Below are 57,108 nucleotides of genomic sequence, written 5' to 3'. Positions count from 1 at the left end.
CTGCAGCAGGAAAATTCCTCCTTCCGCAGCCCCTTCGGGTACACGCTATTTATTTTAGCTTCTGCCATTTCAAGAAATGTTGAATATGCTCGTCCCAGTAAGCCCATGTATGGTCGCCAGGCCCATCGTGATAGGTGAGCTGATATTCCGACTGGAGGCAAGCGTCGCGGAAGACGATATTGCCTTGATACAGGAAATCCTCCGTGCCGCAGCTTTGATAGAGAAGCGGACGCTCTCCGCCTTCCGCCGGCCGCTTTAATAGAGCCAGCAAATCGGCGTCGGTGCCTGCGATATCCTTGTCGCCGAATATAAGCTCGAACGTGCGATTGGGAGCATGCTCGCGGGACGCTTTCACGTGGCCCGCCATATCGAGCGCGCCCGAGAAGCTGCCTGCAGCCGCGAAGCGTTCCGGATAGGTCAGCGCCCATTTGAACGCGCCGTAGCCTCCCATCGATAAGCCCGCGACAAAATTATCTTCCCTGGCGCTGGAGAGCGGAAAGAAAGCCCTCGCCTTCGCTGGCAGCTCCTCCGTTAGAAACTTCCAGTAGTCTCCCCCATATTCCATATCGGTATAGAAGCTTCGATGCACATTCGGCATGACGACCGCTATCCCGTACTCCGAAACGTAACGTTCGACAGAGGTTCGCCTTGTCCAAATCGAGTCATCGTCAGACAAACCGTGCAGCAAGTACAGCGTTTTGTGCAGCTTCCCGCCGGACCTGTTGCTCATCCCGATTTGCGTCTGCGTCTCCTCCGGCAGGATGACGGTCATGGACGTGCTTAAACCCAATGTTTCCGAATAAAACCGGCAGCTCATTAATGCCATATCATTTTCCCTCCTGTAATCGCTTCCCACAGCTTTTACAGTAGCACATCATTAAAATTTTTTCATGTATTTCTCATAAACGCTCATCATTGCCGATTAACGCTGCATTATCGCTCTCATTCGGAAAATTAGCCCTGTTTTACCTGTGCTATAGTTGAAACATAAAACGATTGGCGAAAGGACACACTGACATCATGAGAAACAATAAGGTACTGAAACACATCCTAAAAATCGGCGCGTGCGGCGCTATCGTATGGTCTGCCGTAACATTTGGAACGGCTAGCGAGCAAGCTCATGCAGCTACGCCCACCTCGCTCAAGCTGATTGCAACAAGCAAGGAATACATAGGAACGCCTTATCAATTCGGTGCAAGACCGGGCAGCACATCTTCGTTCGACTGCTCTTCGTTCACCCAGTACATCTTCAAAAACTTTAACGTGTGGCTTCCGCGTACTTCCGCAGCGCAGGCTAGTATGGGCAAAAAGGTAGACAAAGGCTCGCTTAGCATGGGCGATCTGGTTTTCTTTAACACGAACGGCAAATCCATCAGCCATGTTGCCATCTACGCCGGCAATAACAAAATCATTCACAGCTCCAGCAGCCAAGGAGTAACGATCTCGGATCTGAATTCAACCTACTGGAAAGGCAAATATGTAACGGCTCGCAGAGTGCTGAAGTAACGTTTGGCACTTGAGAAAAGGCTCTCGTTCAGGGATATCCTCCTGAAACGAAAGCCTTTTTCATTTTGCCGGAATTTTGACCCAGCCCTCGCTCCTGCCTTCCGAATAACGGCTTTCCTTCCTCTTGCCGGCAATCCCCTCGAGTCCGAATTGCTTCGCCGCATTGTAAAAGGCAATGCCGCTGCCCTCTACATACCCCATCTGTTTGAAGTGCGCGTTATCCTCGAGCAGCGCCTTTAATAACCGTTTCCGGGTATATAAAGGCTTGTCGCGTACATCGAGTCCGTTGTAGTGCAAAATATCGAAAATAAAATAAACGACCGGCATCGCGGTTTTTGCGTCGCGTATTCGCGGCGTTTTAGTCATGCGGTACCGCTGCTGCAGCCGGTCGAAATCAGCCTGTCCCGTTAGGGGGTCCAAAAAGGCGACCTCGCCGTCCAGCACCACATCCGCCGGTCTGCGCAGCGGCACATTATGTAATTCCGGATATTGCCTCGTTACATCGTAACCGTGTCTGGACAGCAGACGCACCTTGCCCGCCGTCATCGTCAATTGCAGCCGATGTCCGTCTATAAGCGGCTCGAACAAATAATCGTTATCGTTAAACGGATCGGGTCTTTCCGTCATCAGCATTGGTTGTATGAACATGATTCTCACCCTCCCGTAGTAACCATTTTACCATGAAACTATTCGTAAAATCGTCGGTAAATACAGGTGCGATTAGCGAATAATCCTTTTTGCAGGTACGCATAATAGGCTTGGGTGAACGGATACAACACAACTGTATCCTTCCTATTGCTACAAGAATCGTAAACCAACATGTATTAGGAGGCTTAATCAAAATGGCAAACAACAGCAACTCTAATCAACTCGTAGTACCGCAAGCTCGCGCAGCGCTGGAGCAAATGAAATTTGAAGTTGCCCAAGAGCTCGGCATCCAAATTCCGCAAGACGGCTACTACGGCAATATGACAACACGCGACGCAGGCTCCATCGGTGGATACATAACTCGTCGCCTTGTTCAAATGGCTGAGCAGCTGGTCGCCGGCAACCGTTTCTAATGAACGAATTTGGTAAAGAGAGCGTTAACTCGCTCTCTTTTTTCTTTTATCCTTCCATTCATAAGAAAAAATCGGTAAAATGGGGATGGTGACTTTATTAGAGAAAGGAACTTCCACTATGATAATACAACCGAAAACTCGTGGTTTTATTTGCACAACCGCGCATCCGGAAGGCTGCGCCAGCCAAGTGCAGCGGCAAATCGAATATGTAAAAGGCAAACCCGCCATCAAGGGACCGCGCAATGTGCTTGTGGTCGGCGCGTCTACTGGCTATGGACTAGCCTCCCGTATTGTAGCCGCCTTCGGCAGCGGCGCGAATACGGTCGGCGTCTACTTTGACAAAGCTGCGGAGGGCTCCCGCACGGCAACCGCAGGCTGGTACAACTCCGCCGCGTTCGAAGCTGCGGCATCCGAAGCGGGATTGAAATCCTACAGCATCGTCGGCGACGCGTTCTCCGATGAAATTAAAGCGAAGACAATCGATCTCATCCGCACGGAGCTTGGCCAGATCGACCTCGTTGTCTACAGCGTCGCTTCCCCGCGCCGCACGCACCCGAAGACAGGCGAAGTGTTCTCCTCGGTCATCAAGCCGCTGGGAGAGACGTACACGAACAAAACGGTCAACTTCCATACCGGCGAAGTATCGCAGGCTACGATCGAGCCCGCAACGGAGGACGAGCTTCGTCAGACGATTGCGGTCATGGGCGGCGAAGACTGGCAGATGTGGATTGACGAGCTTCAAAAAGCAGGCGTCCTGGCTGAAGGCGCAACAACGGTTGCTTATTCGTATATCGGACCGGAAATTACGCATGCCGTCTATCGCGAAGGAACAATCGGCGCGGCAAAGAACGATCTGGAAGCAACCGCAGGGCGTCTGCATAAGCAGCTGTCTGCTGCAGGCGGCCGCGCATACGTGTCGGTGAACAAAGCGCTGGTGACGCAGTCCAGCTCCGCTATTCCAGTCGTACCGCTGTACATATCCGCACTGTACAAAGTCATGAAGGAAAAAGGTCTGCATGAAGGCTGCATCGAGCAAATGTACCGTCTCTTCTCCGAGAGACTGTACGGGCAAGGCGAGACGCTCGTCGACGAAAAAGGCCTGATCCGAATCGACGATTGGGAAATGCGCCCGGAGATTCAGAATGAAGTTGCCAAAGCTTGGGAACAGCTAACAACGGAGAACGTATATGAGCTAACCGATTTGGAAGGCTACCGCCGCGAATTTTTCCAGCTGTTCGGCTTCGAAACGGACGGCATCAATTACGAAGCGGACGTCAATCAAGAAGTAGAAATTCCGAATCTGCGATAACAAAAATGCTAAAAAGCGCTGGGAAGGACGATTACCGTCCGTACCCAGCGCTTTGGTTATAAATGTTCCAATGGAGGTCCTATGGCTACAATTAAAGTATTTGCTGGTTCATCCAATCCAGAGCTGGCCCGCAACGTATGCGAGCAGCTAGACATGCCGCTCGGCAAAGCCGCTATCACCCGCCAGCAAAGCGGGGAGATCCATGTCTCCTATGAAGAAACGCTTCGCAACTGCGATATTTTCCTTGTTCAGTCGTTGTCGCATCCCGTCAACGAGCACTTGGTCGAGCTGCTCGTCATGATCGACGCGGCAAAACGCGCCTCGGCCAAATCGATCAATATCGTCATGCCTTATTACGGCTACGCCCGCCAAGAGCGGAAATCCGCGCCGCGTGAGCCGATATCCGCTAAGATGGTCGCAGATGTGCTGACGACGGTAGGCGCCGACCGCATCATTACCGTAGATTTGCATGCGGATCCGATCCAAGGCTTTTTCAAAATAACGGTAGACCATTTGACGGCCCTCAATATGATCATCGGCTATCTGCAAGGGAAAAAGATCGTAAACCCTGTTGTCGTGTCCCCGGATGCCGGACGAGCTACGACGGCCGAAAAGCTGGCCAGCCTGCTCGATTGTCCGTTTGCCATTATGATCAAAAACCGTCCTGCCCATAATCAATCCAAGATTACGCATATTATCGGCGAGGTCAATGGCATGACTCCGATCATTATCGAAGACCTGATCGATACGGGCAGCACAATTGTGAACGTGGTCGAAGCGCTTAAGAAACGCGGAGCTGAAGATGCTTTTATTTGCGCGACCCATGGCGTGTTCTCCGAAAACGCGATCGATAGACTGAATCACCCGAATATCCAGGAGGTCGTAATTACCGATACGATTGCGATCAACCCGGATCGTCCGGACAAGTTTATCGTGCTGCAGATGGCCCCGCTTCTCGCTCAAGCCATTAAGATCATTACGGAAGGCGGATCCATCGCCACGCTTTTCAAAGCCGAATAAGCTTAATTCAGGTCAAGCCAAGCCATTTCTTCCTTCGTAAGCGTAATGCGGGAGCCCTCGTCGCAGGATTGCAGCTCGGCCGCGTTCTGGGCTCCAATTAACGCGCAGGTTGGAAATGGCTGATTCAGCACATAGGCTAGCGCGATTTGGATGGCGGTGACGCCTTTCTCTTCCGCTAGCTGCTTGGCCCGCGCAAGCCGCTCCCAATTATCCTCGCTGTAAAATACACGCACTAGGTCAGCGTTATCGCGCACTTCAGGCGTGAACCGGCCCGTAAAAAATCCTCTAGCCTGTGAAGACCAGGACAGCAGCGGAAGCTGCTCCTTTTCATGCCATCTGCAGGTTTCTTCATCTGCCGAAACGCAGCCTTTCCAGAACGGCTCGTTCGGTTTCGCCAAGCTTAAATTCGGACTGCTGAACGTAAAGCCGTTCAGCCCGTTCGCCGAAGCGTACTTATTCGCCTCGTCAATGCGCTGCCAAGTCCAGTTGGATACGCCGATCGCCTTAACCGTGCCATTGGCCATATGTTCATTTAACGCATCCACGATAATTTCAACAGGCATGGACGGATCATCCCGGTGCAGCGCATACAGGTCGATGTAATCCGTACGCAGACGCTCAAGACTGACCGACAAATCGTAATCGATCGCTTCCTTCGTGACGCGATGACCGGTATGGTCGTGATGGGCGCCTTTTGTTAGAATGACGATTTTATCGCGGTTTCGCCGCTCCTCCATATAACGTCCCAGCACCTCTTCGCTTTGCCCGCCGCAATAAATATGCGCCGAGTCGACGGAGTTTCCGCCGATCGCGAGAAACGCGTCCATATTAGCGGCAGCCTTCTCATAGTTGTCGTGAAAAAAATAATCCGTACCTTTCATCAGCCTCGAAACGGGCTTCGGACAACCTTTAATTTGGATATAGTCCATCAGGATCCCCTCCTCTAATAGCGTAGTTTTCGTTATAATTGCACTCGAGCCCGTTCACGCGCGGAACGGAGACAAGCGTCAATCACCTTCATATTAAGAATCGCGTCATCCGCGCCGTACGGCAATTTAGCTTCGCCTGTAACCGCGCGGTACATTTGGTCCGCTTGCTCCGTATACGCGTTCACGTGCGGAACCTCCACTTCTCGGCGGGCGCCGTTTGCCTGCACGAAGAAGTTGGCGCTGCCAGGCTGCCCGGTTATGAACGCAGACGGCACTTCGATAATGCCATCCGTTCCCAGCACCTCGAGCGGGTTACGGAATGCCGCCCACATCCCGCAATCAAACGTAAGGGAAACCCCGCCTTCAAACTCAAGCAGACCGGAAGCCATCATGTCGACGTCGTCGTGCTCGGCGGAAAAAATCGCTTGTACCGTCACAGCCTCCGGCTCTTTGCCAAGCAGAAGCCTTGCCGCGTTTATCGGATAGCAGCCGACATCGTAAATCGAGCCTCCGCCCCAATCCTTACGGTATCTCACGTTGCTCATATCCTTCGCGTTGTTGAAGGTAAACGCGCCGCGGATGCCGCGGAGCTGCCCGATCTCTCCCGATTGAATCACATTTCGGATCATGTCGTAGCGGGGATGGCAGCGGTACATAAAGGCTTCCAGCAGCTGAACCCCTGCTTTTTCGCACGCATCCTTCATTTCCTCCGCTTCGGAAGCGTTAAGCGCAATCGGCTTTTCACAAAGGATATGTTTGCCCGCTTCAGCGGCGCGAATTGTCCATTCTTTATGTAAGTGATTGGGCAGCGGAATGTAAACGGCATCAATTGAATCGTCAGCGAGCAGCTCTTCGTAGCTGCCGTACGCTTTCGCAATTCCATGAGACTCCGCCGCTGCCTTTGCTTTATCCAAGCTTCGGCTGGCGACCGCGGCTACCTCGTTCCATTCCGAGCCTTGAATGCCGGGGATAACGGATCTTTTAGCAATTCCCGCGTAACCGAGAATCCCCCACTGCAGCTTGCGCTTTTCCATTGCGACATCTCCTTTAAAAATAGTGTTAGGACTATATTGCGATTATATGATGACAGAATTAATTTGAAAATGATATTATATTGATACCTATTAGAACAATATTGTCATCGGCGGGTGATTGCTTTGCAAAGACAAGCCCACTTGTTAACGCTGCCCTACCATCCCTATTTCTGTATGCCGGAATCGATCGGCCATTACGCTCATTGGTCCGAGCATAACGTTAATCGCGGCGCCGGGGCGCTTAACAACTTTAGCATCCATGTCATCATCTCCGGGAAAGGCTACATCGAAATTGACGGCGTCACGCATAAATTGGAATCCGGGCATGCCTTTTTATACTTTCCGCTTCAACGACAGCGGTACTATAGCGACGTAGACGAGCCATGGAATGTCAGGTGGGTTCACTTTTACGGGAATGGTCTGCAAGATTATATGCTTCGGATCGATTCGAAGCGAAGCCACCTTTGGACACTTCGACATTTGGAGCAATGGGAAGCGGCGCATGAAGAGCTGCTGAGCGAAGCGGAGACATCCCGCATGCTGCGGCCGCATCAACTATCCGTTCTAACGTACCGATTGCTAACGTTGTTCGCCGAGCAAGCTGCTCCTATGCTGCAGAACAAGCCAAGCTCCTCGGCCCACCGCATCATCGAACTGCTCCCTCTTATGCAGGAGGAAGCATGCCAGCCGTTTCAATTGGAGGAATGGGCTCGTCTCGCCGGAGTAACCCCTTATTATTTCTGCAAGCTGTTCCGCAGCGTGATGGAAATGACCCCGATGGAGTTTATTACCCGATGCCGGCTTCAAACCGCCAAGCAATGGCTTCTGGAGCGGCCCGAGACCGCGATCGGCCAAATTGCTGAAGAGGCCGGATATCCAAGCGTGAGCTACTTTAATAAGCGGTTTATGTCACATGAAGGCATGACACCAACCGCTTATCGGCAGCTTTATTCGGTTTCCAGGTAACGCGATGTCAAGTACTCGATTTCCCGGCGAAGCCCTTCTTCTAGACCAACCTTTGGCTTGTAGCCTAACAATCGCTCCGCTTTGGAAATATCGGCCCACGTATGCATCGGCTCGCCTTTTAACCCGCCGGAATGCTCGATGTTGACTCGACGTCCTGTCAATTTTTCGAGCAATTGAATAACCTCCATAATGGAGGCTCGTTCTTTCCCGCCGATGTTAATCGTTTCGCCTATTACGTTCTCTGCCGCTGCAACCGCAGCGGTCGCAGCCGCGCAATCCGTAACAAAGGTAAAGTCGCGGGACTGCGTCCCGTCTCCGTACAACGTGACAGGGCGGTTCGTCAACATTTGCCGGATAAACCGGTGAAAAGCCATATCCGAACGCTGTCTCGGGCCATAAACCGTAAAATATCTTAAAATGACAACCGGAACCCCTTCGTTATGCCAGTAGACGCGGCACAAATGCTCCCCGGTCAGCTTGGAGACCCCGTACGGCGACAACGGCAGCGGGATCGCGTCCTCAGAGACCATGCCTGCCTTTTCGCCATAAACCGAGGAGGTGGAAACGAAAATAAACTTTTTCAGTTTTTTGCCTTTGCAAGCTTCGAGCAGTCTCTGCGTCGCGCCGATATTGTTGATCACATATTGGCCAAAATCCTCGCCCCAGCTATTTCTAACGCCGGGGATACCCGCCAAATGGTAGACGATATCGATATCTTCAAGCGTGTCGTCCCAATTGATTGACAGCAGATTTTCAGTACGGAGCTTGAAACGAGGGTGAGCGATAGCCGCTTCGGCATTTCGGACGCCAATCCGCTGCAGCTCATCGCGAATCAGCGCGTCGATTCCAATGACTTCATGTCCGTCATCCAGCAGCCTCTCGCATAGATGAGAGCCGACAAAACCAGCCGCTCCTGTCACAACGATCCTCATGGACGACCAACCCCCGCATACCGAAGTCCGGCTTTCCTAATATCCGCCTGATTCAAAACATTGCGTCCATCCAGCACGACATCGCCTTTCATCAGTCTCTTTACTTCTTCCCAATCGCAATGGACAAATTCCTCCCAGCCCGTCGCAACAATAAGCGCGTCTGCATCCTTTACCGCCTCGAGAGCGCTGCTCTTCCAAGCAACCCCCTGCAAAGAAGGCGCAACAAGCGGATCGTAGGCTGTCACCAGGCAGTCTTGTTTCGTTAGAGCTTCCATCAAAGCAATGGCCTGTGAACTGCGGATATCATCCGTATTTTCTTTAAAGGTCGCGCCCCAAACCGCGACATGAGCCGTTTGATTCAATCGTCCGATCATACTAGATAATTTCCTCAAATAAACGTCAATTTGTGTATGATTAACCCCCGCCACTGCTTTTAAAAGCGTGAGGTCCTGCTCCTTGGCAGCCGCAGCTGCGATTAATGCAGCTACATCCTTCGGCAAACAGGAGCCGCCGTAACCGATGCCCGCTTGCAGAAACCTGCTCCCAATCCGGTTATCCATTCCGACGCCCGCAGCTACCTTGGTTATATCGGCTCCGAACGCGTCGCACACTCTTGCAAGCTCGTTGATGAACGATAGCTTCGTTGCCAAAAACGCGTTGGAACCATACTTAATAAACTCCGCTTCCGTCCTTCCTGTTATTAAAACCGCAGCATCTATCCCATAATATAAAGAGCGCACTTGATCTGCGGCATCCGGATTCGAAGCCCCGATGACGATACGATCCGGATGAAACGTGTCATAGATGGCGGTTCCTTCTCTTAAAAATTCCGGATTCGACACGATGTCAAAAAGCTCCGGGGCGACGCCGCGGTCAAGCAAAAACTGACGCGCCCATTCTCCCGTTCCCGGGGGCACCGTACTTTTCATAATAATGATCTTATAGCGGCTCAGTGTGTCCGCTATCGCCGATAGCACGCTGCGAACGTATACGAGATCCGCGGAGCCGTCCTGTCCGGAAGGCGTTCCAACCGCTATCATAATGACATCGTTCATTCGCAAGGCCTGCTCAACATCTGTTTTAAAAAACAATCGGCCTAGTTTTCGGTTCTGTTCGACCAGCTCGCTTAATCCCGGCTCGTAGATCGGAATGTCTCCACCATTTAAGCGTCGAATTTTATCTTCATCACGATCCACGCAATCAACGGTGTGCCCAAGCTCAGCAAATACAGCGGCAGTCGTCAGCCCAACGTAACCAGCGCCTACTATACATAGGTTCATGTAGCGGCATCCTCTCTTTGCAAAACCCTGGATAAGATATACTATCATGTGCGCCAAATGACCAAAAAGAGACGGCGTTTATCATGACCCTTTTACCTATTCTCATAATTTTGACCCGGGATAACGTTACACGTACAATGAAAGAACGAAGCGGAAATGAGGGGATGCTCATGAAGAGACAGCCAAAACGCATCAGAAGGAAGAGGAGTTTTTTTATTTTACTACCGCTTTTGGCGGTAATCCTTGCAAGCTGTAGCAGCTCGAACCAACATGCGCCAGGAAACAATAGTCTCAGCCCTGCGCCAAGTCAAACCGCTAGTCCGAACGTCTCGACCGATCCTCCTACACTGACACCCTCCCCTGAGATCGATCCCATCCGGCAGCAAGTGGAGCAAATGAGCTTGGATGAAAAGATCGGGCAGCTTGTCATTGTCGGGCTGGACGGCTACTCCATGAATGATGATACGCTTCAAATGATTGAACAGTATAAAGTCGGCGGTTTTATTCTGTTTAAAAACAACATAGACACCGCGGAGCAAACGGTATCGTTACTCAATCAACTAAAAGAGGCCAACAAAAAAAACGCCGTTCCGTTATGGTTAAGCGTTGACCAAGAAGGCGGCAGAGTGAGCCGGCTTTCCTCTATGTTTTCAAACACGCCTTCTGCCGGCGAAATCGGCGCAGCCGACGATTTAACGTACACAAGAAATATAGGACGAGCGATCGGAAACGAGCTTCATGCATTAGGATTTAATATGGACTTTGCGCCTGTGATGGACATTAACAGCAATCCGAAAAATCCGGTCATCGGCGACCGCTCCTTCGGTTCAACGCCAGAGGCTGTGATGAAGCATGGCATCGAAACGATGTATGGCATTAACTCGCAAGGCGTAGCTGCCGTCATCAAACATTTTCCCGGCCACGGCGATACGTCGGTTGATTCGCATTATGATCTGCCTTTAGTGAACAAAACGCGCCAGGAGCTGGAGCAGTTCGAGCTTCAGCCGTTTATCGAAGCGATCAACCAAGACGTCGATGCCATTATGGTCGCTCACTTGCTTATGATGCAAATCGACGATAAACAGCCGGCATCGATCTCCTCATCTGTCATTAACGGGCTCCTTCGGGACCAGTTGGGGTATGACGGTGTGGTCATCACCGATGATATGACGATGGGAGCGCTTCTAAATACGAATAAAATCGGCGACGCCGCCGTCCGTTCCATACTCGCGGGCACCGACATCGTCCTCGTAAGCCATCAAACCGAACTGCGGCTTGAAGTCATTCATTCGCTGAAAGCCGCAGTCGAATCGAATACGCTCAACGAACAAAGAATCGATGAAAGCTTGTACCGCATCTTGCGTTTGAAACAGAAATACAGCCTGCAAGATGCGCCAACCCCGTCACCCGACATTGATCAAATTAACAAAAATATTAACGATTCGTTACAATCCCGCTCCTAAAAGCGGGATTTTTTTAAAAAATAGGATTGAAAAAACTAAATGTTTTTATTAATATATTAACTAAAGCGTTTACATTTATATGCGCGCGTAAATGGAGGCGCTTTCAGCATGATCTGCCGAACATTCCATCTCATCTTTAAGGAGGAATCGTAATGTTCAAAGGCAAAAAAAAATGGATGCTGGCCGCCGCTCTCTCCGTCGTCATGTCACTCAGCTTGGTTATCCCGGCATTCGCTGCGTTCTGGAACCTTACGGGGGACACTGTCGTTCATGACCCGACGATCATCAAGGTCGGCACCACCTATCACGTGTTCTCCACCGGTCAAGGCATTCAGCATTTAACCTCGTCCAACGGCACAAGCTGGTCCAGAACGAATCAAGTATTCGCAAGTCCTCTCTCCTGGTGGAAAACGTACGTCCCGAACCAAGCCACCAACGACCTCTGGGCACCGGACATCGAATATTATAACGGCAAGTACTGGCTCTACTATTCGATCTCAAGCTTCGGCTCCAACACCTCCGCGATTGGCCTTGCCTCCGCCACCAACATTAACGGACCTTGGACGGACAATGGCCTAGTCATCCGAACGACAAGCTCCAACAATTACAACGCGATCGACCCGCATCTGTTCATCGACCCGTCCGGCAATCCTTGGCTGTCATTCGGCTCCTTCTGGAGCGGGCTCAAGCTTACCCGTCTGGACAAGAACACGATGAAGCCGACTGGCTCTCTTACTTCCATCGCGAGCAGAAGCGGCGGCATCGAGGCGCCTACGATCGCTTACCGGCAAGGCTATTACTACCTGTTCGCGTCGATCGACAGCTGCTGCCAAGGCGTCAACAGCACGTACAAAATGGTCGTAGGACGCTCCACGAGCATTACCGGCCCGTACGTCGACCAGAACGGCGTAAGCATGATGAACGGAGGCGGCACGATTATCGATGCCGGCAACGTCAGATGGAAAGGTCCTGGCCATCAGGATGTATATAACAACAACATCATCATCCGCCATGCGTACGACGCCGACGACAACGGAACGCCGAAGCTGCTGATTAACGATCTGAACTGGCCGAACGGCTGGCCATCCTACTGACCGGTAACGCCAGTAATCTATAAAAAAGAAAGCCGTACCGCCTGTTTTTTTGGGCGATACGGCTTTTTTCAATGATCCGACACGCAATCTTGTTAACCGATAAGCACTTTTTCCTCGGGATAGCCGATCTTGCTGTCACGCCTTCTGCTTGCAAGCGCAAATGCCAGAGTCAGCGGTCCGAGACGACCAGCGAACATGGTCAAGATAATGATGAATTTGCCGATTGGAGATAGCTCATAGGTAAGCCCGAGCGTCAAGCCTACTGTTCCGAATGCCGACGTCGCTTCGAAGAGCAGCTTGATGAAATCTTGGTTCGGCTCCGTTATCGTCAGCAAAAAAGCAACGATCAATACGAGACCCAACGAAATGATGATGACCGAGAGGGCGCTGAAGATCATTTCGTTTGCAATCCTTTTTTTAAAGATATGGACTTGCGTCCGACCGCGTATCGTGCTGTACATGGCCACCAGCAGAACCATCAGCGTATTCGTTTTGATACCGCCGCCCGTCGAGCCGGACGAAGCGCCGATAAACATAAGAAATATCATTAAAAACTGCGTAGCGGCCAACAAGCCCGTTAAATCTACGCTGTTGAAACCCGCCGTTCTTGTCGTTACGCTTTGAAAATAGGCTGCCCATAGCTTTTCGGACCAGCTTAATCCGCCGAACACCGTAGGGTTTAACAGTTCCAGACCAAGAATAACTACATATCCTCCCGCTATTAATACCGCTGTGAGGATAAGCACGATTTTCGTATGGAGGGTAAACCTGTTCCATTTTCGTTTTTTATATATATCCACCATCACAATAAAGCCAATCCCGCCTGAAATAAACAGCAGGCTGATCACGATATTGACGATCGGGTCCCCTACATATCTCACCAGATTATCCGGCCATAATCCGAATCCCGCATTATTAAAGGCCGAAACGGCATGAAACAAGGCGTAATAAGCTGATTGACCGACTCCGAGCTCCGGCATCCACCGTAACCATAAAATCAATGCACCGGCAGCCTCAAATGAAAATGTGATCAGCACGATCGTTTGCACCAATCTGACAAGCCCCTGAATGGAAGTCGCTTTGGTCGATTCCTGAATGAGTATGCGTTGCTTCAAACCGATACGTTTGCCAAGCAGAACGGCTATGATGACGCCGTAAGCCATGAAACCCATTCCGCCGATTTGGATGAGCAGCATGATAACGATTTGCCCAAATAGTGTGTAAGCGGTGCCTGTATCAACTACAGTTAACCCCGTCACGCAGACGGCTGACGCGGCTGTAAATAACGCATCAAGGAAACCTAACGATGATCCGCTTGTTGAAGCGGTCGGCAACGTTAACAGAATGGCGCCTATCATAATAACGCTCGCAAAACCAATAACCGTCCATTGATGCGGATTTAACTCCTTCTTTTTTAAGCTGGTTATAGACATAGGCCCCCCTAATCTTCAAACGTTCTTTCAAAACGAGAGATGTCGGTATTTCTGCCGATCATGACTAACATATCCCCTTCGAAAATCAATTCGTCCGCATGAGGAGAGACAACTACTTCGTTATCTTTTCTGCGAATAGCCATTACGCTGCAGCCGTACTTGGCTCTGAAATCCAACGTCTTTAATGTCTTGCCCCCGAAGGATGACGGCGCGATAACTTCTACCAAGCTATGTTCCGGAGAAAGCTCCAAATATTCGATCATGTTTTTAGATGTCACCTGATGCGCGACGCGAACGCCGGTGTCGCGTTCAGGATGCACAATATGATCGGCTCCCAATCCTTCCAGAACGCGTTGATGATAATCGTTTGTCGCTTTTGCCGTCACATGCTTTATTCCCAAATCCTTCAATATTAGTGTTGTCAAAATACTGGACTGCAAATCCTCGCCAATGGCGACAATCGCATGATCCATATTGCGCACGCCCAGCTCTTTCATGACATTCTCGTCCGTTGAGTCCGCCTGGTACACCTGGGTTAAGACGGCTGCATATTCCTGCACCTTCCGTTCATCCTTGTCAATCCCCATCACCTCGTAACCGAGCGAGCACAGCGTCTTCGTCACGCTGCCTCCGAATCTGCCAAGTCCAATGACAACAAACTGCTTTCTCATCTAGATGAGCCTCTCTTCTTCTAATAAATGATTCCGAACACAGCAAAAAACCACAGAGAAAAGGCTCCCTGTGGTCAATCCGATCACGAGTACGCACACTTATCTCTCGATGAACGCTTACGAGGTTAGCTGTCGGATTCGGGAGTCGAGATCTCCCTACCATTCAAATGGATTCACCCCTGCGGTCGCCTACATGCGCGCCGCTTTGGTTCCCCCGCTCTTCCTTGCGGAAAATTCAGCGTTACGTTATTTGACTATGTGCATATGCTACTCCTTTCGCTATCAAATGTAAAAGACGATAATAGACTGGTTTCGGCGGAAAGCTGAATAAATCCGATCGATACAGCGCTTTCATCATAGGTTTAAGCACAAAATCTTATTATTTAACCGCCTTCCTTTATTTCACTTTAAACTTCGACACGAGCTCCTGCAGCTCTGCAGCCATTCGGCTTAACGATTCAGAAGATGCGCTGATTTCTTCCATGGAAATGCTTTGACGGCCGGCTGCTCCCTTGATGCCGTCTAGTTCCGTTAAAGATGTTTTCGAAATGGCGACAATTTCATTCATCGATGCCGATACCTCTTCCGTGCTTGCGGATAACTGCTCCGTGGCAGCCGATACCTCCTCAATTTGGGCCGTCACGCCTTCTACAGCTTTCTTAATGCTGGCAAAAACCGCGCTCACCTGACCGAATCTATCGACGCTTTTATTTACCTCGTCGATGCCATCCGAGATCGCCTGGGATGTAAGCGAGGTCGAGTTCTGTATGTCATGCAGGATTGAAGCGATGGAGCCCGTCGCTTGCGCCGTTTGCTCCGCTAGCTTCTTCACCTCTCCCGCGACAACCGCAAAGCCTCTGCCATGCTCGCCGGCTCTGGCGGCTTCGATCGATGCGTTAAGCGCAAGGAGATTCGTCTGTGCCGCGATTTCGGAAATATACCTCACAATACCGTTAACCTCGGAAGATTTGGCCTCCAGCAAACGGACCATATCGGCTGATTTGCCGACAGCTTCACTCGCATGCGTGATTTGGCTGACGGCCGTTTGAACGACATGGTCACCTTGCGTAACCTCAGTATGGACTTGCTGCGCCTGCCCATTGACTACAGTAGAGGATTCCGCAATTCGCTGGATGCCGATCGCCATCTCCTCCATCGCGATTGCGGATTGCTCGGAGCCCTCATACTGCGATGTTGCGCCCTTCACAACTTCTTCCGCCGCGCTTGCCGTTTGCTGTGCCGCCTGCGCCGAGCTGGCCGATATTGCCGTAAGCTGTTCGGATGAAACAGCGGTATGCTGTACCGCTTCTGACAGCTTCGTTAAGGTCAGCTTAAAGGAATCCAGCATGTCATTCATATTGTTCTTCAGCTGCGCTAATTCGTCGTCCCCCTTGACAGGAAGTCGTTCCGTTAAATCGCCTTCTGCAACTTTTTTCATCAACCTTGACATGCTGACAATTGGACGCAGAACCAGTACCGCCACCGCATAGGAGAGCACCGCAACCAGCACGGAACAAAAGATGATGGTCAATATCCCTTTTTGCTTCGTATTCGCGACCAGCCCTTTCAGTTCGGCCTCATCACCCGAAACAACGACCCTCCATTGCGTGGCATCAACAGCAGCAAATGCGGCGAACTTGCCTGTTCCGTCCGATTCCGAATACTCCGCATTTCCGAGCTTATCGACCAGCACATGCTCCGTAAACAACTTTACTCTGGCGTCGTCCGCAAATTCTCTAAAGTCCTTCCCGATTTTCTCAGACGTAGGATGAGATAGGTAAATACCGCTTTTGGATAAGAGATACACGTATCCGGTTTCCCCAATTTTATTGTTGTTAATGCCGTCGAGCAAACGCTCCGGGCTGACAACTGCCTGAAGTAAGCCTTTAAATTCCTCCTTATCTCCTATTATTGGAACATCGATGATGACAATATTTTCATTGGAATTAGGATCAACTAAAATATCGGATATGCCGACCGTTTTTTCTTTCCGAATTCGTTTAAAGTTATCAAATACCGATAAATCAGTTTTGACGTTCTCATGATTGAAGGATTGACCGTTTTCAGGAGCATACGAAAATGACATCACTTCCGGATCCATTGCCATCATCGTTTGAAGAAGGTCCAACACCGCTTCTTCATCCCCGCTAAGAAATTGTTCCTTATAGGTTTTAATCATACTTTCCATGGAAACGATCTTGCCAACTAAAAAATCATTAAGGGCAGAGGCATTGGCTGAAGCGATCGCCACCTGCTTCTCCTTCAATTCCGCCTCAACATTGCCTGTAAACAAACTCGTCAGTATAACTGCGACCAGAACTAGCGGAATGACGGTCAAAAGCAGCAAAAATAAAGTTAGCTTTGCTCGTATGGAGTTAAACCAACTTTTAAGCCGTGAAAATCCTTTTTTGTCCATGTAAGTTATTCCTCCGATAAACGTAGATGTACACTTCTTATCGGGTTAATTCGACAAAATCATTAGTTTTTCGACAATATTCTACTAATTTATCAAATACAAAAAGCCGCCCAAACGGACGGCATAAATGCGAGGCTATTTTTCTTGCGGTTTATTCTCCGGCGAGAGAGCAAGCCGTTCATATAAATAATCGACAATATGCATGGCTTCCATCCGGAACGGCGGTTTATGCTTCTCGATGCCTAGTTTCATCTGAAGCAAGCAGCCCGGATTGCTGGTTAATAAATAACGCGCTTGCGTATCCGCCGCGTGCTCCATCTTATGCTCCAGCAGCTGTCCGGCCATCTCCGGCTGTGTGACGTTATAGATGCCCGCGGAGCCGCAGCAGCGGTCCGCTTCCTTCATTTCGACGAATGACGCGCCCTCAATGCCGCGCAGCAGCTCTCTTGGAGCCGATCCGCTCTTCATGACATTGCGGAGGTGGCAAGAGTCTTGATAGGTAACCGCTGTTTCGGCATCAGCGGCGTGCTTCTCGGCAAACCGGGGTACGCGTCCATGCTCCACAATCAAGCGGCTGACATCGATTACGCGGTGCGCGAACCATTTCGCGTCCTCTCGCATTCCTTCGTCGGCATCGCCGTGCAGGAGATGATCGTATTCCGACAGCAGCGCGCCGCAGCCTCCCGCATTGGAGGCGATATAATCGACGCCGGCTTCCTTAAACGCGCCGACATTAAGCCTCGCCAGCGATCTCGCTTCCTCCATCTCCCCGCTGTGCGCATGCAATGCGCCGCAGCATACTTGCGCCTCCGGAATGACCACCTCGAATCCCGCTTCGGACAATAGCTGCACCGTATGCACATTGGTATCCGCGAACATGACGTCCATGATGCAGCCGCGGAACAAGGCTACGCGGGCAATAGGCTTGCCTTTGGCCGGATAGAACGTTCCCAGCCGTTCTATTACGCCGCGTGACGTCGCGTCGGGCAGGATGCTTTCCATCTCTCTCAGATGTTCCGGGAACAATCGCATGATACCAGTTCCTCTCGCCAGCTTGCGAAGGCCAGATTTCTGATAAAATGCAAGCGATCCGCCGAGCAGCTTCAAGCTTCCGCGGCGCGGAAATACGCCCTTAAACATCAGCTTGCGCAGTCCTTTAACAGGAGCGCTATGCTGCGCGTGGTCTTCAATCGCGTCTCTCGCCTGCTCGATCAGCTGTCCGTATTTGACGTCCGCCGGACAGACCGGCTCGCAGGCGCGGCAGCCGAGACAGTGGTTCATCTGATCTTGGAACGCTTGATCGGGATCCATTAGACCGTCTGCGACCGCCTTCATCAGGGCAATTCGGCCTCGCGGCGATTCCGGTTCCATGCCAGTCTCCCTGAAGGTCGGGCAAGCCGGCAGACAAAAGCCGCAGCGCATGCAATTTGTCAATTGGTCGTAATCCAGCTTATTCAGAAGCGTTTGTGCAAGCGGATTCGTGTGCTGAATGTTCGGTTTTTTCAATATGTTAGCGTTAGCTTCACCCATGCTGCAGAACCACCCTTTTTTTCGATTCCTTGGCGAACACCTTGCCTGGATTAAGCAGGTTATGAGGATCGAATGCGGCTTTAATGCCGCGCATAATTTCGATGCCAGGCTCGCCTACCTTCCACTCCAAATACGGCGCCTTCACAACCCCGACGCCATGCTCTCCCGTAATCGTCCCGCCAAGCTCGATCGACGCTTCGAAGATTTCCGCAAACGCAGCTTCGACGCGATGAATTTCCTCCGTATCCCTTGCATCGGTCGTTGCCGTCGGATGGAGATTGCCGTCGCCCGCATGCCCGAACGTCGCGATCGTGACATTATATTTCTTCGCGATCTCATTGATCCGCAGCACCATATCGGCGATTCGCGACCTTGGCACTGTCGCGTCCTCCAAAATCGTCGTCGGGCGCAAGCGCGCAAGCGCCGTAAAGGCGCTCCGGCGGGCGGTAAGCAGCTTCTCCGCCTCCTCTCGGCTTTCCGCGACCTCAATGCGGTCTGCGGATTCGAGCTCGCAAATTTCGCGGATCCGCTCCACATCCCGCTCTACCGATTCGGGCTCGCCGTCCTGCTCAATAAGCAGGATCGCTTCCATATCTAAAGGCAATCCAAGCTTCGCAAAATCGTCGACAACCCGAATTGTCGGATTGTCCATGAATTCCAGCGTCGCCGGAATAATCTTGGATTCGATAATGCGCGATACCGTACGCGCCGCCCCGTATAAATCCCGATACATGGCAAGCATCGTTTTTTTCGCTTTTGGCGGAGGAATCAGCTTTAATGTCGCCTCCGTAATAACGGCGAGAGTCCCCTCAGAACCGACAAGCAGCTTGGTTAGGTCGTAGCCTGCCACATCCTTCATCAGCTTCCCGCCGGTCCGAATGATGCGGCCATCCGCCAGCACCGCCTCAAGCCCAATGACATAATCTTTGGTCGTGCCGTATTTCAGCCCCCTCAGTCCCCCGGAGCATTCCGCAATGTTGCCGCCGATCGTGCTAATTCTCATGCTGCTTGGGTCCGGCGGATAGAACAGGCCCATCCCCTCGATGTGGGCGATAAATTCCGCCGTGATCAGTCCCGGCTGAACGGTCGCGGTCAAATTATCGCGGTCAACCTCCAGAATGCGGTTCATCCGATGCATCACCATCACGATGCCGCCTTCCACAGGCACCGTTCCGCCGCACAGGTTCGAACCCGAGCCTCGGCTGACAAGCGGGACCTTATATTCAAACAAAACCTTCATGATGTCGGATACTTCCTGTGCCGAAGATGGATAAATGACGCCGTCCGGCAGCGACTGGAGCATGGGCGTACCGTCATAAGAATGGGCGACAAGCGCCTCCGGATCGTCCCGGAAATGCTTCTCTCCGACAATGGCGCGAAGCTTGGCTTTAATTTCAGGGTTTAGCATAAAGGCCTCCTCATTGGAAAACAAATTGATCAGGTCATCAGATGACTTTTCAATCATTATAGCTTATGCTTATATAGAAATACAGTCATTTCCGCAAATTAACGGAGGATGCCAATGCGAAATATGAAAATCGAAACCGAGAAAGGCCATGAGATCGTAGGCCGTCTCATCCTAGAGAATATAACGCGGGGAGAGTGGGAGCCTGGGGCAAAGCTGCCTTCCGTCGTCGAGCTTTCCGCACGCTTCGGCGTGGGCCGCTCTACGATTCGCGAAGCGCTCAGCGCGCTCAAAGCGACTGGCTGGCTGGACATTAGGCACGGCGGAGGCACTTTCGTCAAAAAGGTGCTGCCATCCGAAACGGCGCAGGGAGGCGCCTCCCCCTTTCAAGAAGCGGATTCGATTCTCGAGCTGCTGGAGGTTCGCAAAATATTAGAGACCGGCACATCGGCGTTAGCCGCCGAGAGACGTACGGAGGAGGATCTGGCGAAGCTAAGCGCCATTCTTGACCGGATGAACATCTCGCTGCAGAGTAACGATACGGCGGGCGGCGAACAAGCCGATGTAGAATTCCATGCCGCAATAGCCGAAGCCTCCCGCAACTCCCTGCTTACCCAGCTGATGGGCTCCCTAGCCCAGAGGCTCGGAGAAACGATCGGCAAAACCCGAGAGCTATGGTTCTATCAGCAGAAGTCCACCTCAGAGCGGCTGCTTGACGAGCACCGTTCGATCTATAACGCGATAGCCGAAGGGGACGCGGCGCTGGCATCTCAGCTTATTCGCGACCATCTGAACAAGGTGGAATCGACCCTTCGCCACCTTACCGAACAATAAAAGCTGCCAGCTTTGGTCCATTCAGACCGGCTGGCAGCTTTCGTTGCACCCGTATTCTTATCCTTCCAACGCGGATGGATCCATGTATGCGACTTCCCAAGTATGTCCGTCCAAATCGTCGAAGCTCGTTTGGTACATAAAGCCGTGATCGATCGAGCCGTTCGACTTCGCTCCCGCGGCAATAGCTCGAGAAGCGATGCCGTCCACATCCTCTCTGCTGTCCGCGGATATCGCGATCAGCACCTCGGTCGATTTGGAAGTGTCGGCAATGTCCTTATTCGTAAATGTCCTGAAATACTCTTCTTGCAGCAGCATCGCAAATATATTTTCTCCGACGACCAAGCAAGCCGCCTTCTCATCCGAAAACTGCATGTTGAATTCGAAGCCGATCGCCTTAAAAAACGCTTTGCTTGCATTCAAATCCTTCACAGGCAAGTTCACATAAATTTGTCTGGACAAAACAGCCATTTTCGTTCACCTCATGTCATTATTAGCAACTCATTTGCTTGCTTTCACTATAACAGAACGAGATGAACAAGATTTCTTTTCAATTGCTATTTTGCGGCTTTTCGGATTAAAACAACTTAGGCTTGCAGCGGCTGTCTTCTTCTCACAAGAATACGTGATACCGCAAATAAAAGAACAAAACAAACCATAATGAGCGCCGAGTAGCGATACATCACCGCATAATCCGTTGCCGACGCGACAGCGCCAAGCAGTAACGCGCCAACCGCAACGCCAAAATCCGTGGAATTGTAGAACATGCTGTTGGCCGCGCCGTATTGCTCCTTCGTCGATACGCGAAGCATCCAAGCCTGGATTGTCGGCTGAATCGCGCCGAAGCCGAGTCCATAAAGAAGAGCCGAAACGATTAGCATAACCATTTGATCCGAATACGATAAAACCAGCATGCTGACGGCTACGGACAACCCGGCGGGAATAAGAACCGGCACAGGTCCTTTGCGATCGAAGAGACGTCCAGAGATCGGACGGATCAGTACGATCGTCACCGTGTTAAATAAGAAGAAAAGTCCGACCTGCTCCAAACCGGCAAACTGTCCGAACAATACAATAAAGCTCAGAAGCCCGCTGTACGTAATCGATAGCAGCGCGTTTAACAGAGCCGGAAACCACAGCTTATGGTTAAAGCCGCCGCGATTTTGAACGGACGCTTCCGAACGCGCGGCTGGTTTACCTGTTCGGAAGGAGAGGGAGATTAATTGGGAGAAAAACAAGATGGGCAGCGACAACAGTAAGGCCGCCGTGCCCGCTATCGTCAGCGGGCCAAATCCCAGGTTGTTCATCATATTCATACCGATCATAGGCCCGACCGACATCGCGAGGCTCGTAGACAGCCCGAAGTACCCGATGCCTTCGCCCATCCTCTTCGCCGGTATGATCTGCGAAACCAGGGTCGGCAGAATGGTGCTCGCCATGCCGAAGCCGATGCCGTAGCCTACCCGCATAACAAGGAGCGAGCCGACGGATCCGGACAGGGAATATACCGCTGTCGTTAACGCGCCTAGCAGAATCCCCGTAAGCAGCAGCCAATCGCGAGAAAACTTGCGCATAAACGCCGCCGTCATGAACCGGGATGCGATTGCAGACAAAGCAAATAGGCTCGTGACTAAGCTGACCGCGATGTTACCGGCGTTTAGTTCGTTGGTGACATAAGCCGGGAAGGATGAAAGAAGCATTTGTAAATTTAAAAACAATAAAAAGGAACAAATCGTAATCGAGATAAAAGACTTCGTCCATAACGGCTCATGATGTTTATCTGGTTGCATGTCATTACTCCATTTCGTTATCTTATTGTTTGGTGCCGAGATGATGATGGATGCGCAGTAAAAGCTCCCTCAGCATGTCGATTTCCGGCTCGCTCATAAAAGCGCGCAATTCATCGGTCATGCTGTCTTCGATCGGAGTCGTAGCCTGCGTCACTTCCTTCCCCTTCTCCGTCGTAAAGACGAGGAAGGATCTGCGGTCATTCTCGCCGACTTGTTTATGAATGAGACCTTTCTTCTCTAATTGGTCCAATATTCTTGTCGTAGTAGGCTTGTCCTTATGAGACCGCTCCGCGATTTCCTTTTGAATCAGCCCTTGCGACTGGTCCACTGTGTACAATACCGACCATTGCTCCGGCGTCAAATCATAGTCGCGAAGCTTATGATGAAGAACTGCGGATAACTTGCGGTAGGCGACCCCCATTAAAAAACCGACAGATAGTATCGGCAAATCCTGCTCGTTGCCATTTTCCATAACCGGGCCTCCCGTACAAATTAGTTGTCATGACAATTATACGCCAGGCAACTTTATTTCACAAGCTTTGGAACGCAAAAAAAGCTTTGCGTTTTTCACGCAAAGCCTTCGACAATATCTGGCATGTTCATGAAGTGGTTGCTATAATAATAGGAATAAAGACATAGTAACGGACCCCTAACTTGGAGGGAAACACAAAGCATGAACCGCTATGGAAAACGTATCGCAGAGCTGCGCAAAAAACGCGGCTTAAACCAGGAAACACTAGCCGGACACTTAGGCATAACCCGCGCTTCTCTGTCCCATTACGAAACCAATCGAAGAGAACCGGATTATACGCTCCTTAACCGAATCGCAGACTATTTCCGCGTTTCGATAGACTACTTGATGGGAAGAGATCAGAACCCAAGCAGAGCACTCAGCCCCGAAGTGTCCGACTTTCTTAATCGCGTTGAACTGGATGACGAGAGCGTCACGGAAAAATATGAGCTGACGGTCGACGGCCGTAAGCTGACGCCGGAGGAAACTCGCCGCTTTATCGCCTTTATTCGGGCAGAGCGTTCGACCCGGTAGCCTCGTCAGCCCCCACGGATGAGGAGACGTTCAGGAATTGTACGGCCTCTCGGCTGATGCCAAGCTGATCCAATATGTTGTACACATCAAGAACAATCGTTTTTTCCTCGTGCATGATGGCACTCCCTTTCTTGCCGTTTGCTGAACGTGTTCATTATACTAATGCTCTTCCGCACTGTAAACGAGCCTTTTTTGTCTAATTGTAAGAAGTTTAGTCGAATGACTCGCACTAGAAAAAAGCGTCAGCCGGAGCGGCTGACGCTTTCCATATATTTAAGCACGCTCCTTAAAAAAAGGAATACGGCACATGACTTGGTCGAGTGTAAATTGGTTCAAAAATTGGATCGTGTTCGATTCCGCTTCATGAAGAATCCTCTCCAGCTCCTGATCGAGCAAAACGCTTGCTTCGCCGCATTCGCTGCTTGGCGCCTTAAACGCCTCGCCGCCGCAGCAGCTTCGCCGTCCCGGATGAACCGCTTCATATATTTCGCCTAGCGTTAGGAGCGAAGCGGATTTTTTCAGCAAATAGCCTCCCTCGCGCCCTCCGCGAGACTCTACAATCCCCGCTAAAGTTAAAGCTTGCAGCACCCTTCGCAGAAAGGTGGCATGAGAGTCGACTTGGCCGGCAATGACGGCGCTTGATGTAATTGAATTATTCCGCGCCAATCTAGCCAAAGCATGCAGGGCGATTTTAAAATGGGGCGGGCCGAAATCGATTCCTTTATCAGCTACGCTCATACGGCTTTCCTCCTAGCGGCAGGATTCCATCATTCTCTTTCATTATAGGTTGGAACAGGCCGGCAGGCAATGCAAAAAGCCGGCTGAGCAATTCAGCCGGCCTAGCTGCAAACGATACAATTAGAACGAAGCGCCAGCTTCGTGCGCTTTACGAAGACCTTCTTCAATGATCGCTGCTTTGCGGTCAGGGAATTGGTTATGCCCCTCAATAACAATCGACTCCGGCTGAATGCCGATGAAGCCCATGATTGTCTTCACGTAGTTAAGGGACATCTCTGCCGCCTGCGCAGGGCCTTCCGAGTAGACGCCGCCGCGAGCGTTAAGAAGAACGACTTTTTTGTCGCCGGCAAGACCAACCGGGCCTTGCTCTGTATATTTAAAGGTTTTGCCTGCTTGCAGCAGGTAGAACAAATAGGTCACAAGCTGAGCGGGAACGGTGAAGTTCCAGAGCGGGAAAGCAAATACGACCTTATCCGCCGCCATAAATTGCTCTAAATAACGGTTCGCCAGATCTGCAAGCTCTTTTTCTTTCCCTTCGGACGGGATACCTTTTGCATCCTTGAATAGACCTGTCATCATGGCGTTATCATAATAAGGCAGATTTTGCGCGAACAAGTCAAGCTCGGTAATCTTCGCTTCCGGATTGGCTTCCTTAAAGCCTTTCAGAAATGCATCATACATTTGCACGCTTACGGCTTGATCCGCCGGGCGGTCGTTCGCTTTAATCAATAATACGTTGCTCATGAATTTCTCTCCCTTTTATTGTGCCTTCTTCAAGCACATTTCTTTTTTTAAAAAATGGCCGTTGTCTTGAATTGCAACTAACCTAGGCACATTATAACCTCCTCTTTAGGAAAGTGCAATACTAACTTTTTTATAGCCTTTTAAACAGTTAAGAAACATGTATTGACAGCCATTGTCATTAGGCCTTAAAATGTGCTGAGTGATGTTGATAATCGTTATCAATGAAAAAGAAAAGGGGAGAACCTCTCTTGAAAAACGTTTTTTATCCGCTTGCTCTTATTTTAATGCTGCTTGTGAGCGCTTGCGGCGGCAGCAACTCGGCAAACAATACGAACAATAGCGCCGCTGAGACTTCACCGTCAGCGTCCCCGACCGCAGGAGCGGACGGCAATGCGGCTGAACAATCCGGCACGATTACTTATCAATCCGAGAACGGGCCGGTGGAAGTGCCGGCTAATCCTCAGCGGGTCATCGTGTTGTCTTCCTTTGCGGGCAATGTCATGGCGCTGGGCGTAAACCTGGTCGGCGTAGATTCCTGGTCGAAAATGAACCCCCGCTACGATCAGTACATTAAAGATGTGCCGGAAGTAACGGACGAGAATGTGGAGCAAATTATGGAGCTTGAGCCCGACCTCATTATCGGCCTGTCGAACATTAAAAACGTCGACAAATTGAAGCAAATCGCCCCTACCGTCACTTACACGTACGGGAAAGTCGACTATTTGACGCAGCATGTGGAAATCGGCAAGCTGCTCAACAAAGAGAAGGAAGCACAGGAATGGGTTGACGACTTCAAGGCGCGCGCCGTTCAAGCCGGCGCCGACATCAAAGCGAAAATCGGCGAAGACAAAACCGTATCGGTTGTTGAGGCCTATGGCAAACAGCTTTACGTGTACGGCGACAACTGGGGCCGCGGCACGGAAATTTTATACCAGGCGATGAAGCTGCCCATGCCTGAAAAGGTAAAGGAAACGGCGCTTAAGGAAGGGTACTACGCGTTATCTGCCGAGGTGCTGCCTGATTATATGGGCGACTATGTCATTCTAAGCAAATTCGCCGATTCCGACAGCTCCTTCCAAGAAACCGAATCGTACAAAAACATCCCTGCCGTAAAAAACAATCAAGTCTACGAAGTGAACGGCAATGAGTTTTATTTCAACGACCCGCTGACGCTTGAGTATCAGCTTGCGTTTTTCAAAGAGAAATTTCTTGGCCAATAATTCATTTGAGAACATAGAGAGGTCACGGACATGACCAAAAAATATGCGGTTTCCTTCAGTATTAAATGTATTGCCGGCATTGTTATCCTTGCCGGCATGTTTGTTGTTTCGATTATGTTAGGGGCTGCCGATGTTAGCCCTCTTGATGTATGGCGCGCGGTTACCTTTTCGTCGGAGAACAAAGATATTCTCATCATACAGGAATTTCGGCTTCCAAGAGAAATAGGCGCCGCGCTTGTCGGCGCCGCATTCGGCGTATCCGGTGCCGTGATGCAAGGCGTTACCCGGAATCCTCTTGCTGATCCGGGACTTCTTGGCCTTACTTCCGGCGCAACTGCCGCGCTGGCCATTACCCTTGCCTTTATCCCTAATCTAACCTATGTCGGCATTATGATCGCTTGTTTTATCGGCGCGACAATCGGCTCCTTGCTCGTCATCGGCTTAAGCTCAGCCAGAAAGGGGAAGCTTTCCCCGCTTCGCGTCGTGCTGGCGGGCGCGGCGATATCGATGTTCCTGACGGCGATTACGGAAGGGACGGCCATATTCTTCAAGCTGTCGAAGAATGTATCCATGTGGACGGCCGGCGGCTTAAACGGAACGACCTGGACACAGCTCGCGATGATTAGCCCTGTCATCGGCGCGGGCATATTACTGGCCGTCATCTTATCCAAGCAATTAACGATTTTAAGCTTAAGCGAGGAAGTAGCGGTCGGTCTCGGCCAGAAGCTGGGGCGAATTCGCGCGCTCATGTTCGCCGCCGTAATATTGTTGACAGGCGCATCAGTCGCTCTTGTCGGCAATCTTGCCTTTGTCGGACTTATGATTCCGCATATTGTACGGTTAATAACAGGCACCGATTACCGGTTTATCGTACCGATGTCGGTCCTGATCGGAGCGACTTTTATGCTCTTGGCCGATACGGCCGCAAGACTCATTAATGCACCGTATGAAACGCCGATCGTAGCGGTAGTCGCCATTCTCGGCCTGCCCTTCTTTCTATACGTCGTACATAAAGGTGGGAAATCGCTCTCATGATACAAAAAACGCATGCTCAAAAATGGCTGTTTTTCTTTTCGCTATTTTTTATTCTCATCCTTATTACGGCTTTTCTCGGTTTAGGGCTAGGCAACTCCACCGTCCCGTTCAGTCGTATTATCCCCGTATTGTTCGGAGACGGGGCATTTAAAGAAAATCTCAGCATCTGGGAACTGCGCTTGCCGAGAATTTTCATCACCGTATTGTCCGGCATGGCGCTTGCGCTATCGGGCTCCATCCTGCAGTCGATTACCCGCAACGATCTTGCCGATCCCGGCATTATCGGCATTAATTCCGGAGCTGGCGTCGCGGTGGCGATTTTTTTCCTCTACTTCCCGATCGATGTCGGCAGCTTTGCTTACCTGCTGCCAGTCGCCGCTTTTATCGGCGCGGTGCTTACCGCCGCATTGATCTACCTGTTCTCGTTCCGCAGGTCGGAAGGCTTGAATCCGGTTCGGCTGGTGCTTGTCGGCGTCGGCTTCTCGATGGCATTATCCGGCTTAATGATCGTGCTCATTTCTTCGACGGATCGCGAGAAGGTTGATTTTATTTCGAGATGGATCGCGGGCAATATTTGGGGAACGGACTGGCCCTTCTTATGGGCTATCCTGCCGTGGCTTGTCATTCTGATTCCTTATACGCTGTATAAAGCGACGCGCCTGAACTTGCTGGGACTCAGCGAGCCGGTGTCCATCGGAGTGGGACTTCCTGTTCAACGGGAGCGCATCCTGCTGCTGCTGACGTCAGTCGCGCTTGCTGCGGCGGCGGTCTCCGTGTCGGGAGGCATTGCTTTTATCGGTCTGATGGCGCCGCACATCGCCAAATCATTAGTCGGCCCCCGCAACCAAATGTTCATTCCGATCGCCGTGCTGCTCGGAGGTCTCCTGCTGCTCATTGCGGATATTATCGGCAGCAACGTTGTCGCCGATAAGGTCGTGCCGGCCGGTATCGTCGTTTCGCTGATCGGCGTTCCCTACTTCGCTTATTTGCTGCTTAAGAAATAAAAAAATCTCCTGCGCGCGCAGGAGATTTTTTTTGATTAATGAGCTAGAGCGAAAAGCCCTTTAATATGGGACAAATAACGGATATGGCTCGCCTCTTTCATCGCGGAGGCCGGGAAGCCCTTCAGCTGCGTTTGGCTCGCGCCGACCGTAGCGATGCCGTCCTTCCTTCCGAGGCTTGCCAGCGTGCCGGAGAAGATCGGCTCGAACTCTTTCAGCGGCATGCCGCGAAGCGTCGCGAACAAATTGTAGCCGACCAGCTCGCCCATTTGCCAAGCAAGCTGCGCAGTCGGCGGGTAAGGTCTTCCTTCCGAGTTAAAGACAACCGCGCTGTCCCCCGCCAAAAAGATATCGGAATGGGAAGTCGACTGCAGATGCGGTGTGACGGTTGCTCTGCCCCGGTTCACTTCGATTCCGCAGTCCATGACGGCGGAATGGCCTTGGACGCCGCCCGACCAAACAAATGTGCCTGCTTCGATGGAGCTGCCGTCCTTCAGGAACACTTGATTTCCTTTGACCTCCGTGATCGGCGTGCCGGTAAGAAACTTCACGCCGCGCTTCTCGAGACTCGACTTTGCCCGATCGATCAGCGTTTGCGGGAAGCCGTTCAAAATCGAAGGTCCCGCTTCCACGCAATACAGCTCGATGTCGCTTGGCGGTATCGCGTTCTCGCGGCAATAAGCCGGCAGCTCATCCGCAAATTCGCCGACCAGCTCAACGCCGGTTAATCCGCCCCCGCCGACGATTATGGTAGCGTCCGCTTTATTTTTTGTTTTGGCATAAGCTTTCAAGCGGCCTTTAACATGCTCGCGAATTTGATTGGCATCCTTCGCGGATTTCAGAATCAGGCTGTTCTCCTTCAAACCCGGAATACCGAAATAAGCGGTTTCGCTGCCAAGCGCAATGACCAGCAAATCGTAGTTTAAGTAACCGCCTCCCGAAAGCTGGACCGTTTTTTTATCAGGCGCAATCTGTTCCACATTATCGATTCGCAACGAAACGTTTTTGTCCTTTAGCAGCTTTTCGAGCGGAAGCGTAACCGCCTCTTCACTCACATTGCCCGCCGCGAGTCTATGAAGCTCGGTAATAATTTGATGCGTAGGGTACCGGTTAACAAGCGTTACCGACGCTTCGGCTTCCGTTACATATTGGCGTACCGTCAGCGCGCTGAGCAGCCCGCCGTATCCGCCGCCTAGAATTAATATATTCTTTTTCATGACGATCTCCTCCGTCCCTTATCGCGTTTTCTCTTGTTTGTTCAGCACAGTCATAAACGCTTGAATAAAATGAAGCAGCTTCTGCGCTTGCGGATCCTTCAGCATCTTCATGACGCCGAAGATTCCGATAGGCGTATCGGATTCCTTCGCCATATCGTTCGCTTCGATAACAGCCGACGCCAAGCCCTTGACGCGGTCCGTTACAGGCAGCACCACTTCTTCGAATCCGCCCTTCATATCCGCGATAAATACCGGGTCCGTTGCCAGGCTCTTAACCGTTCCGTATGCTTCGCTGAGCTTTGTCGTCATCTCCGCCAGCTGCGGCAGATGTTGAACGATCGTGGACAACGCCTTCAGCGTCTCCGGATTTTCCAGCAGCTTGAGCACTTGCGTCAAATTAGCCGCCTGCTCGACAGCCGATTGATCCAACCGTTCCGTTTCCATTGTCTTCTCCAATGTCAGCACTCCTCGCCGTTACTTTGTTAAATATTTCACATACTATTGTACATGATGAACTCCAATTGGTAAACTACGTGCGCCCATTTGTATCAATTTTATTTTTGGCTTTCCTGCATAGATTTATGTGTTCTCCCCCAATTTGGGACCTTCCACTCAGAAGAAAAAACAGAACGCTGTCGGAATTCGCTTATGCCATGCCTTTCGAACTGAAACAAAACAGGAATATTTACATGATATACAAATAAATTTTAAAATTTTATACTTTTAAGCGAAGATATTTTTAAAATTTTATTTCACACCTGATTGTACAAAGGAGGATCGAAGCATTAGCGGCCTTATTCCTATTTTACGAAAGACAAAAAGCGTTCAATCTATCCAATCCGTAGAGGGGAAGTGCTTAGGGTGTACGTACATAGGAAACAAAACCGAAGTATCGCGATATTGCTCGCTTTTATGCTTTTATGGGGGACATTGTTCACAGGCGTTGCGGCTGCGGCCGATGGCGGGGAGACGGGCGCTGAGAACCAAGCCCCAGGACAAGCGGACGGCATAGCTGTTCCTTCAGCGGATACTCCGCCAGCAGATGAACCTTCGTCCGAACAGATTCCTTCGCTTTCATCCGATGAACCCGGTCTCTCGGCCGCTGCGGCCGAATCTGCGCAAACTATGCTCATCGAAGATTTTGAAGATATGACAGATTTGTTCACCTCCGAAATCCGAACCGTACCCGGCTCTACGAAGCTGGAGAAACAGACACGGCCGAGTCCTGTCATGTACGGACACGCCTCCGGAAAACTCACCTATAACTTCACCGGCACAATAGGCACCTCCGCCGCTTATCTGAATTTCTCGAGCAAAACATTGTCCGGCTATCCGACAAAAATTGGCGCATGGGTTTACGGCGACGCCGGCAAGCACTGGCTTCGCGCTCAATTCGAAGACGGCAGCGGCGCTAAGCACGTTAGCGATTTTACAACGACTACCGGCTTCAATTGGTCCGGCTGGAAATACGTCACCGTAAACGTGCCGCAAGGGAAACCTGCGCCGCTCAAGCTCACCCAGATCTATATTACCGAGCTGAACAATGATAACAAAACGAGCGGCGCCGTCTATTTCGATCAAGTATCGGCCATTTATTCCGATCAAAGCCCGGTTAGCGTCGAGCTGTCCGGCTTGCGCGGCATGAAGCCCGGCGAAAGTCTGCAAGCAAAAGCGCTTGCGACTGTCGTTGGCGGGACCGCTTTGACCGATGTCACTGCGAGCACCTCCTTCAGCAGCAGCGCTCCCGAAGTGGCGTCCGTTTCGGCAACGGGCCTTGTCGAGGCTGCAGGGCTAGGAACTACGACCATTACGGCGGCTAACGGCAATCTTCAAGCCACCTATCTGCTAACCGTCAGCGAGACAGGCGCTGCACCGACCGGCATCGAGCTGGAGGGGAGCACTGTGCTCGAGATTGGAAACACCGAAACGGTCCGCGCTTTCGCCTTCTACGAAGGCAATACGGAAGCGGTCCCCGCCGGTCAAGACGTAGCATTTGCGAGCAGCAATTCTGCCGTCGCCACCGTCGATAGCGCAGGCAATCTGGCGGCTGTTGGCGCAGGCAGCACGGTAATTTCCGCAGCTTGGAACGGTCAAGCCGCCTCCTACACGCTAACCGTTAACGAGCCTGTGCCCGTTCTGCAAAGCATTCGAATCGCGGGGCTTCAGCCTATGACCGAAGGAGAGTCGGCGCAAGCGAGCGTTTTTGCAGCTTATTCGATTCTGACGGAAGAGGTTGATGTGACGGATGAAGCCGTTTTTGCTAGCAGCAACCCTGAAGTAGCCGAAATTAGCGAGGAAGGCCTCGTAACAGCGAAAATGCGTGGCACGACTCGGATTGAAGCGCAATTCGAGAATAAAACGGTCCGTCTTCTGTTAATCGTCAATACTTCCCAGGAACCGCTGAAGCGTGAGCTTCGGGCCGCTTGGATCGCCTCCGTCGAAAATATCGACTGGCCGGCCAAAGGGGTAACGACGGAAGCGGAGCAAAAGCAAGATTTTATCGAGCTGTTAGATGAGCTGGCCGCAACGGGCATTAACGCCGTCATCGTGCAAGTGAAACCGACAGCGGACGCCTTCTATCCTTCGGAGCTCGCTCCTTGGTCGGAGTGGCTGACCGGCGAGCAAGGCAAAGATCCAGGCTACGACCCGCTCGCCTTTATGCTGGAGGAAGCTCATAAACGGAACATGGAATTCCATGCTTGGTTCAATCCTTACCGCATCAGCATGCATGCCGATTTGAACAAGCTCGTCGATGACCATCCCGCAAAGCTGCATCCGGACTGGGTGGAATCGTACGGCGGCAAGCTGTATTTCAATCCGGGTGTGCCGGAGGCGAAACAATATGTGATCGACAGCGTGATGGAGGTCGTAGACCATTACGATATCGATGCGGTCCACTTCGACGATTATTTCTACCCGTACCCGGTGACGGGAGAAGAATTCCCGGATGATGCCGAGTATACGGCTTATGGTTCCGCCTTCGCGAACAAAGCCGCATGGCGCAGAAACAATGTCGATACGCTAATTGAAGGCTTGTCGGACGCGATCAAAGCGAGCAAGCCATACGTCAAATTCGGCATTAGCCCGTTCGGAATATGGCGGAACAAATCGACTGATTCTGCCGGCTCCGATACGAACGGCCTTCAAAGCTACGATGCCCTAAATGCCGATACGAAGGGCTGGGTCGAGAAAGGCTGGCTCGATTATATCGCGCCGCAGGATTACTGGCATTTCAACAATGGTCCGGCCGCTTACGAGAAGGTATTGGACTGGTGGCGCGGCGTCGTTGAAGGCAGGGATGTCCATCTCTATGTCGGTCAGGCGATCTACCGCGTGCCGACGTGGGAAGATCCGCAAGAGTTCTCGAACCAAATTGTATATAACCGCAGCTATCCGGAAACGGTCCGCGGCAGCATGCTGTTCAGCGCCAAAGACGTTATCGCCAACTATCTCGGCACACAGGACCAGCTGATGCAGGAGCTTTACCGTTACCCTGCCCTGCCGCCGACGATGCCGTGGCTCGACAATGAAGCGCCGGAAGCCCCTGCTCTTCTGTCCGCCCTATCGGCTAAATCCGGGCAGGTCGAGCTTCGCTTTGAGGATGCGCCTGAGAGTGACGCCGCCTATTATGCCGTTTACCGCCAAGAAGGGGATTCAGCCCCAGATACGACCGACCCTTCGAAGCTGATCGGCAAAGTTCGCAAGCAGTCCGGTGCGGCTCAGCAAATGTATCTCGATATGAACGTTCAAGACGGCGTGACCTACACCTACGTCGTCACCGCGCTCGACCGGCTTCACAACGAAAGCGGCGGCAGCAACGCGGTTGCAAGCGCCTATGAAGCAGGCGATAGGTTGTATGAAAAAATAATGGCGAAGGACGCCGTTAGCGGCACGATCGAGCTGGAGCGCGCAGGCGTGAAGAAGCTGGCCGCGAACGTCACGATCGAGCAGAAGCTGGGTGAACGCGTATTTCCTCGCTTGCTGCAAGAAGTGATGGTTGGCGCGGAGAACGCGGAAATTCAGCTGAATGAAAATGGGGAAATCAGCAAAATTACGCTAATTGGCGAAACGGAACGCGATACGATGCGAATCGGCATCCGAAGCAGCATCGCCGATATTTCCGATTTGACACAGCTGAACCATAACAGCATCGAGCTGCTGTCTGCGTCTCCCTTCCGTATCGTTGACAAGATCGGAGAGCGTAACGTAACGGCCGCAGCCAATCTTCCGGTTTCCATAACGGTAACGGAAGGGACAATCACCGTCGCGCAAGACGGGAAAACGCTCCTGACGACAACTAACCGCATTTATGCGCTTCCGCCTGCGAATGGCGGGCTGATCGAGGTCTCTTCCATTACGAGAGCGCAAGGCAAGCCGAAATACCGCGGCCAGCTGGAAATTACAGCAGCGGAGAACGGCGGCAAGCTTCGTCTCGTTAACGAGCTGAGCATGGAGCAATATTTGTACCAAGTCGTGCCAAGCGAAATGCCGGCTTCGTTCGGGCTGGAGGCGCTGAAGGCGCAAGCTGTCGCCGCAAGAACGTATGCGCTCGCGGATTATTTGAGCAACCGGTTCGCCCAGTATGGCTTCCATGTCGATGACAGCACGTCAAGCCAGGTTTACAACAATACCGCGGAGAACGAGCTGACCAAGCAGGCGGTAGATGCGACTGCAGGCCAGGTCATGGTCAGCGGCGGCATGCTGGTTGACGCCAGATACTATTCGACATCGGGCGGCTACGGCGCATCCAAGCATGAGGTATGGGCCGATACCGGAACGAACCTGTTCCCTGGCACCGCCATCCCGTATTTGACGGCGAAGAGCTACACGTACTCACCGGATAACAATGAACAGATGCTTGAGATTGACACATCGAACGAAGACGAAATCAATGCTTTCTATAAAGACTTGTCCCTGAACGGTTACGATTCGGATTCGCTCTATTTCCGTTGGAAGGTGTCGTTGACCGCAGAGGAGCTTGGGAAGACCGTCAACAAAAACATCAAACTGCGTTACGCCGCCGAGCCGATGTTCATCCTGACGAAACAACCGGACGGAAGCTACGCCAGCAAGCCGATTCCGGAAGCGGGAATTGGCGAGCTGCTAGGCATGTCCGTTGCAAAAAGAGGCGCGGGTGGCAATATAACCGAGCTGCTCATCGAAGGCACGACCGGCACTTATAAAATTATTAAGGAATACAACATCCGATTTACAATCAGGCCGAACAAATCCGACACCGGAAGCGGCACCGACATTCTCGCCTACCGGGCTAAAGGCGGATCATCGGAATATGACCCTGCGGCAACCCTGAAAAATCCAAGCATTCTGTACTCCGCCTTCTTCACCTTTGATCTTGCAAAAAACGGTGAAGGCGATATCGAAAGCGTCACCTTCTACGGCGGCGGGAACGGCCACGGCGTCGGCATGAGCCAATACGGCGCGCAAATGCTGGGCAAATCGGGCAAAACCTTCGCGGACATTTTGAACGCGTATTATACCGGTATGAATATCGTCTCCCTGAACTCGCCGATCATGACAAGCCTGGAGACAGCGGCGCCAATCAAGCTGCAAACCGGCGCGACTCATAAGCTGAAAGTATACGGCATATTTAGCAACGGCGACAAAGCGGAAGTGACTGCGGGTATCGGCTATCAGAGCAGCGACAGCGCGATCGTTTCCGTTGATGCTGACGGCAACTTGAAGGCATTAAAGGCTGGCACAGCCGAAATGACCATTACAGTCGGCGCTTTGTCAACACGAGTAACCGTTACGGCTTACAATGCTCCTGTCTATCCGCCGCCTCCTGGCAACAACTCGGGAAATCCCGGAGAGAAGCCTGAGGAAGAGCCGGGTCATCCTGTCATTAACTTTACCGATATTGTCAACCATTGGGCGAAGGCTGCGATTGAGCGCGCAGTCGAGCTGGGCATCGTATTGGGCTACGAAGACGGCACCTTCCGTCCTGAAGCCAAAGTTACGCGCGCGCAATTCGTGACGCTGCTTATGCGGGCCTTCCCTGTAGAAACGAACAAAGCGAATGTAAAGCCGTTGTTCGCTGACCACGACAGCATACCGGATTGGGCTTTGGACGCCGTCATGCAAGCCGCTGCGGCCGGTTACATCCAAGGCTACGAGGACGGCAGCTTCCGTCCGGATGAACCGATCTCCCGCTCGGAAATCACCGCGCTTATCGTCAGATTCGCGGGGCTGGAGCCGATCGAAGACGCGGAGCTGGCGTTCGAGGATGGAGACAGCGCTCCAGCATGGGCGCGCGGTTACATTGCTGCCGCGGTGGAAGCTGGGCTGATACAGGGCAAAGGCAATAACCGCTTCGGTCCTAACGACGATTCCAAAAGAGCGGAAGCGGTTGTACTCCTGCTCGCCCTGCTCGATTCGGCGGAAGAATAAACGAAAGGCCCATTGTTCATACAAAAAAGATCGGCAAAGCTTATCCAGCTTTTGCCGATCTTTTTTTGCGCGTTATCCCTCGTAAGCGCGTAGCAGATCTTCTATAATGATTTTGTTCATGCCCAGCATAGCCTGCACAACACGCTGAGACTTGACGGGATCCGGATCGCTCATCAGCGCGCCAAGCGCCTTCGGAATGATCTGCCAGGAGAGCCCGTACCGGTCCTTCAGCCAGCCGCAGCGCGACTCCTCTCCTCCGTCCGCAATCAGCTTGTCCCAAAGCTCGTCTACCTCTTGCTGCGTCTCGCAGCTTACGAACAACGAGATTGCCGGCGTAAAGGAATAGTGCGGACCGCCATTTAAAGCCATAAACTGCTGCCCTTCAAGCTGGAAGGTCCCCGAAACAACTTTCCCGTCATGCCGCGTCACGCTAATTATCGCAGAGTCGTTAAAGATGGAAGTATAAAACTTCATCGCTTCCTCCGCTTCATGGTTGAACCATAAAAATGTCGTTATCTTTTGCATCGAGCAACCCTCCTTCTTCTTCTACTCGCTTTGAGACCATTCTACCACCTTAAACGATCGCCGGTTTCTTACGGATTGCGATACCTGAATGATGCGGCGTCTCTACGGCTTCGCCCGAATGATATAAAACATATCCAGCCAATGCCTCTCCACACTTAGAATGGAAATGCCGGCCTGCTCTATTAATTCCGCCATATTGCGATTATGGTGACAGCCGATCATCCGATATAAGACAGGATCCAGCGTCCGCTGTATGGCCGAAACGAGCCTTTTAGAGCTAATGCCATGCTCCATGAACAACATGGCGCCGTCCGGCTTGCACCAGCGCTTCAATCGGCCCAGCACCATTTGGGGCTCATCATAACTGCATAGGGATAAGGTTGAAACGATGGTATCGAAGGTGCCGTCCGGAAAGTCGAGCTCTTCGATGTCCGCGCGAATAAAAGCGGCGTCAACATGGTTCCGGACAGCAGCATTTTTCGCTTTTTCCAGCATCAAGGCGCTAAAATCTACGGCCGTTATCTGAACATGCTTCGGATAATAAGGAAAGTTCGCTCCGGCTCCGACCGCAAGCTCGAGCACCCTCCCGCTGGCGCTTTCGAGCAGCTGGCGGCGCCAACGCCGCTGGCTCTCCTTTTCTCTAAGATTAGCGTAGCGTTCCGCCTGTTTATCGAAGATTCGGATTTGTTTTTGTTTGTTCATGCGCGTTTCCCCTCTTTCCATTCAAAAAAACGCCTCTCATCCAATCCGCGAACCGCTCCTCCTCCTCGAACTGCGGGTAGTGGGCGGAATGCTCGAACTCCACATACGACTTCACCGGCGCCTCCAGCACATCGAAGTAAGACTTAGCCGCCTTGGCGCTCGTCATATAATCATAGGTCCCCATCACGAAATAACAGGGAATGGACAAGCTCCGCACCAATTCCGTAATCGGTTTGTCCTTTTCCTCCCGCAGCAGCCGTTCCTGCGTCGCCGCGATTCCTCTCGAATAACGGATGATGTCGAGCAAGTTATACTCGCGGTTTTTAATAAAGCCCTCGATATAATCCCCGTTATCGTCAATAAGACGCGCCGCCCCTCCGTATTTGCGGATAAGGCCGCGGGGCGTTCTTTCTTCCCCGCTCTCAATGAGCGGACGCAGCTTCTCCAGCCTGCTGACGTCCTCCTTATCCTTCGCGGCGGCCGCCTTCTTCAGCACAAAGGCGAAGCTGTCCAGCTCGCTGGCATCATGATCGGCCACTTGACCGATTCCGATATACGCTTTGAACTTCTCCGGCGCCTCCGCCGCCGCCTGCATGCCGATATAAGTCCCATACGAATGGCCGGCTAAAATGACCTGGTCCTGCTCCAGCAGCTCCGTTACATAATCCGTTAAGGCAAGCAGATCCTTCACTAGCAGATCGCTCGTAATCGTTGAATAATCCTCAAAAAAATGATAGGACTTGCCGCTGCCCCTCTGATCGTAATGCACTATCGTAAAATCTTGTTCGAGCGAGTCCTGATATTTGCGGACATACGGTATCTCGGAGCAGCCCGGGCCTCCATGAACAAAAATGAGAATCGGATTGTTCCGGTCGGCGCCGCGAATCATCACTTCATGCCCCGCGCCGTTAATGTCGACCTGTCCAAGCGTGCTGATTGCGCGTTCGCCTTGAATCCCGGGGGTCCACGTCGGGAACAGCAGCGCCAAGACGATAAAGAGTCCGACCGACAAACTCGTCCAGCGGATGATTTTCATTCGTCTATTTCGTTTTGACCTCACCGGCGATGGTTCCAGCTCCTATTCCAAACGTAATTTAATTTACATCCAACATATAGCAATTACCTGCAAATCGTCAAACGGATTCGACTCCTCTGCGTAATGTTATAAAAAAAAAATACGACATGCGAAAATCACTGACCGTTATTGTCAGCAATGCTCCTTTATACTGCAAAGTGTAAGGAAAAGGAAGCTTATTTTACGAGGAGGATCACAATGTATACGAAGCTGGAGCAATTTTTAACGGAGTGGAAACAAGAGGCGCAGATCACGGAAGCCGTGATGCGGGCTTTAACGGATGATTCGCTGCTGCAACCGATTCGGGAAGACCGCCGGTCGTTAGGGACCCTCGCTTGGCATCTCGTCTCATCCATTGGCTATATGGCATCACTCGGGCTTTCGATGGACGATTTGCCTGACCAGAAAGAGAGGCCCGCTTCAGCAGTTGAAATCGCTGAGGCGTACAGCCGAAGCGCGCGCTCCTTGGAACGCGCGGTTCAGGAGCAATGGAGCGATGAGACGCTCGGGCAGTCGCAGCAGGTCATGGGCGAAGAATGGCAAAACGGCGCGTCCCTCCGGTTCACGATCATGCACCAGGCCCATCACCGTGGGCAAATGACGGTGCTTATGCGTCAAGCCGGACTGGTTGTCCCGGAGGTATACGGTCCGAACTACGAAAGCTGGATCGAAAAAGGAATGGTCCCTCTTGACTAATTTGTGGTAAGCTCGTCGTATCAACCATCTATGGACAAAGGAACGAAAACCCATGTCGAAGGCAGATACGATGCTCTCTATACTATGGCTGCTCCGGTCAGGCCGGAAGCTTACCGCAAAGCAGCTCGCCGACGAGCTGGAGATTCATATCCGCACCGTCTATCGCTGCATGGATTCCTTATGCGCAAGCGGGGCGCCGATCATCGCGGAATCAGGTCCGAACGGCGGGTATAAGCTGCTCGGCCAATTCGCGGATGCGCCGCTCATGTTCGACGAGTCGGAGCAGAAAGCGCTTGTACAAGCCTCCTTGTTCGCGGAAGCGGCCGGGTATCCCTTCTCGGATGAGCTGAGGCGGGCCGTGGAGAAGCTGAAGCGTTACACGAACGAAAAACAGCTGGAGCTATTAGCCCGTCATGCGCAAGGCTTGTCCGTTGTATCGCCGCCATCCGACAGCCGTCTGGCGCCGCTGCTGCAGCAGCTGGAAGAGGCATGCGTAAACGGGACGACCGTTGCCATGCAATACGACAGCGCGAAAGACTCCCCCACAAATCGAGAATTCGATCCCTATGCCATTCTTCATTGGAAGGGGAGCTGGTACACGGTCGGTTATTGCCGTCTTCGTCAATCGGTACGAAGCTTTCGCGTTGACCGGATCGCCGGTCTTTCGGCCGCGGAAGGCCGGTTCGCGCGGCCGCAGGGGTTCTCCGCCGAACAATTTTTGCTGGAAAGTTTGATGCCGGGTTCCCTGCAAGCGGAACAAATGTCGGACGTCAGGCTGAAGGCGCCCGAGCGCGCGCTGAACGAGCTGCTCAAGCATTGGCTGTTCGGGCATGCGCTGGTGGAGCGTACAGGCGAAGACGCGCTGTTCCGTATAGGCGCTTCGGCTCTTCAAACCTACGTCCCCTATTTTCTGCTCCCATACGGTAAGGCGCTGACGATTATCGAGCCTCCATCGCTTATTGCGAGAATGGCGGAAGTCAGCGCATCACTTGCAGAGCATTATGAGAGGATGCGCGCCGGCGCATCTATACGAAAGGATGAAACCACATGAGTAAATTTACAATGTACGGCAAGATGACCGCGCAACCGGGCAAACGGGACGAACTGGTACAGATTCTTCTGCAGGCGGCCGAAGGCCTTACGTCCAACCCCGGCTGCGAGCTTTATATCGTCAATATTTCGGAGGATAATCCGGACGATATCTGGGTAACGGAGCTGTGGCGGGACGCAGAGGCGCATGCCGATTCGCTCAAAGACCCTGGCGCGATGGAGCTGATCCAAAAGGCGCGGCCGCTCATCGCCGGCATTGAACCGGTCCGGCTTCGCCCGGTCGGCGGCAAAGGGCTGTAAAGCCTTCCGCAACGGCTTATCTTCTACGCGGCGCAGGCAGTCACGGCCTTGCGTCGCTTTCTTGTCTGCGCACAGCCGCGCTTGACCATCTTCCCGATCCGAAACGGTTCATATAAACGGCCAGCACGAAAATATGCAGGACGGCGAGCACAAGATAGATGTTGCTGAGCGTCGCGCTGCCTCCGCCCGCATGAATCGGGTTCCACGATGCAGCTGTCCGCCATTCCGCCGCAATGCCGTATAGTCCGGAAGCCATTCCTTGCGTAATAAACCCGCACATCGAAAATAATCCCATTCCGACTCCCGCCTGCTCTTTCGGAAGCGTCCTCGATACCGTATTCGACATCGTAATCATCATGAACGACTGGCCGACGTTGCCAAGCACCAGAAACGCCGCAATAACCCAAGCGGGGGCCGCCGCAAAGGATGACAGCAGCGCAAGGCTTGCGATAAGCAGGCTGGAGGCGATGGTGTAGAGAAACGGATTTCCTCTCTTATCGGCCAGCTTCCCCCCCTTCCGTCCGAGCAGCGCGGATGCGGCGGCGGCGGGCACCATCGCGAGTCCAATCCATGAAGGCGACAGCTCCTGTACGCTCGATAGCAGCACCGGGGTTAGGAAATAGAAGGATACGCCAATCCCGTTGACGAGGACGGCAATGCCGATCATCGCCGCATACTTCCGGTTGCGGAGCAGCTCCGGACGAACAAACGGTTCATCGGCCTGGCGAATCCGAAGAACAAACAAGGCGCCTGCTGCGATTCCGGCGCATAATGCCAACCAGGATGCATTCGTAAAGCCGACGAGCGTCAAGCCGGCCGCTGCTCCGAGCAGCATGCCGCCCAGCCAGTCGAACCGCGGCTTGGCGGTTATCTCTTCATCGGGCAAGTATTTGCGGTAAAAAGGAAGCGTGAGCAGCAGCGCCAGAGGGAAGCAGAAAAGCCATCGCCAATCGGCGAAGCTGATAATAAGCGCAGACAGGACCGGTCCGAGCGCGCCGCCGAGCGCAAGACCGACTGCGGCCATGCCAAGCGCGGCGCCTCTTCGTTCCGGTTCGAAATAGCGGACAGGGATGAGCATCGCGATTGCCGGAATCGAAGCCGCGCCGGCGGATTGCATACATCTCGCAAGAAGCGCCATGCCGAATGATTGCGAGAAGAGACCGATCAGCGAGCCGACCGCAAACAGTAGAAGCCCGAAGGTAATGATGTTTTTCAGCTTAAACCTCTCCGACAGCTTCCCGTACGTGACGGTGCCGACCGCGTAAATCAAAGAATAAGCCGAGGACATCCAGCTCACTTGCGCAAGCGATAAGCCGAACTCTTTGCTTAGATCGGGCAAAACAATGTTGAACAGCAAGGCGCTCATCGACGAAAGCATGAGGGTGAACATAAGGACGCGCAGCAGCTTTTCCCCAGCGCGCGTTTCTACAGCAGCAGTCATCTAACATCTCTCCTTTATTTTTTCTATTGTGTGTACAAGTTTGAATGCAAGTGCTTGCTTGCATTTACTTGCAAAAAAAGACTAGGGGGTTAATGCCCTAGCAAAGGTGCGCACGCTCTCCTCAATAAACTCGTCAAGAGAAACGTTCGTAAACGACATCCGGTCCTCGTTCAGCTGGCTGACGAACGCTCCGTGATTCATCCACATGAAGGCAAGCGCCTGCGCTTCCGGATTACAATCCGTCAGCTTCCCTTTTTCCTTCATAGCCTTAAAATACTGAATCAGCAAATCCCTCAATCTTTGAGGATGCATATGCGTCGATACTTGAAAGGACTGGATGACCTGCTTCTCTTTCATTGCGATTTGCATGACCTTCCGGTTCCGGTTCATGAGCTCATGGTACCGCTTGCCGATTAGGAGCAAATCCTCATGCAGGCTCCAAGTCAGCCTCTCTTCGAACAGCTTCTGCATTTCTTCCGCGTAATGGTAATGGTGGAACGCCTTCTCGAGCAAATTCAGCTTGCTGCCGAAATGCCGGAACAGCGTCACTTCGTTGACGCCGGCGCTTGCCGCAATCTCCTTCGTCGACACGCCGTTATATCCGTATTCCGCGACCAGCTCGATGACTGCCGCCATCAGCTTCTCCGCGGTGCCTAGTTTGCCGCTGACGATAAAAGCCCTCCTTCCTCCCCGTAAATGTATGCAAGTGATTACTTGCATACATCTTATTACATATCTTTTCCATTCGCAAGCCCATTTTCAAGAAACAGACGTTCATCCAGTATCCAAATTAGAACCTCCCGCCTCATTTCCCTGCGCTCCTGCACATAGAATGTTGAGAAATCCTCTTATCGCCAATAAGAATGGTTGTATGCGGTAAAAAACTTACGGGGGCAGGAAAAAGATGAACGAGATGATGAAACAAGTGAACCGTGAAATCGACCGATTGATAAATAAACTGACGGCAAGCCAGCGGCAGGACGGCTCCTGGCATTTCTGCTTCGAGAACGGAACGATTATCGACGCGTACGTCATCCTCTTATTCCGATGCTTGGAGCGGAACGATGAACCCCTCATACAAAAGCTGCATGACCGAATCCTGTCGCAGCAGCAGCCGGAAGGGTGCTGGCGGCTGTACCGCGACGAGGAAGGCGGCAATTTGCCCGCTACGGTCGAGGCTTATTACGCCCTGCTCTGCTCCGGGTACAGCAAGCCTGGGGATCCGGCAATCGAGCGGGCCAGAGCGTTCATCCTTTCCCATGGCGGAGCGGACAAAGCGGCCAGCATCCTTACAAAAGCTCTGCTCTCGGCAACCGGACAGCGCAAATGGCCTCTCTCACTGACCTCGATTCCGATCGAAGCGATGCTTATTCCAGACTTCATGCCTTTGAATCTTTATTCGTTCTCCGGGTACGCCCGGGTTCATCTCGTGCCGCTGCTCGTCATGGCTTCTTTGGGCTTTTCCGTCAAAACCGCGCAGATGCCCGATTTATCGGAGCTGCTCGAGACGCGCGGCGACGAGGAGGAACCGTTGCCTGAAGCCCATCTCCACCTGGAGGCCACGCTTCGCTCCGGCACGGCTCGGCTGATCGGTTCCCCTCGCTCCTTACGAGCAGCCGCCTTGGACAAAGCCGAACGATTTATGCTGGAGCGGACCGAAGCCGACGGCAGCTTGTACAGCTACGCGACCAGCACGATATTGATGGTGTTTGCCCTGCTCGCCCTCGGATACGGCAAGGACCACCCCGTCATCGAGAAAGCTTGCCAAGGGCTTAAGGATATGCAGTTTGATATTGGCGGAAGCACAACGCTCCAAAACTCCCCCTCGACCGTCTGGGACACTGCCCTTCTTGCATATGCAATGCAGGAAGCCGGTGTCCCCCGCAGCGAACCCGTCATTCAGAAAGCCGCGGCCTACCTGCTCGGCAAGCAGCACACTCGCAAAGGCGACTGGGTCAAGCATAATCCGAACGCCGAACCGGGCGGCTGGGGCTTTTCAGCGACGAATACGAGGAATCCCGATGTTGACGACACGACAGCGGCGCTGCGGGCCATCAGCCGGTTCGCCAAAGCAGACAACCGGTTCCAAGACGCCTGGAATCGCGGGCTGTCATGGACGCTCTCCATGCAGAACAAGGACGGAGGCTGGCCCGCTTTCGAAAAAAACACCGACAACCGCATTTTGACCTGGCTTGCGATCGACGGCGCCAAATCGGCGGCCATTGATCCGTCGGCGGCCGACTTATCCGGCCGGACGCTCGAGTTCCTAGGGAACTACGCAAAGCTGGACACAAGCCATCTCTTTATGCGGCGAGGCGCCGATTGGCTTATTTATAATCAAGAGCGGGACGGATCGTGGTACGGCAGATGGGGGATTTGTTACTTGTACGGCACTTGGGCGGCGCTTACGGGGTTAATGGCGGCGGGCGTAAGCCCTGAGCATGAAGCTGTTCGGAAAGGGGTTAAGTGGCTGCTGGAGACACAGAACGAGGACGGCGGCTGGGGCGAATCCTGCCGCAGCGACGCGGAGAGGCGTTACGTGCCGCTTGGGGCCAGCACGCCTTCGCAAACCGCCTGGTCCCTGGACGCGTTAATCGCCGCTTCCCCGCAATCCAAATCCGAAATAGACCGCGGAGTGCGGCGGCTGCTCGCTTTGCTGCACGAGGACGACTGGACAACCGATTACCCGACGGGCGCCGGTCTCCCAGGCGTCTTCTATATACATTATCACAGCTACCGGTATATATGGCCGCTGCTTGCGCTTGCCCATTATCGCAGGAAGCTAGGCGATTAATGGAAGTTTAACCTAATTTGCAGAGCCGACCGCTTCCGCCGAAAATTTTTCTTTGTACATGCGGGGCAGATGCTTGATCTTATAATTGATCGTGTCGAGACTGCGCTGCAGCTCTTTCAGCTGCTCCTCTACATTTTCCCTGTGCCGAGCCAATATTTCCAGCCCCTTATCAAGCACCGCGTCATGATCCATGCAATGCTGGATAAGCGTGCGGATATCTTTGATCGGCATCCCCGTCTTCTTCAGGCAGCAGATCAAATCAATCCAATCGATGTCCTGCTCCTGAAACACTCTTGTTCCATTATGACGGTCTACGAACGGAAGCAGCCCTTCTTTATCGTAATAACGAATCGCGTGTATGGACAATCCGGTCCGCTGGGCAACCTGTGAGATGGTGTAGCTCATATCCAATCCCTCGCATTACTGTTCATCTAAGTACTTTGAGGGTACTCCAGCCCGTCCGTTTTGTCAATCTGTCAAAATACCCGTTGACCTAGAGTTCACTCTATCGTTTATCTTGAAATGGCAGGAGTATAATTGAGAGGAGACGAGCATGATGAAATACATAGAAATAAAAGGCACGGATTTGAACGTGTCCAACGTCGTAATGGGCTGCATGAGACTGACCCAGCTGTCCTTGCCTGAGGCGGAGAAGCTGATCCGCACGGCCATGGAGGAAAACATCAACTTCTTCGACCATGCCGACATTTATGGCGGGGGCAAATGCGAGGAGATTTTCGCCGACGCGATCGGCATGAATCCAAGCATTCGCGAAAAGATGGTGCTGCAGAGCAAATGCGGCATCCGCAGCGGCTACTTCGACTTTTCCAAGGAGCATATCATCGCTTCGACGGAAGGTATTTTGAAGCGGCTGAAAACGGATTACCTCGATATCCTGCTGCTTCACCGCCCGGATGCGCTGGTTGAGCCCGAGGAGGTCGCGGAAGCGTTCGACGCGCTGCATGCCAGCGGCAAAGTTCGCTACTTCGGCGTTTCCAACCATACGCCGATGCAAACCGAGCTGTTGAAAAAGCATGTGTCCCAAAGGCTTGTCGTCAATCAGCTTCAGCTTAGCGTCACCCATACGCCGATGATTGATTCCGGAATCGCGCTGAACATGAACCACAATCAATCCATTAACCGCGACAGCGGCATTCTCGACTATTGCCGTCTGAACGATATCACCGTTCAGGCTTGGTCGCCATTCCAGAAGGGCTTCTTCAACGGACCGTTCCTCGGCGATACGGAAAATTACGCGGAGCTGAACAAGCTGATCGACGGCTTGGCGGACAAATACGGCGTAACGAATACGGCAATTGCCGTCGCATGGATTACGAGACACCCGGCCAACATTCAAGTGGTGTTAGGCACGATGAACGAAGGCAGACTGAAGGATTCCTGCCAAGGCTCCGATATCCCGCTTACGCGCGAAGAATGGTACGCCATTTACAAAGCCGGCGGCAAAATCGTTCCGTAAGCAACACTCCTATTCATTTCAATTTAACAGCAAAAAGCCGCCTCTTCAGGCGGCTTTCGTTGTTAATGCGAGGCTTTCAGGCGGTCGACGTGCTTAATGTGCTTCAGATTAAGCCCGATAAACAGGATCGAAAGCAGCACGAAGCCTGCGCCGACGATAAACGGGACATGCGAATTGAAATGCTCCGCAAGCTTGCCCGACATGTACGGGGATATCGCCGCTCCGATAAATCGGAGGAAGCTGTAAGCGGCTGAAGCGGTTGACCGCTCTACAGGCGCCGCCCCCATGACCGCGGTCGTGATCAGCGTATTCGTGTTGCCTAAGATCGCGCCGGCGAAAATAACGGCGCAAATGACAGTTTCTTTCGTATCGGTGAACACGCCCATCACGACAAGATCCGCAACGAATAAGACGAGCATCGAGACGAGCGATTTAAGCGTTCCGAGCTTGCGCTGCAGGATTGGCGCGACATAAACGGAAGTAATAGCCAGCAGCACGCCCCAGCCCAGGAAGACATATCCCATCTCCTTCGGCTCCAGCTGCATCACGAACGGCGCATATGCCATAATCGTGAAGAAGCCGATATTATACAGAGCGGCAACGATACCGAGCACGAGCAGCGAACGATGCTTCAGCGCGCGGAACGGAGCCAGCAGCGATATTTGAGAGCCTGCGCGGCCTGCCGCCTGTGCAGCAGCCGGCTTTGGTTTGGGCATGATGAAGGTCAACAGGAGAAACGCAGCCACCATTAAGATCGACACGCTGAAGAAGGGCTCTCTCCAGCTGATGTCGCCAAGCGTTCCTCCCAGCCAAGGTCCGACCGACATCCCGATTCCGACAGCCGCTTCATACAAAATAATTGCTTTTGCCGCGCCGGAGTTGGACAAAGATACGATTGCGGATAGGGCCGTCGCGACAAACAATGCGTTGCCAAGACCCCAGCCTGCCCGCAGTCCGACAAGCGTCCAAATATTGTCGGCAAATCCGCCGAAAAAGGACATAACCGCAATAATGCCGATTCCGCTGATTAACGTCCACTTCATGCCTAGTCTTGATGAAACGGTGCTTGTTATTAACATCGCCACCGCCATCACCGAGTTATAGCTGGTATACAGCAGCGTTACTTCGCTCGGTGCGGCTTTCAGCTGCATCGACAGCTCCCTCAAGATCGGATTGACCAGACCCATCCCCATAAACGCGATCACACTGGCAAAAAATACGGCCCATACGGCGATAGGCTGTCCCAATATCCCCTTTTTTTCCGTTAACGGCGATTCCAGCGTATTCGCTGAGCCATTTGTTATCGATGCCATATTCCTAACCATTCCTTTCTATTTCCAAACAAAGTTGTATGATACAACTATATGATTGTATAATACAATTAATTACGTGTCAATGCATTTGACAATCATTGCTGTTCCGATATGATGTGATTAGCAAGCAGGTTAAGAAAGGAAGGGTATGCAATGAAAAATGACGCTTTGGAGATGATAGAACTTGAGCTTGCTGTCTTAATACGGAGACTGACGTCCGTCAGCACGAGCAAACAAGGGGCGAATCTCGACCGCGCTTCCTATTTGCTGCTGCACCATATTCATATTCAAGGCTCCGCCGGCGTAAAAGCTTTAGGCGAGCTGCTTCAATTGGACGTATCGACGGTCAGCAGACAAGCCGCTGTGCTGGAACAGAAAGGTTATGTCATTAAAGTGCCGGACGAGCTGGACGGCAGGGCCTACTTCTATCAAATAACCGAAAATGGCGTCTCCGAGCTACTCGCATTCAGACAGCATAGAAAAGATAAAATCGAAGCATTGGTCAAAGATTGGCCCGCGGAAGAACAGGAGCAATTCGGCCGGCTGCTCGCCAAGTTTAATCATTCTCTTAAGCAAAGAACCATAAAATAAAAGGCAAGGTGACGTCATGACCAAAGAAGAGATTATAGAAGCATTCCGTTTCCGGCATGCGGCGAAGGAATTTGATCCGGACAAAAAAATATCGAAGGAAGATTTCGAATTTATTCTAGAAGCCGGCCGCCTGTCTCCAAGCTCCTTCGGCTTTGAGCCCTGGAAATTCCTCGTCGTGCAGAACATGGAGCTGCGTCATCAATTTTTGCCGTTTTCCTGGGGAGCCCAGAAGCAATTACCTACCGCCAGCCATTTCGTCTTGCTGCTCTCGCGGACGAAAGCCGGCATGGCGTTTTCATCCGGCCATATCCAAAACATGCTTCGGGAAGTAAAGAAGTTTCCGGAAGAGATGATTCCGAATTACGAGAAGACCTATCATAAATTTCTCGCATCCGACTTTAACATCTTGGATAACGAACGCGCCGTATTCGAGTGGTCCAGCCGCCAGACCTACATCGCGCTCGGCAACATGATGACGGCTGCCGCGATGATCGGCATTGATTCGTGTCCGATCGAAGGCTTTGACAAGCAAATGGCGGAGGATCTGCTGCGGTCCGAGGGACTTCTCGCCGGTGACGAGTTCGGATTGTCCTGTATGCTCGCTTTCGGCTACCGGGCGCGGGAGCCTCGTCCAAAAACGAGAAGACCGATGGAGCAAGTTGTAGAATGGGTGAACGAAAAACGGAAGGGGCGATAGCGAGTGGGAATGCCTGAATCGTTTCAAGCGCTTGTGGCGGACAATACCGGGACTTTCACCGTTCAAGTAAAGCAGCTGTCGATTCACGATTTGCCGGAAGGCGAGGTGCTGGTTCAAGTCGCTTACAGCAGCGTCAACTACAAAGACGCGCTTGCCTGCAGCCCTGACGGTAAAGTCGTCAGCTCTTACCCTTTTGTCCCCGGCATCGATCTATCGGGTGTCGTCGTTTCGTCATCCGACAGCCGATTTAAGCCGGGACAACCGGTGCTTGCGACAGGTTACCAGCTGGGTGTCACGCATTACGGCGGATTCAGCGAATACGCCCGCGTTCATGCGGATTGGCTGGTGCCGCTTCCGGCCGGACTGTCGCTGAAGGAAGCGATGATCTACGGGACCGCCGGCTTTACAGCCGCTTTATCGATCGAGCGCCTTGAGGAAAACGGCATGTCGCCGGACAAAGGAAGCGTCCTAGTCACAGGCGCGACGGGCGGCGTCGGCGGAGCGGCCATCGCCATCCTGCATCGAAAGGGCTATCATGTCGTTGCAAGCACCGGAGATCCGGAAGCCGCCGCGGAATACTTGACGGCGCTTGGCGCGGATGAAATCGTCTCGCGCGGCGACATCAACGCCATTCCCGCCAAGCCGCTGAACAAGCAGCGATGGCAAGCGGCCGTCGATTCTGTCGGCGGAAGCTCCTTAGCCGCCATTCTAAGCTCCATTTCCTATGGCGGCTCGGTTGCCGCAAGCGGCCTTACGGGAGGAACCGCAGTGCCGGCAACGGTCATGCCCTTTATATTGAGAGGGGTCAGCCTGCTCGGCATCGATTCCGTGTTTTGCCCGGCCAGCCGCAGACTGAAGCTGTGGGAACGAATGGCCGGCGATTGGAAGCCCGGCCGGCTTGAGCTGCTGGTTGACCGCGAAATTTCGCTGCGGCAGCTGCCTCAAGCTCTCGCCGACATCACGCAATCGAGAACGCTCGGCCGTATTGTTGTCCGGCTTGGCGGAGGCTAAGCCTGCGCCGTCCGCCGGTCCGCGTGCGACCGGTACTGGCCTGGCGTCAGTCCCGTCCATTTTTTGAACGCGTTTTGGAAGGCGCTCGGCTCCGAGAAATGAAGCGCATAAGCGATATCGCCGACGGAATATTCCTTCCGCTTCAAATAACTGATCGCCAGCTCCTTGCGCACCTGGACGGACAATTCATAGAACGTCGTTTCCTCTTGCTTCAGCTTGTGTTGAAGCGTCCTTGCGCTCATTCCGAAATATGCCGCCGTCTCCTGCAAGCTCGGAAACTGAGACGGCATCTTTTTTTTCAGCCAAAGCACGACCTGCTCCGAAAACCGTTTGCTCCCCGACAGCTCCACCTTCGTCTCCTCCGCGATGGATTCGAATACGGATAACAGCTTGTCGTCGGCATAAAGAATAGGGTAGCCTAACACTTCTTTGTTCAAATAAATCGCGTTATGCTCCGCCTCGAATACGGGAATTACGCCAAAGACATCCATATAAGGCCCAAAGCCTCCCGGGCATGCATGGGTAAAGGATACCCCTTGCAGAGGGACGAGCTTGCTGCTCAGCCTGCCGATCAACCGGTACAGCGAGCTGACCATGTCCTCGGCGCAATGGCGCGAGAAGCCTCCTTCATGCTGAGTGAACACTCGTATTCGCGCTTGGTCGCCTAGCAATTCCCATTCGAGCTGAAAGCCGCTGCACAAAATGACATTATAGCGCTTGTAAGCCTCAAGCGCGCCTTCAACGGTTTTGGAATGCATCATGACATAACCAAGCACCCCCAAATCGGCAAATTCCGTAATAAGCCCCTGATACAATCCGAAATAATCGTCCCGCGTAAAATCGGCGGCGGCGATCATTAACCGCTCCAGCTCCTCGCCCGCGATCCTCGCGTCCGGATCCTGCAGCAGGCTCTCTTCAAAAGCGGCAAAGCCGCAAAACCGTTTCGAATCCAGCCCTTTATGAACGATCGCTTTCATAATCGGATATACCATTGAAATCGAGATGCCGGGTCCTTCCATCCGCCTATCCTCCTTTGCGCCAAAAAGCACCCTATGCTGCGCTTCCGGTCATACCTTTTCAAGCCGAATCCTCTTAAGCTAAGGATAGCTCTTATTCCACTATCATATAGGAGGAAGTTGGATATGAAAACCAATATTGTTGTCATTAACGGCCATCCCGATCCGCAAAGCTTCTGCGCGGCGTTAACCGAAGCATACAAAATAGGGGCATCGGATAGCGGCGCCGAAGTACGCATTATCGATTTGAGCCATATGCAGTTTGAGCCGGTCCTCAAATACGGCTATCGCCAAAGAACCGAGCTCGAGCCGGATTTGCTGAAAGCCCAGGAGCTGATTCGCTGGGCAGAGCATCTCGTTTTCGTCTATCCGACCTGGTGGGGCGCGATGCCCGCCGTTCTGAAAGGCTTTATCGACCGCGTTTTTCTTCCCGGATTTGCCTTCAAATACCGGGACAACTCACAGCTTTGGGATAAGCTCTTGACCGGAAAAACCGCGCATTTGCTCGTTACGATGGATACGCCGGCCTGGTACAACCGGTGGATCTACAGACATGCCGGCCATCAAGTGATGAAGCGGAACATCCTTCATTTCTGCGGCATCAAGCCGGTGCGCGTTACCGAAATCAGCCCGGTTCGGCCGTCGAGCAAGGAGCAGCGGGCCAAATGGCTGGAAAAGGCGCGGATGCTTGGGTCTAGACGAGCATAAAGCCGCAAAAAAAGTCCACGATTCACTCGTGGACTTCCATTGTTACTCTCCCTTGCCGGCCATCACGCGGTTTCGGCCCTGCTGCTTCGCTTGAAGCAGCAGCTGGTCGGCTAAGACGCAGCCCTTTTCCAATGATACCGCGCTTCGGTCACTGCAATAATACAAGCCGAATGATGCGGTATAGCCGACCTCCACCGACTCTCCCCCAAATTCCGCATGAACCTTGCGGTTCTCGGTTTCCATTCTTAAGCCTTCCATCAATAAAAAACATTGCTCGAAGGACCGATGCCGCAGAAACACGATAAATTCTTCCCCGCCGCTGCGGATGAGCACATCCTCCTTCTTGAGATGGCTCTTAAGCGTTTCGGCAAAGTGCTGGATGACCCTGTCGCCGACATGATGGTTATACGTATCGTTAATCCGCTTAAACTTATCGATATCCGTCACGACAATGCCGAGCGGCTCGTCCGAGCCGTTCCATTCTTTGAGCTTCACATCCATATACGCCCGATTCGATACGCCCGTCAAAAAATCGGTATACGCCATTTTTTCATATTTATCCCGTTCGTTTTTATCCTGCGCGTTTTGCGCCTTGATGAGATACGATTGGCTCACGAGATAATTAAGCAGAAACAATCCCATAATCGCGGTCCAGTTATTCTCTTGCAGGAACAGAATAAGCAGGCCGTTCGAAAGCGCGGTTTTGGCAAGGTCCAGCAAGCTTCTGGATTTCACGAACGAAATCATATCCTTCTTCGTCTTGATGTCTCCGAGAAGACTGAACACGACGATAAGGAACGTATCTGACAGCACCGCTGTCACAAGAATCAGTGCGACAAGCAGCAGCCAGAATAAAATCACGTGATGTTGATCATGATAGTCGAACAATTGGAACAGATAATATGCGGCGGAGCCTTGAATCACGAACGAACCGACATTAAAGAAAGCCTGCGCGCCTTCAAGCGGCTCATCCGTTTTCGTTGCTTTTTTGTAAACGTAGACGACTGTCCGATAGAAGGCCTCGAAGAGGAACAGACCGAACGGCCCGAGAAATAAAACTAAAGAAATATTGTAGTTAATGCCGTATTCGATCGTGGAGGCGCCTTTTTTGCTTGAGATCCGTAAATGGTAATAAAGAAAAGAAAAAAGCCAATAGGTGGCTAAAACCTTTAATGTGAAAGGAGTCGCGACAAAAGACGAATGCGTGAATGCTGCAATTCCGCAAGCGATTGCTAGCAGAAACAGAATAAAGACGCGAAGAGCTGATGTGGAAATAGCAGAGATGCCCCTTTCTACTCCTTTAAGTCCTATGCCTGATTCTTCAAATTATATCGGAATGGCCCCCCTTACAGCAATCCGATTTTTTTCAACCCGTCAGTTAGTAGGATAAATGTATAATAATTTTGGTATTAGACATACTTTTTATGGGTTTATCGCGCCTTTTTGATTTGGTAAAATTAGAAGGATAGCGTTTACATATGATAGATTTGAGGAGGATATAAAATGCCAAAGCAAAACGAACCGTTAGTGACGCATATTTATACAGCCGACCCGTCCGCGCACGTATTCGAAGGGAAACTCTACATTTATCCGTCCCATGACCTTGACCATGAAATGGTTTCCAATGATAACGGAGACCAATACGATATGGAGGACTACCATGTTCTTTCGATCGAAAGCTTGGACGGTCCTTGCGTCGACCACGGCGAGGCGCTTCATGTTAAAGATGTGAAGTGGGCGAAGCAGCAAATGTGGGCGCCGGACGCCGCTTACAAGAACAATACGTATTACCTGTTCTTCCCGGCAAGAGACCATGACGGCATCTTCCGAATCGGAGTCGCGACCAGCTCCTCCCCTTCCGGACCGTTTAAGCCAGAGCCTGACTACATACCGGGAAGCTTCAGCATCGACCCGGCCGTATTCATCGATAAAGATGACAGGGCGTATATGTATTTCGGCGGGCTATGGGGAGGCCAGCTCGAGAAATGGCAGACCGGATCGTTTGTGCCGGATGCGGAAGGCCCTGCGCCGGACGCTCCTGCACTTGGACCGCGCGTGGCTGAGCTTAGCGACGATATGCTGACGTTCAAAGAAGCGCCGAAAGAAATTTCGATCGTGGACGAGGACGGCAACCCGATTCTTGCGGGCGACGAAGAGAGACGTTATTTCGAAGGCCCGTGGATGCATACGTATAACGGCAAATATTATTTGTCTTATTCCACCGGCTCCACGCACTATCTTGTGTATGCGGTCGGCGACAGCCCGACGGGACCCTTCGTGTTCAAAGGCAAAATTTTGACGCCGGTGCTCGGCTGGACGACTCATCACTCTATTGTTGAATTCCAAGGCAAATGGTATCTGTTCTATCACGACAGCTCGCTCTCCGGCGGAGCCGATAACAAACGCTCCGTGAAATTCACCGAGCTGAAATATAACGAAGACGGCACGATTCAAACGCTTGATTACGATAAATTGAAGGGCTAAAACAGATAGGTCCGGAAAGCGCCATGGAACGGCGTCTTCCGGACCTATTTGCGTGAAAGCTCTAACGCAGCTCCATCACTTGATCGAGCAGCTGTACGAATGCTTCCTGCTCCTTGCTGCCGGCCGAATCGCGTGCTAAACGGCGCACCTCGGAAAGCACATTCCCGTTTACCTCTTCCCCGCCATCCTTCAGCAGCTCCGCGAACTTTGCGACCGACGCCAGAAATCGCGACTCTATGGACAACTCGCCGGATAAGCGGATCGCGGAAGTCATTTCTTGAAACGTTTCGCTTTCGGGCTCTTTATACCGAATCGTCACCTTGCCAATTTCGCCGCTTGCCCGCTCCTTGGTTCGAACCGCATAAAGCGCGGTTACGGAATGTCCGGCTCCAACCTCACCCCCGTCTACACGATGGTTGCGGAAGTCTTCGTCGGCGACAGCGCGGTTCTCGTAGCCTAACAGACGGTATTCCTCAACTTTCTCCGGATCGAAGGCCACTTGGATTTTAGCTTCCTGCGCAATCGTCTGAAGCGTGCCCGTCAGCTCTGTGCCAAACACCTTTTTGGCTTCCTGCATATCATCAATGTAGGCATATACCCCGTCACCTTTGTCCGCGAGCTGCTCCATCAAAACATCATTATAATTGCCCATGCCAAACCCGAATGTGCTTAAATAAATCTGCTCCTCCGCATAACGTTCGATTTTTTCCAAAATGCCCTCGGGTCCTGTTTCCCCGACATTGGCTACCCCATCTGAGCATAAAATAATGCGATTCACCGCAGCCGGATCAAACGACTCGTTCGCCATCCGGTATCCGAGGAGAAGACCATCCTCCACATTCGTCGAATCCTCAATCGTCAGGCCGCCTATCGCCTTCAAAATGCGATCCCGTTCCTCTACCGCTGTCGGAGCCAGCACATCATGCGCCGTGGAACCGTAAACGACAATGCCGATCGTATCATCACCATTCAGCTCCTCGACAAGCAGCTCAAGGCTTTGTTTCACAAGATCGATGCGGTTACCCCGATCCATCGAGCCTGACACGTCGATAACAAAGGTCAAATTAGCCCGCTTCCGCTCTTCCGGTTCCACCTCCTTGCCTTTAACGCCGATACGAACCAGCTCATAATGATCATCCTCGAATGGAGAAGGGCCGGCGTCGGCATGGATTGCAAACGTTCCATCGGCAGGCGGTTCGTACGCCATATCGAAGTAGTTCACATATTCTTCTAGACGAACAGCCTCGCCGGGAGGCAGGCTTCCGTTCTCAATATAATTTCGGGCGATCGTGTAAGAGCCGGTATCTACGTCAATGGCGAAGGTCGATAAAGCATCCTCTTCGGCCGAAACGAACGGATTGGTGCCGTAATCCTGAAAGTACATGCCCTCTTGCTTTTGCGGCACAGGAGCACGATCACCCATTGCCACCGTGGAGCTTTCAGGCGCCCTGTTTGCGCTTTGCCCGCTGTTGGAAGCTGCGTTATTGTTACTCCCGCTGCTGCACCCCGCGATTAAGGTTCCTGCCAAAACGATACACGTCCATACCCGCTTCTTCTTCACGGCGATTCCCCCTTTATTCGATCCATCCTTGGGATCTCTATATAAGAGACTCCAAATATTTACTAAATGTTGCAGTTGTGTTACAAAAACATTTCGAAATATTTCGACCATACATTTTCTATCGATTGGTGATCGGTTGACATTTATTTCATGGAAGTCCTAGGACTGTAGTCTTATAATTACGATTGTCGTAACAACTGCATGACATACGAACTAGGGAGGCTTTACGATGAACCGCAAAACGATTGCAGCTTTGATCATTCCATTTATTTTGTTAGGAGCGTTACTGGCGCCGCTATCCGCTGCCAACGCGCAATCTTCCGTGGAAGATTCGATCACCTTGCAAGAGCCGGCTGTTACGCTTGGCGACGGCTGGACGCTGGATACGACGTTCAGCTCCGAAACGCCGTATGCGCTGGCATTCGGCAACGGAGAGTATGTTGCCGTCGGTCCTTATGGAACCGTCATGAAGTCGACGGACGGCCAAAGCTGGAAGGCGCTTTCGAAGTTTCAAAATTATCAGCTCACGTCCATTGAATGGGACGGCAGCAAGTATGTGATGTTCGGCGCAAACGCAGCCTATGAGAACGATGCGAGCTACAAGCCGGCCGAAGCCTTTATCTCGAAGGACGCTTTAACGTGGACGAAGATCGGCTTCAAGCCAGGGGAACCGATTCAGCAGCTCATTTGGGGCAATAACGAATTTGTCGCGCTCGGAACCTCGAAGGTTTTCACCTCCAAAGACGGAGAAAACTGGACAACAGCGGTCACTTTGCAGAAGAACGGTTATTTCGCGCTGGGCTTTGCGCATGACACGTATTTCTTAACCAGCTATGACGACAATACGGTTCGAATTTCGAAGGACGGCCTGAAATGGACCTCCAAAAAATACGATACCGCTGCAGGAGTTCAATATCGTATTTGGGCAAACAATCAATATATCGGTGTAGGCAACGGCATCTACACGTCGGCTGACGGCGTAACCTGGAAGAAGCAAAGCAAATCGCCGGCCGGCGCTACGTTAACCTTCATCGTACATAACGGGAGCACCTTTATTGCGACGGGTTATACCGACATGGTCGAAGGAGCTGCCAGACAGGTGGCGTATACATCAACGGACGGCGTCAACTGGAAGAAGCATGATCTCGCTAACCTGCAGGCCAACATCTATATCCTTTATCCGGTTAAAGGCGGCTTTGCCGGCATCGGCTCCAACGATAGGCAGGATTCGCCGGACGGAACGTATTCGATCTTCACGAAGGACGGTTCAAGCTGGAGCTACCGCTTAGCCGGGACTTCCTACGGTACGGAATTTGGCGGGATCGCAACGAATGGCAAAAGAACGGTAGCCGTTGGTCTAAACGGCATGGTCATTTATACGGATGACGGTATAACCTGGAAGGGCAGCAACCCGTTCCCCTACCAAGAACGTCTCGGAAGAACGCATCTATTCGATGTCGTATGGGGCGCAGGCAAATTCGTCGCGGCCGCTAACGGCGGCATATACACATCGGCAAATGGAGTCAGCTGGAAGAAGGAGAAGGTTCCTTTCCGCGATCAATACGGCGGTTTAAGAAATATCGTGTGGA

53 protein-coding genes and 1 riboswitch (1 of these 54 only partly in view) are annotated in these 57,108 nt (G+C 52.2%); of the genes, 24 read left to right on the top strand and 29 right to left on the bottom strand.

What is annotated here, in order from left to right:
• Positions 1-49: 49 nt before the first annotated feature.
• Positions 50-826, bottom strand: a complete 777-nt coding sequence (locus tag D3P08_RS07030) for an alpha/beta hydrolase (RefSeq protein WP_119598758.1) — start codon at positions 824-826, stop codon at positions 50-52.
• A gap of 194 nt (positions 827-1,020) precedes the next feature.
• On the opposite strand from D3P08_RS07030, the gene D3P08_RS07025 reads away from it, so the two are divergent.
• Positions 1,021-1,506 (top strand): C40 family peptidase, encoded by a 486-nt coding sequence (locus D3P08_RS07025; protein WP_119598756.1) that lies wholly within the window; start codon positions 1,021-1,023, stop codon positions 1,504-1,506.
• A 60-nt stretch (positions 1,507-1,566) separates the two neighbouring features.
• Here D3P08_RS07025 and D3P08_RS07020 read toward each other — a convergent pair whose 3' ends face one another.
• Positions 1,567-2,154, bottom strand: coding sequence for an ATP-dependent DNA ligase (locus D3P08_RS07020; RefSeq protein WP_119598755.1), 588 nt, complete (start codon positions 2,152-2,154; stop codon positions 1,567-1,569).
• A gap of 194 nt (positions 2,155-2,348) precedes the next feature.
• Between D3P08_RS07020 and D3P08_RS07015 the strand changes: the two genes are divergently transcribed.
• The 3 genes from D3P08_RS07015 to D3P08_RS07005 all read left to right on the top strand — a co-directional run bounded on the left by D3P08_RS07015 (position 2,349) and on the right by D3P08_RS07005 (position 4,896).
• Entirely contained in the window at positions 2,349-2,567 is a 219-nt protein-coding gene (locus tag D3P08_RS07015) for an alpha/beta-type small acid-soluble spore protein (protein WP_119598753.1), read from the top strand.
• Between the two features lie 118 nt (positions 2,568-2,685).
• The gene (gene fabV, locus D3P08_RS07010; RefSeq protein ID WP_119598751.1) at positions 2,686-3,876 is read left to right on the top strand and encodes an enoyl-ACP reductase FabV; all 1,191 of its coding nucleotides are present in this window, start codon (positions 2,686-2,688) and stop codon (positions 3,874-3,876) included.
• Positions 3,877-3,957: 81 nt separating this feature from the next.
• On the top strand, positions 3,958-4,896 hold the full coding sequence (locus D3P08_RS07005) for a ribose-phosphate diphosphokinase (protein WP_119598749.1): 939 nt from the start codon (positions 3,958-3,960) through the stop codon (positions 4,894-4,896).
• A gap of 2 nt (positions 4,897-4,898) precedes the next feature.
• Here the strand turns inward: D3P08_RS07005 and D3P08_RS07000 are convergent, their stop codons facing one another.
• Together D3P08_RS07000 and D3P08_RS06995 are read right to left on the bottom strand one after the other, a co-directional pair.
• Positions 4,899-5,825, bottom strand: a complete 927-nt coding sequence (locus D3P08_RS07000; protein ID WP_119598747.1) for an aldo/keto reductase — start codon at positions 5,823-5,825, stop codon at positions 4,899-4,901.
• Positions 5,826-5,857: 32 nt separating this feature from the next.
• Entirely contained in the window at positions 5,858-6,859 is a 1,002-nt protein-coding gene (locus tag D3P08_RS06995; RefSeq protein ID WP_119598746.1) for a Gfo/Idh/MocA family protein, read from the bottom strand.
• A gap of 123 nt (positions 6,860-6,982) precedes the next feature.
• Between D3P08_RS06995 and D3P08_RS06990 the strand changes: the two genes are divergently transcribed.
• Positions 6,983-7,825 (top strand): helix-turn-helix transcriptional regulator, encoded by an 843-nt coding sequence (locus tag D3P08_RS06990; RefSeq protein WP_119598745.1) that lies wholly within the window; start codon positions 6,983-6,985, stop codon positions 7,823-7,825.
• Here the strand turns inward: D3P08_RS06990 and D3P08_RS06985 are convergent.
• Together D3P08_RS06985 and D3P08_RS06980 are read right to left on the bottom strand one after the other, a co-directional pair.
• Positions 7,807-8,757 (bottom strand): NAD-dependent epimerase/dehydratase family protein, encoded by a 951-nt coding sequence (locus tag D3P08_RS06985; protein ID WP_119598743.1) that lies wholly within the window; start codon positions 8,755-8,757, stop codon positions 7,807-7,809. The two genes, D3P08_RS06990 and D3P08_RS06985, sit on opposite strands and share 19 nt — an antisense overlap.
• Entirely contained in the window at positions 8,754-10,037 is a 1,284-nt protein-coding gene (locus tag D3P08_RS06980; protein ID WP_119598742.1) for a UDP-glucose dehydrogenase family protein, read from the bottom strand. The genes D3P08_RS06985 and D3P08_RS06980 overlap by 4 nt, the downstream gene beginning before the upstream one ends.
• Positions 10,038-10,432: 395 nt before the next feature.
• On the opposite strand from D3P08_RS06980, the gene nagZ reads away from it, so the two are divergent.
• Together nagZ and D3P08_RS06970 are read left to right on the top strand one after the other, a co-directional pair.
• A complete protein-coding gene (gene nagZ / locus D3P08_RS06975) occupies positions 10,433-11,500 on the top strand; it encodes a beta-N-acetylhexosaminidase (protein WP_240647350.1) in 1,068 nt (355 codons plus the stop codon).
• 152 nt (positions 11,501-11,652) lie between these two features.
• On the top strand, positions 11,653-12,594 hold the full coding sequence (locus D3P08_RS06970) for an arabinan endo-1,5-alpha-L-arabinosidase AbnA (RefSeq protein ID WP_119598739.1): 942 nt from the start codon (positions 11,653-11,655) through the stop codon (positions 12,592-12,594).
• A gap of 92 nt (positions 12,595-12,686) precedes the next feature.
• On the opposite strand, the gene D3P08_RS06965 is transcribed toward D3P08_RS06970, so the two are convergent.
• The 5 genes from D3P08_RS06965 to D3P08_RS06945 form a co-directional block, all read right to left on the bottom strand.
• A complete protein-coding gene (locus tag D3P08_RS06965) occupies positions 12,687-14,027 on the bottom strand; it encodes a TrkH family potassium uptake protein (protein WP_119598737.1) in 1,341 nt (446 codons plus the stop codon).
• 8 nt (positions 14,028-14,035) lie between these two features.
• Positions 14,036-14,698, bottom strand: coding sequence for a potassium channel family protein (locus D3P08_RS06960; RefSeq protein ID WP_119598735.1), 663 nt, complete (start codon positions 14,696-14,698; stop codon positions 14,036-14,038).
• Between the two features lie 98 nt (positions 14,699-14,796).
• A riboswitch (cyclic di-AMP (ydaO/yuaA leader) is annotated at positions 14,797-14,949 on the bottom strand.
• 146 nt (positions 14,950-15,095) lie between these two features.
• Positions 15,096-17,114, bottom strand: coding sequence for a methyl-accepting chemotaxis protein (locus tag D3P08_RS06955; RefSeq protein ID WP_119598733.1), 2,019 nt, complete (start codon positions 17,112-17,114; stop codon positions 15,096-15,098).
• Positions 17,115-17,249: 135 nt separating this feature from the next.
• A complete protein-coding gene (locus tag D3P08_RS06950) occupies positions 17,250-18,644 on the bottom strand; it encodes a (Fe-S)-binding protein (RefSeq protein WP_119598731.1) in 1,395 nt (464 codons plus the stop codon).
• On the bottom strand, positions 18,637-20,052 hold the full coding sequence (locus D3P08_RS06945; RefSeq protein ID WP_119598730.1) for an FAD-binding oxidoreductase: 1,416 nt from the start codon (positions 20,050-20,052) through the stop codon (positions 18,637-18,639). Before D3P08_RS06945 ends, D3P08_RS06950 begins: the two co-directional genes overlap by 8 nt.
• Positions 20,053-20,166: 114 nt before the next feature.
• On the opposite strand from D3P08_RS06945, the gene D3P08_RS06940 reads away from it, so the two are divergent.
• A complete protein-coding gene (locus D3P08_RS06940; protein WP_119598729.1) occupies positions 20,167-20,883 on the top strand; it encodes a FadR/GntR family transcriptional regulator in 717 nt (238 codons plus the stop codon).
• A gap of 57 nt (positions 20,884-20,940) precedes the next feature.
• On the opposite strand, the gene D3P08_RS06935 is transcribed toward D3P08_RS06940, so the two are convergent.
• The 3 genes from D3P08_RS06935 to D3P08_RS06925 all read right to left on the bottom strand — a co-directional run bounded on the left by D3P08_RS06935 (position 20,941) and on the right by D3P08_RS06925 (position 23,142).
• Positions 20,941-21,351 carry a VOC family protein gene (locus D3P08_RS06935; RefSeq protein WP_119598728.1) on the bottom strand — a complete coding sequence of 137 codons (411 nt, stop codon included), beginning with the start codon at positions 21,349-21,351 and terminating at the stop codon, positions 20,941-20,943.
• Between the two features lie 116 nt (positions 21,352-21,467).
• The gene (locus tag D3P08_RS06930; RefSeq protein WP_119598727.1) at positions 21,468-22,670 is read right to left on the bottom strand and encodes an MFS transporter; all 1,203 of its coding nucleotides are present in this window, start codon (positions 22,668-22,670) and stop codon (positions 21,468-21,470) included.
• Between the two features lie 22 nt (positions 22,671-22,692).
• Positions 22,693-23,142 (bottom strand): MarR family winged helix-turn-helix transcriptional regulator, encoded by a 450-nt coding sequence (locus D3P08_RS06925; protein ID WP_119598726.1) that lies wholly within the window; start codon positions 23,140-23,142, stop codon positions 22,693-22,695.
• 201 nt (positions 23,143-23,343) lie between these two features.
• Here D3P08_RS06925 and D3P08_RS06920 point away from each other — a divergent pair, with 201 nt between their 5' ends.
• Complete coding sequence (locus D3P08_RS06920; protein ID WP_119598725.1) at positions 23,344-23,715, top strand: helix-turn-helix domain-containing protein; 372 nt, start codon at positions 23,344-23,346, stop codon at positions 23,713-23,715.
• On the opposite strand, the gene D3P08_RS27235 is transcribed toward D3P08_RS06920, so the two are convergent.
• The 3 genes from D3P08_RS27235 to D3P08_RS06910 form a co-directional block, all read right to left on the bottom strand.
• Positions 23,687-23,830 carry a hypothetical protein gene (locus tag D3P08_RS27235; protein ID WP_162848390.1) on the bottom strand — a complete coding sequence of 48 codons (144 nt, stop codon included), beginning with the start codon at positions 23,828-23,830 and terminating at the stop codon, positions 23,687-23,689. The genes D3P08_RS06920 and D3P08_RS27235 overlap by 29 nt on opposite strands.
• Before the next feature lie 158 nt (positions 23,831-23,988).
• Complete coding sequence (locus tag D3P08_RS06915; protein WP_119598724.1) at positions 23,989-24,453, bottom strand: RrF2 family transcriptional regulator; 465 nt, start codon at positions 24,451-24,453, stop codon at positions 23,989-23,991.
• A 120-nt stretch (positions 24,454-24,573) separates the two neighbouring features.
• Positions 24,574-25,197: an FMN-dependent NADH-azoreductase gene (locus D3P08_RS06910; protein WP_119598723.1), complete on the bottom strand. Its 624-nt coding sequence runs from the start codon at positions 25,195-25,197 to the stop codon at positions 24,574-24,576.
• 248 nt (positions 25,198-25,445) lie between these two features.
• Between D3P08_RS06910 and D3P08_RS06905 the strand changes: the two genes are divergently transcribed.
• Genes D3P08_RS06905 through D3P08_RS06895 form a run of 3 tightly spaced genes read left to right on the top strand, consistent with a single transcriptional unit; the run spans position 25,446 to position 28,456 of the window.
• Positions 25,446-26,417 (top strand): iron-hydroxamate ABC transporter substrate-binding protein, encoded by a 972-nt coding sequence (locus D3P08_RS06905; protein ID WP_119598722.1) that lies wholly within the window; start codon positions 25,446-25,448, stop codon positions 26,415-26,417.
• A gap of 30 nt (positions 26,418-26,447) precedes the next feature.
• A complete protein-coding gene (locus D3P08_RS06900) occupies positions 26,448-27,452 on the top strand; it encodes a FecCD family ABC transporter permease (RefSeq protein ID WP_119598721.1) in 1,005 nt (334 codons plus the stop codon).
• Complete coding sequence (locus D3P08_RS06895; RefSeq protein ID WP_119598720.1) at positions 27,449-28,456, top strand: FecCD family ABC transporter permease; 1,008 nt, start codon at positions 27,449-27,451, stop codon at positions 28,454-28,456. The genes D3P08_RS06900 and D3P08_RS06895 overlap by 4 nt, the downstream gene beginning before the upstream one ends.
• A gap of 35 nt (positions 28,457-28,491) precedes the next feature.
• On the opposite strand, the gene D3P08_RS06890 is transcribed toward D3P08_RS06895, so the two are convergent.
• Both D3P08_RS06890 and D3P08_RS06885 read right to left on the bottom strand, forming a co-directional pair.
• Positions 28,492-29,670 (bottom strand): NAD(P)/FAD-dependent oxidoreductase, encoded by a 1,179-nt coding sequence (locus D3P08_RS06890; RefSeq protein ID WP_119598719.1) that lies wholly within the window; start codon positions 29,668-29,670, stop codon positions 28,492-28,494.
• A gap of 18 nt (positions 29,671-29,688) precedes the next feature.
• Positions 29,689-30,126: a helical membrane plugin domain-containing protein gene (locus tag D3P08_RS06885; protein ID WP_119598718.1), complete on the bottom strand. Its 438-nt coding sequence runs from the start codon at positions 30,124-30,126 to the stop codon at positions 29,689-29,691.
• A gap of 405 nt (positions 30,127-30,531) precedes the next feature.
• Between D3P08_RS06885 and D3P08_RS06880 the strand changes: the two genes are divergently transcribed.
• Entirely contained in the window at positions 30,532-36,078 is a 5,547-nt protein-coding gene (locus D3P08_RS06880; RefSeq protein ID WP_119598717.1) for a family 10 glycosylhydrolase, read from the top strand.
• A gap of 72 nt (positions 36,079-36,150) precedes the next feature.
• On the opposite strand, the gene D3P08_RS06875 is transcribed toward D3P08_RS06880, so the two are convergent.
• The 3 genes from D3P08_RS06875 to D3P08_RS06865 form a co-directional block, all read right to left on the bottom strand.
• A complete protein-coding gene (locus D3P08_RS06875; protein ID WP_119598716.1) occupies positions 36,151-36,603 on the bottom strand; it encodes a VOC family protein in 453 nt (150 codons plus the stop codon).
• 102 nt (positions 36,604-36,705) lie between these two features.
• A complete protein-coding gene (locus D3P08_RS06870) occupies positions 36,706-37,305 on the bottom strand; it encodes a class I SAM-dependent methyltransferase (protein ID WP_119598715.1) in 600 nt (199 codons plus the stop codon).
• Complete coding sequence (locus D3P08_RS06865; protein WP_119598714.1) at positions 37,271-38,341, bottom strand: alpha/beta fold hydrolase; 1,071 nt, start codon at positions 38,339-38,341, stop codon at positions 37,271-37,273. Before D3P08_RS06865 ends, D3P08_RS06870 begins: the two co-directional genes overlap by 35 nt.
• Positions 38,342-38,578: 237 nt before the next feature.
• Between D3P08_RS06865 and D3P08_RS06860 the strand changes: the two genes are divergently transcribed.
• From D3P08_RS06860 to D3P08_RS06850, 3 genes are read left to right on the top strand one after another with little or no spacing between them, the layout of a single operon-like run.
• The gene (locus D3P08_RS06860; RefSeq protein WP_119598713.1) at positions 38,579-39,076 is read left to right on the top strand and encodes a DinB family protein; all 498 of its coding nucleotides are present in this window, start codon (positions 38,579-38,581) and stop codon (positions 39,074-39,076) included.
• Positions 39,077-39,128: 52 nt separating this feature from the next.
• Entirely contained in the window at positions 39,129-40,127 is a 999-nt protein-coding gene (locus D3P08_RS06855; RefSeq protein WP_119598712.1) for a helix-turn-helix transcriptional regulator, read from the top strand.
• Positions 40,124-40,426: a putative quinol monooxygenase gene (locus D3P08_RS06850; RefSeq protein WP_119598711.1), complete on the top strand. Its 303-nt coding sequence runs from the start codon at positions 40,124-40,126 to the stop codon at positions 40,424-40,426. The genes D3P08_RS06855 and D3P08_RS06850 overlap by 4 nt, the downstream gene beginning before the upstream one ends.
• 40 nt (positions 40,427-40,466) lie before the next feature.
• Here D3P08_RS06850 and D3P08_RS06845 read toward each other — a convergent pair whose 3' ends face one another.
• Together D3P08_RS06845 and D3P08_RS06840 are read right to left on the bottom strand one after the other, a co-directional pair.
• Positions 40,467-41,867, bottom strand: coding sequence for an MFS transporter (locus D3P08_RS06845; RefSeq protein WP_119598710.1), 1,401 nt, complete (start codon positions 41,865-41,867; stop codon positions 40,467-40,469).
• An 81-nt stretch (positions 41,868-41,948) separates the two neighbouring features.
• On the bottom strand, positions 41,949-42,503 hold the full coding sequence (locus D3P08_RS06840; protein ID WP_240647348.1) for a TetR/AcrR family transcriptional regulator: 555 nt from the start codon (positions 42,501-42,503) through the stop codon (positions 41,949-41,951).
• 268 nt (positions 42,504-42,771) lie between these two features.
• On the opposite strand from D3P08_RS06840, the gene shc reads away from it, so the two are divergent.
• Entirely contained in the window at positions 42,772-44,661 is a 1,890-nt protein-coding gene (shc, locus tag D3P08_RS06835; RefSeq protein WP_206098927.1) for a squalene--hopene cyclase, read from the top strand.
• A 12-nt stretch (positions 44,662-44,673) separates the two neighbouring features.
• Here the strand turns inward: shc and D3P08_RS06830 are convergent, their stop codons facing one another.
• On the bottom strand, positions 44,674-45,066 hold the full coding sequence (locus tag D3P08_RS06830; RefSeq protein ID WP_119598708.1) for a MerR family transcriptional regulator: 393 nt from the start codon (positions 45,064-45,066) through the stop codon (positions 44,674-44,676).
• A gap of 151 nt (positions 45,067-45,217) precedes the next feature.
• Here D3P08_RS06830 and D3P08_RS06825 point away from each other — a divergent pair, with 151 nt between their 5' ends.
• Positions 45,218-46,138: an aldo/keto reductase gene (locus D3P08_RS06825; RefSeq protein WP_119598707.1), complete on the top strand. Its 921-nt coding sequence runs from the start codon at positions 45,218-45,220 to the stop codon at positions 46,136-46,138.
• A 62-nt stretch (positions 46,139-46,200) separates the two neighbouring features.
• On the opposite strand, the gene D3P08_RS06820 is transcribed toward D3P08_RS06825, so the two are convergent.
• Positions 46,201-47,451 carry an MFS transporter gene (locus D3P08_RS06820; protein ID WP_119598706.1) on the bottom strand — a complete coding sequence of 417 codons (1,251 nt, stop codon included), beginning with the start codon at positions 47,449-47,451 and terminating at the stop codon, positions 46,201-46,203.
• A gap of 153 nt (positions 47,452-47,604) precedes the next feature.
• Between D3P08_RS06820 and D3P08_RS06815 the strand changes: the two genes are divergently transcribed.
• The 3 genes from D3P08_RS06815 to D3P08_RS06805 are packed head-to-tail and all read left to right on the top strand — an operon-like array spanning position 47,605 to position 49,750.
• Positions 47,605-48,042 (top strand): MarR family winged helix-turn-helix transcriptional regulator, encoded by a 438-nt coding sequence (locus D3P08_RS06815; protein ID WP_119598705.1) that lies wholly within the window; start codon positions 47,605-47,607, stop codon positions 48,040-48,042.
• 16 nt (positions 48,043-48,058) lie between these two features.
• The gene (locus tag D3P08_RS06810; RefSeq protein WP_119598704.1) at positions 48,059-48,739 is read left to right on the top strand and encodes an NAD(P)H-dependent oxidoreductase; all 681 of its coding nucleotides are present in this window, start codon (positions 48,059-48,061) and stop codon (positions 48,737-48,739) included.
• 9 nt (positions 48,740-48,748) lie between these two features.
• The gene (locus D3P08_RS06805; protein ID WP_119598971.1) at positions 48,749-49,750 is read left to right on the top strand and encodes an acrylyl-CoA reductase family protein; all 1,002 of its coding nucleotides are present in this window, start codon (positions 48,749-48,751) and stop codon (positions 49,748-49,750) included.
• Here the strand turns inward: D3P08_RS06805 and D3P08_RS06800 are convergent.
• Positions 49,747-50,769, bottom strand: a complete 1,023-nt coding sequence (locus tag D3P08_RS06800; protein ID WP_119598703.1) for an AraC family transcriptional regulator — start codon at positions 50,767-50,769, stop codon at positions 49,747-49,749. The two genes, D3P08_RS06805 and D3P08_RS06800, sit on opposite strands and share 4 nt — an antisense overlap.
• A gap of 123 nt (positions 50,770-50,892) precedes the next feature.
• On the opposite strand from D3P08_RS06800, the gene D3P08_RS06795 reads away from it, so the two are divergent.
• Positions 50,893-51,474, top strand: a complete 582-nt coding sequence (locus D3P08_RS06795) for an NAD(P)H-dependent oxidoreductase (protein ID WP_119598702.1) — start codon at positions 50,893-50,895, stop codon at positions 51,472-51,474.
• A 42-nt stretch (positions 51,475-51,516) separates the two neighbouring features.
• On the opposite strand, the gene D3P08_RS06790 is transcribed toward D3P08_RS06795, so the two are convergent.
• Positions 51,517-52,398: a GGDEF domain-containing protein gene (locus D3P08_RS06790; RefSeq protein ID WP_119598701.1), complete on the bottom strand. Its 882-nt coding sequence runs from the start codon at positions 52,396-52,398 to the stop codon at positions 51,517-51,519.
• Positions 52,399-52,977: 579 nt separating this feature from the next.
• On the opposite strand from D3P08_RS06790, the gene D3P08_RS06785 reads away from it, so the two are divergent.
• Positions 52,978-53,958 carry a glycoside hydrolase family 43 protein gene (locus D3P08_RS06785; protein ID WP_119598700.1) on the top strand — a complete coding sequence of 327 codons (981 nt, stop codon included), beginning with the start codon at positions 52,978-52,980 and terminating at the stop codon, positions 53,956-53,958.
• A 61-nt stretch (positions 53,959-54,019) separates the two neighbouring features.
• Here the strand turns inward: D3P08_RS06785 and D3P08_RS06780 are convergent, their stop codons facing one another.
• Positions 54,020-55,519: a VWA domain-containing protein gene (locus D3P08_RS06780; RefSeq protein ID WP_240647346.1), complete on the bottom strand. Its 1,500-nt coding sequence runs from the start codon at positions 55,517-55,519 to the stop codon at positions 54,020-54,022.
• Between the two features lie 229 nt (positions 55,520-55,748).
• Here D3P08_RS06780 and D3P08_RS06775 point away from each other — a divergent pair, with 229 nt between their 5' ends.
• A protein-coding gene (locus D3P08_RS06775; protein ID WP_119598698.1) for a copper amine oxidase N-terminal domain-containing protein crosses the window boundary here: on the top strand, positions 55,749-57,108 show its 5' portion. Its footprint extends 947 nt past the window's final position; the window shows 1,360 of its 2,307 coding nt (coding positions 1-1,360); its start codon is at positions 55,749-55,751; the stop codon falls past the right edge of the window.

The sequence above is a fragment of the Paenibacillus nanensis genome (assembly GCF_003583765.1).
Lineage (GTDB): Bacteria > Bacillota > Bacilli > Paenibacillales > Paenibacillaceae > Pristimantibacillus > Pristimantibacillus nanensis.
The sequence above is the reverse complement of the archived record's forward strand: the minus strand, read 5'-3'. Positions and strand labels throughout refer to the sequence as shown.

Excerpts from the sequence above, each read along its gene's own strand:
- D3P08_RS06870 (WP_119598715.1), bottom strand. The coding sequence starts at position 37,305 with ATGAACAAACAAAAACAAATCCGAATCTTCGATAAACAGGCGGAACGC.
- D3P08_RS06900 (WP_119598721.1), top strand. The coding sequence starts at position 26,448 with ATGACCAAAAAATATGCGGTTTCCTTCAGTATTAAATGTATTGCCGGC.
- D3P08_RS07015 (WP_119598753.1), top strand. The coding sequence starts at position 2,349 with ATGGCAAACAACAGCAACTCTAATCAACTCGTAGTACCGCAAGCTCGC.
- D3P08_RS06895 (WP_119598720.1), top strand. The coding sequence starts at position 27,449 with ATGATACAAAAAACGCATGCTCAAAAATGGCTGTTTTTCTTTTCGCTA.
- nagZ (WP_240647350.1), top strand. The coding sequence starts at position 10,433 with ATGAGCTTGGATGAAAAGATCGGGCAGCTTGTCATTGTCGGGCTGGAC.
- D3P08_RS06940 (WP_119598729.1), top strand. The coding sequence starts at position 20,167 with ATGCGAAATATGAAAATCGAAACCGAGAAAGGCCATGAGATCGTAGGC.
- D3P08_RS06925 (WP_119598726.1), bottom strand. The coding sequence starts at position 23,142 with ATGGAAAATGGCAACGAGCAGGATTTGCCGATACTATCTGTCGGTTTT.
- D3P08_RS06810 (WP_119598704.1), top strand. The coding sequence starts at position 48,059 with ATGACCAAAGAAGAGATTATAGAAGCATTCCGTTTCCGGCATGCGGCG.
- D3P08_RS06785 (WP_119598700.1), top strand. The coding sequence starts at position 52,978 with ATGCCAAAGCAAAACGAACCGTTAGTGACGCATATTTATACAGCCGAC.
- D3P08_RS06820 (WP_119598706.1), bottom strand. The coding sequence starts at position 47,451 with ATGGCATCGATAACAAATGGCTCAGCGAATACGCTGGAATCGCCGTTA.
- D3P08_RS06945 (WP_119598730.1), bottom strand. The coding sequence starts at position 20,052 with ATGCTAAACCCTGAAATTAAAGCCAAGCTTCGCGCCATTGTCGGAGAG.
- D3P08_RS06995 (WP_119598746.1), bottom strand. The coding sequence starts at position 6,859 with ATGGAAAAGCGCAAGCTGCAGTGGGGGATTCTCGGTTACGCGGGAATT.
- D3P08_RS06985 (WP_119598743.1), bottom strand. The coding sequence starts at position 8,757 with ATGAGGATCGTTGTGACAGGAGCGGCTGGTTTTGTCGGCTCTCATCTA.
- D3P08_RS06930 (WP_119598727.1), bottom strand. The coding sequence starts at position 22,670 with ATGCAACCAGATAAACATCATGAGCCGTTATGGACGAAGTCTTTTATC.
- D3P08_RS06950 (WP_119598731.1), bottom strand. The coding sequence starts at position 18,644 with ATGGGTGAAGCTAACGCTAACATATTGAAAAAACCGAACATTCAGCAC.
- D3P08_RS06955 (WP_119598733.1), bottom strand. The coding sequence starts at position 17,114 with ATGGACAAAAAAGGATTTTCACGGCTTAAAAGTTGGTTTAACTCCATA.
- D3P08_RS06910 (WP_119598723.1), bottom strand. The coding sequence starts at position 25,197 with ATGAGCAACGTATTATTGATTAAAGCGAACGACCGCCCGGCGGATCAA.
- D3P08_RS06850 (WP_119598711.1), top strand. The coding sequence starts at position 40,124 with ATGAGTAAATTTACAATGTACGGCAAGATGACCGCGCAACCGGGCAAA.
- D3P08_RS06800 (WP_119598703.1), bottom strand. The coding sequence starts at position 50,769 with ATGGAAGGACCCGGCATCTCGATTTCAATGGTATATCCGATTATGAAA.
- D3P08_RS06830 (WP_119598708.1), bottom strand. The coding sequence starts at position 45,066 with ATGAGCTACACCATCTCACAGGTTGCCCAGCGGACCGGATTGTCCATA.
- D3P08_RS06960 (WP_119598735.1), bottom strand. The coding sequence starts at position 14,698 with ATGAGAAAGCAGTTTGTTGTCATTGGACTTGGCAGATTCGGAGGCAGC.
- D3P08_RS06840 (WP_240647348.1), bottom strand. The coding sequence starts at position 42,503 with ATGGCGGCAGTCATCGAGCTGGTCGCGGAATACGGATATAACGGCGTG.
- D3P08_RS06795 (WP_119598702.1), top strand. The coding sequence starts at position 50,893 with ATGAAAACCAATATTGTTGTCATTAACGGCCATCCCGATCCGCAAAGC.
- D3P08_RS07005 (WP_119598749.1), top strand. The coding sequence starts at position 3,958 with ATGGCTACAATTAAAGTATTTGCTGGTTCATCCAATCCAGAGCTGGCC.
- D3P08_RS07025 (WP_119598756.1), top strand. The coding sequence starts at position 1,021 with ATGAGAAACAATAAGGTACTGAAACACATCCTAAAAATCGGCGCGTGC.
- D3P08_RS06865 (WP_119598714.1), bottom strand. The coding sequence starts at position 38,341 with ATGAAAATCATCCGCTGGACGAGTTTGTCGGTCGGACTCTTTATCGTC.
- D3P08_RS06875 (WP_119598716.1), bottom strand. The coding sequence starts at position 36,603 with ATGCAAAAGATAACGACATTTTTATGGTTCAACCATGAAGCGGAGGAA.
- D3P08_RS07020 (WP_119598755.1), bottom strand. The coding sequence starts at position 2,154 with ATGTTCATACAACCAATGCTGATGACGGAAAGACCCGATCCGTTTAAC.
- shc (WP_206098927.1), top strand. The coding sequence starts at position 42,772 with ATGAACGAGATGATGAAACAAGTGAACCGTGAAATCGACCGATTGATA.
- D3P08_RS07030 (WP_119598758.1), bottom strand. The coding sequence starts at position 826 with ATGGCATTAATGAGCTGCCGGTTTTATTCGGAAACATTGGGTTTAAGC.
- D3P08_RS06815 (WP_119598705.1), top strand. The coding sequence starts at position 47,605 with ATGAAAAATGACGCTTTGGAGATGATAGAACTTGAGCTTGCTGTCTTA.
- D3P08_RS06920 (WP_119598725.1), top strand. The coding sequence starts at position 23,344 with ATGAACCGCTATGGAAAACGTATCGCAGAGCTGCGCAAAAAACGCGGC.
- D3P08_RS06860 (WP_119598713.1), top strand. The coding sequence starts at position 38,579 with ATGTATACGAAGCTGGAGCAATTTTTAACGGAGTGGAAACAAGAGGCG.
- D3P08_RS06965 (WP_119598737.1), bottom strand. The coding sequence starts at position 14,027 with ATGTCTATAACCAGCTTAAAAAAGAAGGAGTTAAATCCGCATCAATGG.
- D3P08_RS06980 (WP_119598742.1), bottom strand. The coding sequence starts at position 10,037 with ATGAACCTATGTATAGTAGGCGCTGGTTACGTTGGGCTGACGACTGCC.
- D3P08_RS06825 (WP_119598707.1), top strand. The coding sequence starts at position 45,218 with ATGAAATACATAGAAATAAAAGGCACGGATTTGAACGTGTCCAACGTC.
- D3P08_RS27235 (WP_162848390.1), bottom strand. The coding sequence starts at position 23,830 with ATGCACGAGGAAAAAACGATTGTTCTTGATGTGTACAACATATTGGAT.
- D3P08_RS06915 (WP_119598724.1), bottom strand. The coding sequence starts at position 24,453 with ATGAGCGTAGCTGATAAAGGAATCGATTTCGGCCCGCCCCATTTTAAA.
- fabV (WP_119598751.1), top strand. The coding sequence starts at position 2,686 with ATGATAATACAACCGAAAACTCGTGGTTTTATTTGCACAACCGCGCAT.
- D3P08_RS06890 (WP_119598719.1), bottom strand. The coding sequence starts at position 29,670 with ATGAAAAAGAATATATTAATTCTAGGCGGCGGATACGGCGGGCTGCTC.
- D3P08_RS06935 (WP_119598728.1), bottom strand. The coding sequence starts at position 21,351 with ATGGCTGTTTTGTCCAGACAAATTTATGTGAACTTGCCTGTGAAGGAT.
- D3P08_RS06970 (WP_119598739.1), top strand. The coding sequence starts at position 11,653 with ATGTTCAAAGGCAAAAAAAAATGGATGCTGGCCGCCGCTCTCTCCGTC.
- D3P08_RS06805 (WP_119598971.1), top strand. The coding sequence starts at position 48,749 with ATGCCTGAATCGTTTCAAGCGCTTGTGGCGGACAATACCGGGACTTTC.
- D3P08_RS06855 (WP_119598712.1), top strand. The coding sequence starts at position 39,129 with ATGTCGAAGGCAGATACGATGCTCTCTATACTATGGCTGCTCCGGTCA.
- D3P08_RS07000 (WP_119598747.1), bottom strand. The coding sequence starts at position 5,825 with ATGGACTATATCCAAATTAAAGGTTGTCCGAAGCCCGTTTCGAGGCTG.
- D3P08_RS06845 (WP_119598710.1), bottom strand. The coding sequence starts at position 41,867 with ATGACTGCTGCTGTAGAAACGCGCGCTGGGGAAAAGCTGCTGCGCGTC.